Raw genomic sequence first — 55,944 nt, 5'->3', positions numbered from 1 at the left:
TGTATCGATAAAGCACGAAGACAGCTGGCCGAAGCTTTTGCCGGCATTCGACAAAGTCGGCGTTGCCACCGTCATATATAAATTGCTCATCGCCCAATAAGCTTCTTTTACAAGAGCAAGGCGCTGTTCTTTCGGTTCTTTTTGCATGAGCGTCATAGCGATGACCAGAAAGCGCTCCTGCGGCAATTCGAACAAATTACCTTCGTAATCTTTCGCTAAATAGCGGTCCGCCAAGAGAAATAAGCCGATATAATTGAACAGCAAGTCCCGCTCAGGGCTGATTTCGGCGCCGAGTGCGTCGATTTCTTCTTTCGTGTAAGCTGCAAGCAGTTCGCCGGAATAAATACCGATACGTGAGAGTTCTTCGACCAGCCCATAAAAGTCGCCGTATTTAGTGGAAACCTCATAGTTCCGGCTCTTTGCCGCCTTTTGATACAAGCCGTCCAAATACAGTTCCGCTGCAACAAAGGTCCAGTTCGGCTCCGCCATCGAAATCTGATTCAAAGCATAGAGCATGGACCGTTCCGTTTTTGTTGAAGAGTCCAACCCTTCAATCTGTGCGCGCAATGGCACTATATCCAATTTATGTATTTCAGCCGCCCGTTCGAGTGCTTTTGCCACCGTGTCCATTTCCGTATCGGTTTTGATGTTCATGTCAGACCAGCTCCTTCGTAAATTCTTTTGTTTTTCATCCCTATTTCCCCAAAATAAAACACCCTGATCCTCATGGGAGAGCCAGGGTGTAAACGCAGAATATTCCAGTGGAAAACAGCCTGTCCCGGCTGTTCCACACAGAGTACCTTCGTTATACTTCCCAGCTCCCGGAGAAGATCATTAACTGATAATAGTGGCAGGTCTCCTGGCTCGTGCGTCATCCTCCGCTATCTCCTTCCCGTCTTTTCGACAGTGGATTGTGATAGCTCGTCAGCACTTACAGTTGCGGGTACAGCTCCGGTTTTAACGGATTCCCTATTAAGCCTTTTCAGGCACCATCATTATTGGTTTCACTATATATAGTGTTTATACTTATACAATTTACTAAATAGTGTATTTCTAAACTATAAACTAGTTCTTTTTCTTTTACAAGCCACTATGCTAAAACCAAAAATTCAAAAAAGTTCCGAAAGCTCAGCAGTAGCTTTCGGAACTTTTTTTGGCTTCCCTTGTTTGTCCAGTAACTACCAGCCTTTCAATCTAGAACAGTCCGGCTAACTCAATCGCACCGAGTACCACGAAGACAACGACACATGCCGTTAAAATGACATTGGTGACCCAGCCATTCTTAAATCCTTTCTCAACCCGGTTTGAATTGAGCAACAGCATGAGGCTAATCGCTAGAAACGGCATAAACAACGCACCAAGTGCACCATACAAGATAACGAGAAGTACAGGACGGCCGAAAAACAGAAGCAGCATAGGCGGAAACGTCAGCCAAAGAAGGTAAAACCGGTATGCCGGGTCTTCTTTGGATACCCGCCGATCGGAAACCGCCCCATTTTTGCGCATCATCCGGACAAAGTCTGCAAACAAATAGGGCACGCCATTCCAGACGCCGAGCAATGAAGAGAACGCTGCAGACCATGCACCGATTAAAAATAGCCAGCGGGCAATCGAACCGAATTCCGCACTGTACAAGTTGGACAGCGTAACCAGCCCTTCTTCTCCGTCAATTTCGATTCCGGTGCCAAATAAGAATTCCGCTCCGATGACCAACAGGGACAACGTAAAAATGGCAGTAACGATATAGCCGACAGCAGAATCCAATCGCATCATGGGAATCCAGGATTTCCCCGCCCAATCCCTTTCACGGATCCAGTAGCCATATGAGGCCATTGTAATTGTCCCCCCTACGCCGCCAAGCAAGCCCAAAACCAGCAGCATCGAACTGCCGCCAGTCCGAGGAACAAAACCGCTCACAATGTTTCCGATATCGGGAAGAAGAATGATCGCGGAGCCGACCACCGTGATGAACATGAGGCCAACCATAAATGTCATCACTTTCTCAAATAATTTATAATGCCCAAGCAAAACTAAGGCAAGTCCGGCCAAGCCATGAACAACCGCCCAAGCCCATAACGGCAGTATAGGAAACATGGTGACCATCATAATGGCGCTTGTGGACATGGCGGCAGCGCCGTAACTGAATCCCCAAATGATGGTGTAGACCCCGAAATAACCGGTTGCCCATTTCCCAAGCGAATGCCAGCCTTCAAGTATGGTTTTTCCTGTGGCCAGCTGCCAACGCCCCATTCCTTCTGTAAAGTAAAACTTGAATAATGAACCGAGCAGAATCGCCCACCCCAACGTTGTCCCAAATGCGGCACCGGCAACTAGGGCAGCAATCAAGTCACCGGTTCCCACTCCTGTCGCAGCCGTCACAAACCCCGGCCCCACCAATTTGGCTTTCTCTTTCAACGTACTTGGTACAACAGGTGACGATTTTTCAGTGTTCTGGACTATGGCCATCTCACAACCTCCCTGCAAGTATTTTATTTTGGCAGATGAAATGATCATTTCTGCGAATACCCAAGGCTAAATTTCTGTGAATGGTTGGCCGCCTCATAGTTGAGAAACACTTTCTCGTGCAGATTCTGGCCAATGAATTTACAACGCTTCTCTACTTTTCATTTATATGTGGTTCTGGAACAGATTGTTTACTTTATTATAATACGCCACTCTTCCTTTGTTTCATTATTCCGATAATTTAATGTTCAAAAAAACCTAACTTCTTTAGTTGGCCAGGTTCTATTTGACGACGGATCGAACGAAGTATCTTCTGCCCGGTCCCATCGTTATTTGGTTGGAATGAGCATTCTTAATGCCTGTTTAACCGTTGCCTTGGTTGTAAGGGTTGTGATATCCGGGCAAACTTCCACAGCTTTTTGGGCTAACTCCGGCCGAAGTCCGGTAAAGACGGGTGAAATGCCAAGCATTTTTAGCACTGCATTGATTTTATAGAGGTAATTGATCACGACTCCATCGATATTGTAGATACCAGAAACATCGATAATCAAAACCTGCAGGTGATGGCCTTGAACTTTTACTGGAATGATTTCCAACAATTGCTTGCAGCGGTCTCCGTCCATAGACCCGACCAACGGCAATACAGCAATTCCATCAAAGACAGGCACGATTGGCGTGGCGATTTCGTTTTTCAATTCCATCAAATCCCGTTCCAATCGCTTGTGGCCGGTAAGGTCCCGAATAACGGATTGAATAGCTTCTGTTTCCCCGAATAGAACAGGATGGCTGTATAATTCCACGTCGGAGGCGGTTCCATCAAATCGGCGGACGGCAGTTTCAATCAATTCCCCGATTTTCCGCTCTTCTGTACCGGCTCGTACGCGTTCAGTAATCAATTCACGGTATTCTTCCGTAAAAATATCCACCACACTCGCCCCGATAATGGCATCTTTATCTGCTTTAAAGAACTCGGCTCCCGCTTTGTTTATATATAGTACTTTGTAATTTGAGTGAACAATTGTAGGTTCATATGAATATTCAATAATCTGGCGGTATATCGCTTCTTTTTCAATGGCGGTCAGATTTTTATCGGAAGAAGGCTGCATCACTTACTCCACTCCTTATGAACTATCCTTTTTTTTACAAGGATACACCTAATGATTAAAAAATTACACCCTTTTAATAAGAATCCGCATACTTTTAAAAACAAAATCAACTGCAAAAATAAACTGAACCGGCTGATGTGCTTTGCTGGTCTGAAAACAAAAAACGTACTGGAATCCAACTTTCCAGTACGCATGGTGCATCAGCTTTTGGCCCTTCCAACTTTTTCTTCTTTTCTTCTGCCTGCCGCCATGTCGATTTTTCGTTTCCACCAGTCTTCTACTGTGCCCGAACCGAAAAGCACACCCCCGACAATAAGGAGTAGTCCCACTAAATGATTTTGATTGATGCTTTCCCCCAAAAAAATCACCGAACCTAGTAGAGCGAACAATGTATTCAAGTTCATGAAAATAGCGGCTTTTGGCGGTCCGACTTCCCCTACTGAATGGTTGTAACTCATATGGCCCACTCCTGTCGCCAAGATGCCGGAAGCCACTATCAATAACCAAAATGTCGTGTCCATGGCGCCAAACATCTTCCATTGTCCCGGTTCCAAAAGAAAACCGATCACAAATAATCCAACCGAGCCAATCAATAGCATATAAGCAGTTAGCAGCCGCGGGTCCAACGTTTTAGCAGCTTTCGTAATGACAACAAAGCTTAACACTTGGCTAATAATGGCTAATAAAACATAGCCATCCCCAATTGAGATATCGCTCAGCCCCTTGCCGCCCGCTAAGATGGTGGCTGTTACGCCCAGTACTCCCATTCCAAATCCCAGCCACTGCCATTTGGAAGGGCTCAATTTTAATAGCAGGAGGCTGAATATAGCAGTCATGATGGGTCCTATCCCCAGGATGAGGCTTGCATTCGTCCCCGAAGTGAGCGCCAACCCAAGAGAAATGAAAGAATGGTGGATGACCACATTCAGCAATGACCCGCCAACTATATACGCCCACTCTTTCTTTGCCGGTTTTCTGGCAAGGCCCATTGCGTGCAAAAGTATGAACACTGTAACACCGGCAAGAAAAATTCGAAGCGATGTCATGGTCACCGGCCCCATTTGGACAGTTAAGTATTTTAAGGCAGGAAGATTCATCCCCCAGATAAACATGACCATAACCAAAATCAAATACAATTTGAGATGGTTCATCCAACCCCTACTTTCTTTTCTGCATTTCAAATCAGAATAAGCGCATCTGTATGTCACGTTAATCTGCTTTTCTCTCGCAATTTCCAAGCGGTAACTTTACAATACCACCTCAAAAAAATACAAAACTCCAAACAGAGGCAGCTGCGATTCGATAAATCAGCGGCTATATCGACCAATTCTTGGCTTGAAAGATTTCCATATAGCAATTTAATGACAGTTTACCGATTGGTGCAAGCAACCAGCCCATACATACCTACTCGTTTTTCCAATAAAGAAAAAAGCACTCCCACCCGCTTTCCAGGTCGAAATGCTTTCTTAATGAAAGTGCTTATATAATAGGGCAGTGCCGTTTATCCATCCACCCATTCAGTAGCTTTTTCCTTGGCTGTTTCATTGCCTTTTGGCTCTTCTTGCCGTTTGTTTCCTTTACTCGTATAAGGTTTGGCACTTTTGGCTTTGTTGGCGCCGGCTTTCCATCGGTTCCAGCCTTTTTTGCCCGTTCCTTGCCCTATTCCGCTCTTCTTTTTCTTCGTCATTTCTATCACTCCGATACTTTCCTGACTTTATCGCATGAAAATCAACTTTATCACAACCGGCGCCTTACAGATAGTGAATTTTCCGGCAGCATCGCTTCATTTGCTGCAAAAAGCCATTCTGCAGCAAGAATGGCTTCGATTTCTCTCTATTATAAGCCAGCAGGCCCTCTTTTTCTGATTTCATCGGTGTCGCTTCCCAGACTCGTATCTCGGCTGTTATCGTGGAGGTCATTGTCAATGATGGCATCCGGTCCCGTTGAATCACGGTCATTTCTTCTGAACAAACCGCTTCCTTCAGCATCGCGGTCACGTCCGCCGAATAGCCCTGTGCCCGCTGGATCCTCATCATTGCCGCCGTGCGCGTCTCTACGGAAATCTTCCGAGCCACTACGATCCGCGAGCGAATTGCCATGCTCTTCCGCTAACACCAAAATCCGCCCTTCATCGAAATGCCGTCCATATTCTTCGGCTTCATCATCCGGCACTCCCATTCCGATCAAGGCCCCGGCCAAGCCGCCAGCCCCGGCTCCGGCTGCTGCACCCATCAAACCGGCAGCTACCGGCCCCGCAGCGACAATTGGACCGATTCCGGGAATTGCGAGGGCGCCCATACCAGCCAAGACGCCGCCTAATCCGCCAAGCGCCCCTCCTGCCGTAGCCCCTGTCGCAGCTCCTTCCACAAAATTCGTATCCGTTTCGCCCGCTACCGTTTCGGTTTCTTGTTTGTCTTTGCTAAGCACCGAAATATCCTCGGAGTTGTACCCTTGTCTTTTCAGGTCTTCTATCGCATTGATCGCTTCGTTCTCGGTATTAAAGGAACCCACTACTCTTTTCTGAGACATCCTTACCGCCTCCCTAGGCTTTAATTTTTCCAATGCATAGTTTTGGACTGTTTTCCCCTTATATTACAAATTAAACTTCTGATTTTTATTGTATTTAATTTGCGGATATCTTCATTTATAAAATTTTTTTGATATTAATAAACATTTTAGCAGGTAAAAAGAATTACAAATCTTAGAAGATTAAGTATCTTTTTGTGTTAGCTTTTAATTTTGAATCTAAATTGATACGTAATTGTAATAAAAGTAAACGTTTAAGGTGTTATAATTCTACTTGTGGCTTTTAAAGGAAAAGATTTCTTGTTGAATTCCTTATTAGAAAATTTTAGGAAATTAGTTTTCAGTAATAGTTTTAGTACTTCACATAGATCTTCTCTTATACAGAGAGAATACATACACCATTAAATGAGCACGCAGATTTGAAAGGGGAACATGAACTTGAAAGTGAAATCAAAATGGCTATTATCCGGTATTTCTTCTGTATTGGCATTGACTATTTTCTTGCCTACAGCAGCAAATGCGGACAAGTTAGACGAGTTAAAACAACAACAACAAGAAGCTAAGCAACAACAAGGTCAATTAAACTCCGGCATCAGCGATAAAACGGAAAAATTAACCCAAAATGCCTCTACGCTAGAGAAACTAGCAAAAAAAATAGATGAATTAAACACGAAAATCCGTGATACAGAAACAAAAATCAATGATGTACAAAACAAAATTGACCAAACAAAATCGGAAATCGACGAATTGAGAAAATCGATTGAAGAATTGGAACGTAAAATTGCAGAACGCGAGGAGCTGCTTCAAGAACGCGCTCGCGCTATCCAATTAAGCGGCGGTTCAGTTGACTACGTAGACGTGCTTCTTGGCGCAAACGACTTTGTCGATTTTATCGACCGTATGTCAGCCGTTAACACATTGATCGAAGCTGACCGCGATATTATGCGCGAGCAAGCAGAAGACAAAAAGCTTTTAGCGGAACAAAAAGCGGAAGTTGAAACAAAACTTGCCCAGCAAGAAGAACGCCGTGCAGAACTTGTTGACCTGAAAGCGTCATTGGACAGCCAGAAAAAAGAACAGGCTGGCCTTGTTAAGGAATTAGAGGCTGAACAACAACGTTTGGAAAAAGAAAAAGCTAACTTGGTGCAACAACGCAACGAATCAATCGAAGTTAGTTCAAAAATCGCAAAAGAAATTGAGGAAGAGCAAGAACGCCTTGCGGAAATAGCACGCAAAGCAGAAGAAGAACGCCAGCGTAAATTGGCTGCTGAAAGAAAAGCTGCCCAAGAAAGAGCGGCTGCTGAACGTGCGGCTGCTGAAAAGCAAGCAGCGGCTGAAATAGCAGCAGCAAAGAATGCAGCTGAAAGAGAAGCGGCTCAAGAGCGCGCTGCTGCAGCTGAAAAGAAAGCTGCTGCAGCCAGCAAAGCAGCAACTGCACCTAAAACAACAACTGCAAGCAACTCAGTTGCCGCTTCTTCTGCACCAGCGGCAAGCAGTTCTGGATTCATCACACCGGCTTCTGGACGCTTTACTTCGAAGTTCGGATGGCGCGACATCGGAGATGGCCCTGAATTCCACCAAGGCGTGGATATCGCGAACGGTGTTGGCACCACGATCAAGGCAGCAGCCAGCGGTTATGTATCATTTGCAGGAACTATGGGTGGCTACGGAAACGTAATTATCCTGACTCACTCCATTAACGGACAAACGCATGCCACTGTTTACGCTCACTTGAGCTCTATCGGCGTATCGAAAGGCCAAGCCGTTTCACAAGGGCAACGAATTGGCGGAATGGGCAACACAGGCCGTTCAACTGGATCTCACTTGCACTTTGAAATTCACGTAGGACCTTGGAATGGATCTCGTACGAATGCAGTTAACCCTGCAGCATACGTTTCTTTATAATATCCGAAAACCGGCATCTTTTAAGATGCCGTTTTTTTATTCTGTTGGGAAAGTTGGTTAACTGTTCATTGCCCTCCAGCCGGATGCGTTCCGCGGGCGAGCGTTGAGCCGCTTCGGCGCGTTCGCGCCTCCAGGGTCTCAAGCTGCTCGCTTTCCCGCAGGAGTCGCCGGCTTCCGCTCTATTCAGGATGCAGCTAACGAAGGAAACCGAAGAAAGAAGGGGTATACAAGCTAAGGGCAGCTACTTGTTCTATCTTTACCGGTGCATCTTGGGCTATGGAGGAAACCAGCAAGCCCGCGGCAAGCGCAGCTGTTTTGGGCACTAGCAAGAGCGATATTAGTTTCAGTGCTGCAAAAAAGAAGTTCCTTGGCAAGCTGGAAAACCGGCATCTTCTAAGATGCCGGTTTTCCTATGCCTTTATGCGGATGGATTATTTTCTGTACTTTTCAAGTGAAAGTGATTAGAATAAACTTAATTGAAAAATGCTGCTCATTGCCAACTCATATTTCATTGGTACGTGTTACAGACCATAGCGCTGTTGACAAAGCCGGAAAGAATCCCAACGCTAGGGTCTCTTTTCGGCTTTTTGGCTCTTAGGAAAGCAAAAACAACTTCACTTGCCATCCGATAAAACGATTCTTTGCCTCAAACTTCTTTGCGATTTACAGTGGTGATCAATCAAGGGAAAGAGGAATGTACTATGCTATTCAGATACAAGAAATCTTGTGAGAAAATTGCTATGGGAATGTTGGCCTTCATGCCTGAAGAACGCGATTTAAAGAAACTGCGGCAAACAATGCAAATCTATCAAGAAAAGCCCGATTGGCAGCTCTTCCTTTGGAAAGAAGGGGAAGATTTTGTTGGGCTGATTGGAGCGGAAGTTGCAGACGATCATTTTACTGTCCATCATTTGTCCTTATGCCCTTCCTTCCGTGGCGAAGGAATCGGTCATCAAATGGTCGACAAACTCCAAAAAATTATGCAGCCGCGGGAAATGCGCGGCACTCAGGAAACTCAAAGATTCTTAGATAAATGCTTGAATTCTCCCTCCGGCAGTGATGCAAATTACCGGCCGTCCACCAAATACATTTCGTAATAAAAAAGCGAATCCAGTTGTGGATTCGCTTTTTTATTTCGTTGGCCCTCTTGACTGCTATACAGCTGCTTGCCACATTTTTTGGATTTTCTCCAATTGTTCCAGCAAAACAGGTTGGCTGAAATAGAAACCTTGCAAATGCGTCTTTTCGGCTTTCAAAAAATTCCGCTGTTCTTCTGTTTCGATGCCTTCTGTCACTACTTGGATATCCAATTCCTTGAATGTCCGATACAGTCCAGTTAAAAGAATCGTATCTTTTTTGCTTGCCGGCACCTTTTGGAGAAAGCTTCGGTCGATTTTCACAACATCCACATCCATTTTGATCAAATGGAAGAGCGAGGAAGTCCCAACACCAAAATCATCCATGGCCACACAAATATTCCGTGCTTTTAACTCGCGAGTCAATACCGCAATTTCTTGATGCTCGGTTACCGTATCACTTTCTGTTATTTCGACTTGCAGCAAATGCGCAGGAAAATTGTTTTCCAGAAGCGCCTCGTCAATAAGCCGGAGCAAGACTTCTTTCTTTTTCAACTGTGATTTTGAAACATTCACCGCAACCCGCAGGGATTCCCCGTGAGTGTTATTCCACTCCCCGATGTCTTTTATCGCTTTTCTAAGGACCCATTCGCCTATATCATTGATCACACCTGTCTCTTCAGCTAGCGGAATAAATTGCAGCGGTGCGAGCTTTCCTTGTTCCGGGTGATTCCATCGAACCAATGCTTCCACTCCGAACATCTGATTTCCTGTATGATCCATTATTGGCTGATATTCAAGGTATAGTTGCTTCTTGGCTGCAGCATGTATTAAATCATATTTCAGATTCAATATATTTTTATAATAGTTTTTATTGCTTAAATCCTCATAGAATACATAGCCGTTTTTTCCGTTGTTTTTTGCCTCATACATCGCACTGTCAGCGTATTGCAAGAGGTCATCCAGCGTTTTCGCATCCTGCGGGAAGAAGCTTATGCCGACGCTTGAAGAAATGGCGACTGTCGCTTTCGTTAATATGAACTCTGTACGCAGGGCTTCCATCAACTTTTCAACTTCTCGGCTCAATTCCTTCCGCTCTATTGAACTGCTTAATAAGATGAATTCATCTCCACCTATCCGGAATAACCGGCTTCCGGTTTTCTCGGTAACACCGGCCATCCGTTCGCCGATAAGCTTTAACAATTCATCTCCACTGCTATGGCCGTGCAAATCGTTGACTTGTTTAAAGCCATCCAGATCAAAGAACAATACCGCAAATGATGAGCCATTTGTTTCAATTCGCTTTTCAAACTCTTTATATAGATTAAAGCGGTTTGGCAAGCTCGTTAACTGGTCATAGAAAGCAAGATTGGAAACTTTGGCATGGGCTTTTTCAAGGCTCTTCAGCATTTCCTGTATGGAGTTTTCAAGGTCTGTAATTTCATCTTTTGCTTTTCTCGATTTTTTAATATTCAAAGTCAGATGTTCATCAAAATTGATGTCTTTCATTTGGACAGAAAGGTAGGAAATGCGCGAAAGGACAAACAGATCGAGCAAATAGTAAACCAAAAATACGAGCAGCAGCGTGGCAAGGGACAAGGTCAGAAACAAGTTATTGATGCTCTCTAATTTTTCAGTATAATACTTCCGCTCTTTCTGAATTTCAAAACTTAAATCATCACTAACCGAGAATTGCGTACTTAATAACTTCTCGCTTACTTCGGTAATTTCTGCTTCGTTTTCTTTTTCGGACTCAGCTGGTTTTATATTTACCGCCAGCCTATTTTTCATCGACTCAAAAAAAGAAAGGTTTAATAATTTGCCTACAATTAAATATCCGACTTCCGGCCCTTCTCTTTCGCTTGTCATAACTGGCTCAATTGAAATTAGAAAATGACCATATTTCCCGTTCTTTAATATGGCCGTTCCTTTTTGCCCTGTTGTCCGCGCCAGCACTTCGGAAACCGGTGGAAAATCGCTGACTAAATCAAGCCGTGAAGCATCCGACAAATCATATCCATCCGAATAAACAATATCACCATTAATGTCTGCGAAAATCATGAAATTGATATCAATGTTTGAGAACGTCTCCAACATCAAATTTGAATCGATATAAGCCTCGTTGCGATCTTGAACAAATTGGTATGTGTCATCCCAGTAAGCCCAATCCCGGTTCAGCTGCTGTAAATCTTCTGCTTCCGCTCCAATATAATTTTCCACGCGTTTCTGGTCAATCATAAGCGATTCTTCATCCATCAATTTGGCATCGTTAATAATAAATGGACGGATGAATAAAAATAACACAATGATAAATATGCCCATGATTATCCCAATCATGCCTGCTGTTCTCATTTTAAGTTTCACGTTCAATCTCCTAAGCTATTTGAAATAATTGTAAATAAATAATTACTTTTATCCTTTTTATTGATTTTAACAGATGTTTGGCCCTTCTCCTATCCTCTTATGTAAATTTTGTTGAGACCGCTAAAATCAATATTCTAAAGCAAGCTTCCCCTTTGCAAACTTTGCCATAAAAAAACTGCACGGCAATTGTTAGACTCAGCTAACAGCTGCCGTGCAGTCCAGTGCTTACATTTTTTTGATAATGAATCAACGTGGCCCGTTCGTTCAGTATTTTGGGTAGCCCTATTTGGATGTAGCCAACTTTTTCATACAAATAGCAGTTCCCCTTCTCTTCAAGTAAAGTAGAGAGTTGCCAAATTTCAGCATTGGGAAAGCACATTTCCACTTGGCGCAAGGTCTCCTGTGCAATGCCAGACCCTTGGTATTCTGGAAGAACAAAAATCGGACTGATGCGGAATCGCTCCTCTGCTTTTTGTTTTATGCATATCCCACCAGCCAATTTGCCATCTGCCAGAATTATAAAGAACGTATTTTTGTGATTGGTTATTTTTGATCTGAGCTGCTCGATCGGTTCAGCTGCTGGACTTGTATCAAAGTCCCGATATTTTTCAAGCAATGGCAAAAATGCCGCCCGTTGCATGTCAAATAGGCGCTGTGCATCCGCTTCGAACGCTTTTTCCAACTTCACTATCATTTACAGCCCTCTCCTTTAGTTGTTGTTTGGAACTTTTAAAAAGGAAAGAAAAGGAAAAGACTCAACCATTCATATCACCCTTCAACAAAGATTCCAGTCAAATATCTCCTTTAAACATCGTGATAAATTTTGTTGAATTGGTACTGAATTCTCTTTCTTTCACAAACCCCAGTTTTTCGTATAAATGAATGGCCCTCTCATTAAAAGCGGCTACTGTCAATCGAAACTGCAGTCCATTCCCCTCTTCTTTTGCCAGCTCAAGAATCTGCGAAAAGAACCGGAAGCCATTGCCTTTCCCTGTAAGTTCGGGGTTCATACCAATGCCAATGTCTAATCGGGGTTCATTATAGGCTCCGGCCTCATTTCCTATCGGCACTTGAGCAGAAGAGCCGGTGCAGAAGAACCCAATTAACTTGCCGGTTTCTTCCACTAATGCCGAATAAGAGCCGTCCAACAGTTACTGCAACCCCTCTTCCGTTACGTCATTGTTATAAAAATCGTATGGTTCAGCGTATCGCCAGTTCAATATTTCCACCACGAGTTCTTTGGTCATCTCTGTCCTCCAAACCTGCATTTTCTGCACCTCCTCCAACCAATTTAACAGCCTCTCAACCACCGCTTCTGTAATTTGATGATTGACGCCCGGGAAGATTAAAAATTTAGCATTTTCCCTGCCTTCTTTTTCTTTCAAATGCTGGAAATACCGCTCTTGGCCCGCTATCGGAATTGTAGTGTCCTGATCGCCGTGCATAAGAAGGACGGGAGATGCGCACTTTTCTTTTTGAACAGGGTCAAATTGGCTTAGGAAAGCTTCTTCCTCCGCTGTCAGCGCTGGGCGTCCGTCTCTTTCCCGGAACAGTTTTTCTGTTAAGACAAAAGATCCCGAACCATTAATATTCACGAGTCCGCCCAGGTCTTTCTGGAAAGAAAAAATGCCGTTTGCAATAAAACCGCCCATCGAACTTCCAATGAGAAGCGTCTTTTCTTTTGCGATCCCAAGCCCTTGAAAAAACTCTTCAAATTCTTCAATGCTTTCTACAATCGTTTTCCAAAAATATTTCCGTATGACTTTTTTATCGAACCAATTTGTTAATGGATTTCGGGAATCGTGATACACAATCTCTGGAATGATAACAATGTACCCTTTTTCCGCGATTTTCTCCGCCAGCCCTGTGTAACTATCTGCAGTTGTTCCCCAACCATGGTATAAAATGGCGGCAAAGCCATTTCGATTATTTTCTGCCGGCTTTAACAAGTTATATGGGAATCGGCCATACTTTATTTTTTCCATCTTAAAGTTCCTTACTTTTGCGCCATTCATGTTCAAGGATGCTGTACAGCAATGAATCTCTCCAGCCGTCTTTCATCAACAGGTCCTCACGCATCAGCCCTTCTTTCACCACTCCGCTTTTTTCCAAAACTTTTTGAGAAGCGGCATTTTGGGGATTGCATGTTGCGTATATCCGGTGAAGCCCCAATTCATTAAACCCAAAGCCAATTAACCAGCTTGCCGCTTCCGTTGCGATGCCTTGTCCCCAAAATGCCGGATTGATAATATAGCCGATTTCCCCGCTCTGATTGGCCTGATCCCGAATATTAAATTCAGCAGCGCCAATCAGTTTTTCGGTAGTTTTTGAAACAATCGGAAACATATATCGCGTTCTTGGATCCTTTTTCGCGTCCATAAGGCCATCGTTCACAAATTTTTGAGTGTCCTCCTCGGCATTAGGTCCCCACGGCTGGTAACGCGAAACGATTTCTTGAGAGGCATAGTCGTGGATAGCCTGCCAATCACTCTCCACCAGTTCCCGCAAATAAAACCGGCCGCTTTCCAAATAAGTTTTCATATCCGTTTCCTACTTTCTGCTAGTTAATAGCCTCCGCTTAATCAACCTTATTTGGCCGCGGTGGCTGATTTCATCCTCGAGTACATGGAACCATAGATAATAATTATTGATAGGTGTTCCATTTGGCCAGTGGCTCTGTTCATAAAGCCAGTCATCGCCGAACAAGCGCAATTGCTTGAGTGTCTGCTCTCTGACAGCCGAAAGCTGATGAAGATAAAAATCCAGCCCTTTTCCTCTGATTTTCCTGCGGGCACCGTCTTGCAGATCGACCGCTGTTCTCCATTCCGCGTATTCCAAAGCAGTAAAATCCCTTTTTTCAAACGTAATTACCTGATGGACTTTTTCAATCGATGCGATATGCAGCAATAGAGCTCCGATGGAATTATCGTCAGCGTATACCAGATAATCCAATTCGGCTTGGCTCAGGTCCTCGATTTCACTCAATGTAACAGCTCTCGCATGTTCCAGCAGAAAACACAGTTCCCCAATTTTATCAGTGTATCCTTCAAGTGAAGATACTTGGTAGTCAATCATGGCAATCCCCCTAAACTTCTTCTCTTTTAACCCTAACAAAAAATACCAAAAATAAAAGACTGAAAATTCCAGGCAATCAATGCTATAATTGGGACAATAAAAAAAAGGGGAATTCCATCGCGGAATTCCCTTTTTGTTTTTCCCGTTATTCCTCCTCGAGCGTGCTGACTTCAATCAGCATCGCTGTAAAGACGATAAAGATAGCCATTAATGACAGCAATGTCACGAACATCTCACTCAACTCCTACCATGTTTTGAGTCCTTCTGCCCCCGGAGGCGCGTGTTGAATCATATCGCCAAGTGGAATGGCATAAGCGATGAAAATCAGCGCGAATGCAATACCAATCCAAATCCACCAGTTTTCGAGAAATTTCGGTGTGGAAGCTTTTCCGCTCTCTGCCATCGGAAATTCAACCATATCTTTTTCCTTCACCGCTTTTGGAGATAAGAACATTGTCATGACGACAATGTAGATCAGCAGCATCGCCGACAGGAACAGAATGCTTCCTCCAATCGCCATCGTTACATGGCTGGATATAATGCCATCAAACCATTCCAGTGTTGAGGCATGATTGTTATAGCTGGAAAAAGCTGTGCGCCGAGGCGCTCCGAGAAGACCGAGTACATGCTGGGCTGTAGACATCATAAGCATACCGACCGACCAAGTGACGATTTGCACAAAGCCAAGTTTTTGCATTGCCTTCGTGAATTTCCGCCCAGTCAAATATGGAATCAGCCAAAATGTCAGTCCCATGAACGTCATTGCGACTGGAGTTCCGACTGTGATGTGGAAATGGCCGACAACCCACAACGTATTATGCACCACTTCATTCAGCTGGAAGCTAGCGTTGATGATTCCGCCCGCTCCTCCCGGAATAAAGAACGCCATTGCAACAAAGATGGAAGTGAAGCGGATGTCTTTCCAAGGAAGTTTGGTAAACCAGCCGAACAGGCCTTTTCCGCCGTTTTTACGGCCAGCCGTTTCAAATGTCGCGAACATTGAGAATGCGGTCATCAAAGACGGGATGATAACCATGAATGTCAACATCACCTGCAGGAACTTCCAGAAATTCGAGATGCCGGGTTCTGTCAATTGGTGGTGGAACCCGACCGGGATGGAGAAAAGAATAAACAGAACAAATGATAATCGGGCTAGCGAGTCACTGAAAACGGTTGTGCCGACCAATTTTGGAACAATGACATACCATGCCATGTAAGCAGGCAAAAGCCAGAAGTACACCAATGGATGGCCGAAATACCAGAACAATGACCGGCTTAGTTCGACATCAATCGTATCCACCCAGCCGAATGTCCATGGAATGTACTGGAACAATACGGTTGCAACTACTCCAAGACAAGCGATAAGCCATAAGATGATAGTGGTGATGGTCATAAAGGCGAACAGGGGGCTGAGCTGCCCTTTGTTTGTTTTGCGCCATACCATATAATGGCTGACAAGCGCAAAGCTGCTGATCCATGTCCCTACTACAAAGAGCGCAAGTCCGACATAATACCAGCCGCTCGCTTTCAGCGGCGCATAAAACGTGTAAAGGACAGATGCTTCACCGGAAACGATCATCGCAGTAGCTAAAACCGTCCCGATCACCGTTACCCAAAAACCGATCCAGGAAACGAGGCGGACTTTCGGGCCGAAGTTTCCTAAGCTTTTGCTCATGCCTGTAACAAAGAAGCCGAAAATAAAGAATGTCGTAAAAATAAGGGCAAGCAGTACACCATGTGCTGTTAAAATTTGATAGTAATCGAGCCATGCCGGCAATTGGATAGCGTCATTCCGGATAAACACTTGGAGCAATCCGCATAAAGTGCCGAGTAAAAAGGCCGTATAGGCGACTCCGATATTCGATAAAGCAAGTTTTCGGTCTTGTGCAGCAATCATTTTAATACACCTCAATTTCGTTAAACATCATATGGTGACCGGTTCCGCAGTATTCGTTGCAAAGAATCAAGTACTTTCCTGGTTCTGTGAACGTGTAGGATTTCATCGTGATCTGGCCCGGTACAGCCATCATATTGACTTTTGTGTTATCAATCGTAAAACTGTGGACTACGTCTGAGCTGGTAACATGAAAAACGATCTCTTTTCCCGCAGGCACTCTCAGCTTTTCCGGCGTGGTATAGCCGAATGCCATTGCGACGATTGCCACTTGGTACGTATCGTCATCCAACTGGGTTACGCCGGGTTTATCGAATGGTGCCGTTTCATTCACTTTCTTAGGGTCAATTGTATGCATGCCCCCTGCTGGTGTATGGTCATGTGAAAAGGCGCTTACTCCCACCACTCCCAAAAAGATAGTGAGTGCAACAATCCCAAAAACAAGCCAAATTTTTTCGTATTTATGAAAATGCATTTCCATCTACTCCTTCTTAATTCTCATCTTGCGGTATACATCAAATAAGCGGCTACCCACATCACAACAATCACGAGCCCTACCAGAAAGACACAAATCAAGGTTCCTTTCAAATCCGCTTCCGGCGCTTCATTGTACTTCGCCATTCCCCTTCACCTCTTCTGTTATTCTTCTTGTCTTTAGCGTAAGTTATTGCTGCTGGAGACATTGTGATAAATATCACACTTGCCTTCTTTTTTTGGCAGGTGTCAATTTTTAGACATAAAAAAACAAGCTTGCCTGATGGCAAGCTTGTTCAATCGATTTTACATAATGAGATTGGGCAATTTTCGCAGTTGATTTCAATTTTTAAGTGGCTGATGTCGTGGATTATCATCTTGCCTTCCGCAACTGAAACAATCTCTTGTTTTTTCAAGTCGCTGAGCATCCTGTTGACCACTTCACGCGCCATTCCGCAAAAGTTGGCAAGTTCCTGATTGGTCAAATTCATATCAATTAAAATACCGTCATCCTTTTGGACGCCGTAGCTGTTGCTCAAGCGGATCAGCGTGGAGTATAAAGCCCCTTTTTTGCCGTGCAGCAAAAGGTCGCGGAATTTGGTCTGCGTCTTTTGCTGGTCGATGCCCATCCATTTCATGAAAACAGCCGCCAATTTTGCATTGTGGAGGAGCGCATCCTCCAGATCCTTAATAGCGATTTTTGCGCAAATGACATCTTCTATCGCTTTGGCATCCAACATGTATTTGGAATCCACGGAAAAAACGGTGACCTCTCCCACAAGCTGGTTTGGGCCGCAGATTTTTAATGTCAGTTCCCGGCCATCCGGCGTCACTTTTCCGATTTGGACTTTTCCTGAACGAATGATATAAACCCCTTTAATGGCATCGCCATCTTGAAACAAGTATGCGCCTTTTTTAAATTCCTTTACCGTGTGGCGAATAGTGAACAGTTCTTTCAATTCGGAAGACAGTTCCGGACTTATCATTTCTTCATTCAAAACTAGGCCGCCTTTCTCGGTCGATCACCGCCAATTTCGTTACTTAAAGGGTACCATATTCCATTTCCCTGCGCTTTACATTTCTTGAACTGAATTGAAAGGCAGTGCTCAAAAGTTTGTGTATAAGCAGGAATTGGAAAAGAGTTTAGCGAACTTTCTTAAGTAGGAAAGATAAGGAGGAATACATCATGAGTTTAAAGTATTCGCAAATTATCGTAGCAGTAGACGGATCGGATCAAGCCGCCATCGCTTTCAAAAAAGCAGTCGATATCGCGGTGCGGAATCACGCCACTTTAAATTTGGTGAGCATTGTCGACAACCGTTCTTTTGGCTCAATCGAAGCTTATGGGCAAGCTTTTGCCAAAGGCGCCAAAAAGGCGGCCGAAGGATTATTGATCACTTACAAGGAAGTGGCCACAGCAGCCGGAGTGCCGCAAGTGAACTCCATTGTGGAATACGGTTCCCCTAAATCGATGATTCCAGTAGACATGGTCAAACGATTGGATGCGGATCTGATTGTTTGCGGGGCGACAGGATTAAACTCTGCTGAACGCTTCTTCATGGGCAGCGTTTCTGAGCGTATTGTCCGATCGGCGAAATGCGATGTACTAGTTGTCCGCACCCCTGTGGTTGAAACATCAGAAAAACCAGTGGAATAATTTTGGAAAAGCCGTTCCCTTGTTGTTCTGGGAATGGTTTTTTTCTCTAACTTAATCAGAAAAATAGGAATTCTTCTTCATAGCTTGTAGAACCTATAGGAGAAGTCCATAATTAGCGTTGATAAAAATTATGGGAGTCTTTGACTATGACATTAGCTAACACTATTTCTAAAAAAATTTCACCAGATTACGACCCTTGGGAAGCTTATATGGATATCGAAGAATATGGAAAACTGACATTATCCAGTATAGAGTTCACAACTACTTACCTTTGCAATATGCGCTGTGAACATTGCGCTGTCGGTTATATGCTCGCCCATAAAGATCCAGATGCCTTGCCGATTGAATTGCTGTTATCGCGGCTTGATGAAATTCCCCATTTGCGGACGATCAGCCTAACAGGCGGCGAGCCCATGTTTTCCAAGAAGTCAGTCGAGCGCTATGTGCTGCCTTTATTGAAATACGCCCATGCGCGGGGCGTGCGGACGCAGATGAACTCCAACCTCACCATGCCGCTCGAGCGGTATATGCTTATCGCCCCATATTTGGACGTCTTGCACATTTCGCATAACTGGGGCACCATTGAAGATTTTGTCACTGGCGGGTTCGCCAACATGGAGCGCAAGCCTTCGGAAGAGCGCCGGGCGGAACAATTTCAGCGGATGATCGATAACAGCCGGGCGCTTTCCGAAGCCGGCGTGATGGTCTCAGCGGAAACGATGCTCAATAAGCGGACACTTCCGCACCTCGCAAAAATCCACAAACAAATTGTCGAGGAAATGAAATGCGCGCGGCACGAAGTGCATCCAATGTATCCAAGCGACTTTGCTTCCCGGCTTGAAGTCTTGTCACTGGATGAAACCCGGAAAGCCATCCATGAGCTTCTTGATCAACGCCATGAAGATGTTTGGATGCTGTTTGGTACGCTGCCATTTTATCCATGCAGTTCAAATGAGGAAGATGTGGCTTTGCTCCAGCGTATCCATTCCAGCAAAAACGTCACGGTCCGAAACGACCCGGATGGACGCTCACGCCTGAACGTCAATATTTTCACAGGTGACGTCATTGTCACTGATTTCGGCGATACACCATCTATGGGCAACATTCAGACCGATTCACTTCCGGCTATGCTTGAGAACTGGCTGGATCGCCCCCTTGCGAAAACCGTCGGCTGCCATTGCCCTTCGGTTTCTTGTTTAGGCCCGAACTTACTGGTCAAAGATGCTTACTATCCGGAAATCGATTTTGCGAAAAGAAAAGCAGATGCTGCATTTTAAACTGAAAAGCCTTTCCCATAATTTCGGGAAAGGCTTTTTCATTTTCGTCATTTATTTTTCGCGGCATTCCAGACCAGTGCCCCGACGCTTGCCAAAGCTACCAGTGTCAGCACCGGCCGCTTTGTCGCTTGGACATAATAGCTGCGCTTGCGGATCCAGCCTTTATTGGTGCCCCGCTCTTCCATGCCATAACCCGCTTCATACAAAGCGCTGTCTTCGCGGGGGCGCGATGGGCGGTTGGCAAGCTGGGTAGGATAGATCAAGACTTCCATCAATTTATCTGTAAAACGCGGTGCTCCCCGACCGAGAAGCGCCGTCATTTTCGCTTGTGCTCCGACATACATGTCCCGTTTCGGATGCGCTGCGCAATACAGAATCGCCTCTGCTACCACTTCCGGTGTATAAACCATGCCGATATGGGCTGGCTGTTTTTCTGTATAGCTTCTTGCATGCTCATTATACGGCGTATCAATCCGGCCAGCATGAATCAACGAAATTGAAACTGGAGCTTTTTCTTTTTCCATTTCCATCCGGAGATTCTCCGTCATGCCGTGGACTGCAAATTTAGCTGCGGAGTAGGTCGACTGAAGGACGACCCCTCTGTCCCCATAAAGGCTCCCCACATTGACAATGGCACCTGGAACGCCTCTCTCCTTATAATGTCTGACAGCCGCTCTCATACCATAAACGACTCCCCAGAAATTCGTATCGAACATCCGCTTCATATCCTCGATGGTCACATCCATCATATGGCCAAAAATAGTGACCGCCGCATCGTTGACCCAAGTATCAAAGCGGCCAAACTGTTCGATGGCGGTTTCGGCGATTTTGTTGACATCTTCTTCCTTGCCGACATCCGCTACGACAAAAATCGCTTCATGCCCTTTACTGCTCAGTTCTTCGACCAATTCCCTTAAAGCATCTTCATTTCTTGCAGCTGCCACCACTTTGGCTCCTTTTTCAGCTGCCATTCTGGCTGTTGCCAATCCTATTCCGCTAGAGGCTCCCGTAATCACAATAACTTGGTCTTTGAGGTCTTTTAGTTTTAAGCCCATAATCCCAATGATTCCCTCCTTGATCGATTTAGTTTGTCTTTACCCAGTGTCTTCCGGCTGTAACCCTTTCTTTTATTCAAGCCGCCGTTTGAAAATTGAGGGGTTGGGAAAATAGCTGATAATTATGAGTTTCGGAGGGGTAGTCCAATGAAAGCAATTAATAATGTGAGACTGTATCGGCCAGGCAGCGAGGATGACCCGGATGCACTTTATCACTTGATGATAAACGGCGAGAAAATTGAAGCTGTTAATAAAGGCAGCTTTGATGGTAAAAATGCGGAAGTTATCGATGGAAGAGATAGTGCTGAGGACAACGCCGAAAAGATTCGCAACGATTCTTTTCGGCGTTTTTTTGGATTAATCCCCCAAAAAACAGGTGATAAAACCAGCTTAGACATGCTGAATAACACCTTTTATACAGATTGCCGGCTGTGGTTTTTAAGGGAAATTCAACTAAAGAAAGGGAGCGAGCCTCCATGTTGCAATATATAGTTGATCACCAACAGAAATCCGTTCATGAGAGCCGATATATGGAAAGCCGGTGTCATTTGGATGCCAGTGCACCTGAAAAGAAGGAATTTGTTGACTCCCGCCCCTATGTCCAATTGCTTGAAAATCAACAAGCCTATATACCATGCCCTTATTGCCATCAAGTGCCGCTTATTATTGATTGATAAAAGCCGCTCCTGGAGGGGCTTCCCTTAAAACGCCTTCTATTCCGGAGTAAATTTCTTAGCACTCATCTTCTTGCGCTTTACCCTCTTTATTTATCTCCGAAGTTCCCTCCTCGATTCAAGCGTCTCCTTTTCTGTACGGTTATTTCTAACCGTACAGACCCCTTTTTTCACCTCTCTACCACCCCTGATTTCCCATTTGATTTCCATGGAATGCTTTTAAAATAAATTTTCGTTCCGGTACTTTTAGTTTCTCGTACGATAGCAGAAATTCCCGATTGTCATAGCCAGCTTCCTCTAAACTTACGTCAATCCCCTGCTCCCGAACATTGACGATAGCGTAGGGTGCAGCCGGCTTGATTGTGCAGCCAAGAGCTCCCGGATTAAGGTAGATGGTCCGGGTATTTTTAAAGAAATGTTTTGGATGATGATGGCCAAAACAAACCAGCTGCTCATTTGCCTTGTTAAACAATGTTTCCATGTTTGTAAGGCTCGGTTCCACAATCGGTTTGAAAGGGTCTTTGCTGATCGGCGCCAGCAGCTTCCCATCACAGATGCTGTAATGGGTGAACAATGCTGAATGTCCGCTAATTCTCTTTTTAATAGTCCGAGGCAAGCTGGCTAGCTTAGGAATGAAAGCCGGATCGAGCCGATCAGCCATCCATTGGTGATGTGTTTTCACATGAGAATGGCTAAGCGGATATTGCTGTCCTTTTGCCAACGCCAAAATTGCTTCGTCATGATTCCCGGTGACCATAGAGACATCGGTTCGTGAAAATAGCATTCCGAGCACTTCGTTCGTGTTCGGGCCGATACCCATCATGTCCCCTAGACAAAATATATGTTCAATTCCAGGAGACTGATCAATTTTTTCCAGCACTGCCCTCAATGCCGGCGCATTGCCATGGACATCCGTTACCACCGCAAATTTCATGGTCTGCATTCTCCTTTACTTCGAAATTACGATCACTCCACCGCAATGCGAAAAAGGATAGAACTTGCATTTTGCAATGCCTTTTAGAGCTGATTCGATTTCTTCAAAAACAAAATAAAATTCGTCTTCGTCCCAATAATTAATACTAGCATTTCGGCAATTCTCTAAATCCGCCCTTGTTTGGAACGAGATGTCCCCGACGTAAATTTTCCCCCCTTCAGCTAGCAGCGGCAATAGTTCCTGGACGAACCTCTTCTTCTCTTCATCCGTTAAGTGGTGCAGCGCATAAGTGCTAATGATTGACTCGTAGTTCTTTGCCTTTAAACGCTCCGGCAACCCGTACGTAATATCCCACTCGATTAGATTTGCCAACGGCATTTTGCCTTTCGCAATCTCAATCATTTCTGAAGAAAAATCCACTCCATTAATATAGTGGCCATGTTCATAAAGCTTGCTTGCCAATATTCCTGTGCCGAATCCGATATCCAAAACCGCTGAGTGATTTTTTTGCATCGCTTCATTAAAAATAAAATCCAATATGTCCTTGTATCCGGCAAACGGATACAGATTATTTTCTTCGCTCACTTGTACCGTCTTGTCGTAATCGTTTGCCCATAAATTAAAACCCTGTTTGTTTAACATTTTTTCCTCCTGGCATCCGCTTTTCCACTTCCATCTCAACTGCTAGTAATAAACATATCCTTTCGCTTGATTAACATGATAATTTCCCGGGAAATGATAACGATAACAGTTTTCCCACCCTTACGTTAGGAACGAGTTTCCTTGTTTCACTTTTCCCCATTTCGCTGTCCAGTTCTTTTTTTCGAGCCGCTCTCTGTATATGGAAAGCAACCGAACCTCCCCTAAAAAGTGCGGTGTTGGATGGATTTCCATATTCAAAACGTCTTCTATCCCGCAAGGTGAAATCAGAACAAGCCCGCCTTGTTCATCCAATTTCACGCCAAGCGCCGTAGCGGTTTCCGGGAACTTGGAAATCGCATCCGCTGATGAAGTGTAAGGAGGCAGCCCATTTACCACATGCATCCTGGCCTGATTTTTCACTGACCATGGCAAATCCGGCACCAAATGGCCCAGCTTCTTTTCCAGATGCTCTTCTTCTTTTCCAGTAAGATTTTCCGGATCAAAATAAATCACATCAATATCCGCAAGACTTGTTCTTTCTTTAAATCCGTGCAGGGTATCCCATATTTTAGAACGCACAAAGCCAGCACATACCCACCAATCCGGCAAACCCAGCGAGTGCGCAGCCTTCAATACTTCCATCATCCATATATCTTCTTCAATTAACTCCAATATGTCTTGTTCAGATTGCACAGCCAAGTACCCCTTTAAAAATTATTAATTCCCCTGCTCATTTGCCGACAAAAAAGATATAATCCGTCGGCGCACCCTTTTCTCCTTGCTGATGCGACATTGCGGAAATATTGCCGCGGTGGTAAGTACCATGGTTGACTACGTGGTGGATCATATCAGCAAGTGCAAACTCAGAACGCCCATAGTGGGGATGCATCACTTCCAACACTTGTTCCAAGTCTTTTTGGTTTGCTAAAAAGCCTTGAAATTCTTCCGCCATCGCTTCAAAGGCCATTTCAACCACTTCAAGCGGCTGCCCCTTCAACTCCAGCGCTGCCTGCTCGATTTTTTTGCTGGTATTATCGAACAATGTTCCTTTCATCGTTTCAAACCAAGCCATCTCAACCATATACATATGCAGAAGCACTTCAGAAACAGATGAAAAAACGCTTTGGATTTGGCTGTTGTAAATGGATTCGGGCTGCTGCCTCAAGTTTTCGAACACTCTCCGATTGGCCCAGACATGGTAGTCGTACATTTTAGCCGCTCTGTGTTTCTCCATTTCTTTCGCCCCTTTATCAATCGATATTAGCCAGAGCCCAAAAATCTGGTTGGAAGTTCAGTTTCACTTACTTGTCCATCAAAAGAAACCTGGTAAGCTTTGGCATTCGGCCTTGAGCTGACAATTGCCGTTATTTCCTGGTCCACGTAATGAACTGCTGCTCCATCATCTGCCCCAATCCCTGCCTGCAATGTTTGCGCCCCGACAAGCTGACGATACGTAGGTCTTCTATCTTCTTCCCCATCATAATGAGGACAATTGCTTCCTTTCAGAAAGCCTAAAGCCTTAAGCGGGTCAAGGCCATCTCCGAACGAATCGGTCACACCTTCTTCGAACCAGCAGATTGAGCCTGCGCTTATACCAGCAAGCACAATGCCTTGCTCCCAGGCTTTCTTTAAAATGCCATCCAGTCCCCAGTCTCTCCAGATAGCCAGCAAGTTTTTGGTATTTCCTCCTCCCACATAAATAATGTCTTTCTCCAGTATGAATCCTTCAATATCCCTCGTCGGCGGTTTGAACAAAGATAGATGAGACGGCTGACAATTATGCTGGGCAAAAAATTCATAAAACTTCAATGTCGCACTCTCCGAATCTCCGCTTGCCGTTGGAATAAAACAGATTTTCGGATTATCTTTCTTTGATTGGGCCAATATGTATAAATCCAATAGCGGATTTTTGGGCTCCATCAAGAATCCGCCTCCGCCAAGCGCAATGATTTGCTTCATTTCATTTCCCCCTTCACGTCACTTGCTTACTCTTTCTTCAAATAACCAGAAAAACCCTTCTTCAAGTCCCATTCCAGCTCGACAAATTGGAACTCACAAATGTAGAGTTGGAACCCGCAACGAAAAAGTTGTAACTCAAGCCATAAAAGTTGTAACTCACCCTCATTCAACATAAAAAAGCAGGGAGCTCTCCGCTCCCTGCCCACTCAACTATTAATAACCCAAATAAGCTCCTGTATACGATGCGCCATTCCCGGCCACTTGTTCCGGCGTCCCTTCAGCCACCAAGTAGCCGCCCGCTTCCCCGCCTTCCGGCCCTAAATCGATGACCCAGTCGGAAGCTCGAATAATGTCCGTGTTGTGTTCAACGATGATGACCGTATTACCGGCATCAACCAGTTTATTGATCAGCAACAGCAGCGTCTTTACATCGTTTGGATGCAATCCGGTCGATGGCTCATCCAATATATAAAGCGTATGGCCTTTCGCCGGTTTACTCAGTTCCCGGGCCAACTTCAGGCGCTGGCCTTCACCGCCTGATAAAGTCGTCAAGGTCTGCCCCCACTTCAAATAGCCAAGGCCCACTTCACACAGCAAACCGATGATCGCCGTTATTTTCTTTTGCCCTACAAACAACGCCAAGCTTTCTTCAATGCTCAAGTCGAGAATGCCGGAAATCGAGTATCCTTGATAAGTGACAGCCAGCACTTCCTCCTTAAACCGCTTACCCCGGCATACAGGACACTCCACTTCAATGTCCGGCAGAAAATACATCTTTGTCAGCACGTATCCCAGGCCTTGGCAGTTTTCGCACCGTCCCCCTTCTGTGTTAAATGAAAAGTGCTTAGAACTCAAGCCATTCTCAACAGAAGCGGGCAGCTTCGCAAATAAAGTCCGTAAAAGCGTGAACACTTCCGTATACGTTGCCACATTCGACCGCTGCATCCGGCTCAAAGCAGATTGGTCCACCGTCACCATCTTGTCAACAACTTCAAGTCCAGTTATCTGATCATAGCCTTCTTTGCCGTTTTCCTCCAAGCTGCTGGCCGCGACAATATCAAACAGCAAAGAAGATTTTCCGGAACCCGAAACGCCGGTCACTGTCACAAAGCAGCCAAGCGGGAAAGAAGCCGTAATGTTCTTTAAATTATTTTTATGCGCATTGTATACGGTAAGATGCTGGCCAGTTCCAGGCCTTCTGTTCGCCGGTGCCGCATGAAACTCTTTTACAAAAGCGCCCGTCACCGATCTTGGCTGCTCCTGTAAATCAAGCAGTGTTCCTTCTCCGACAACTTCACCGCCCGAAGTTCCAGCTCCCGGCCCTAAGTCGATAATGTGGTCCGCTTGTTCCATGACAGAAACATCATGTTCGATGACTAATACCGTGTTGCCGATATCCCGCAGCTGTTTAATAATTTTGACCAGCCCTAATGTATCTCTTGGATGCAAGCCAGCAGTCGGTTCATCCAATATATAAAGGACGCCTGTCAAACCCGAACCAAGGATCGTCGCAAGACGAAGCCGCTGCGATTCTCCGCCCGACAAAGTGACCGCTTCCCGGTCCATCGATAAATAAGCAAGTCCCACATTGACAATCCGGATGATTTTGGCGGTCAAATCTTCCAAAATCATGGCAGTTAACGAATCTTTCGTTTCTTCCGCTTGCCGATTCAGCTTTTTGATCCAATTCATCACTTCTTCGAGCGGCCATTTGGACACTTCCGTAATCGAACAGCCAGCTACTTTAGCGAGGCGGCTTTCTTTTTTCAGCTTTTCCCCTCCGCATTCGGAGCACGTATGGCTGAAGAAAAACTTGCTTTCTACTGAATTCCCTCCATTTTCCTTATAGCGCCTCCATAAACCAGTAAGCACACCTTCAAATCTTCCCTGTGACACTGTTTTGGGAGGCTGCTTATCAGGGTAATGGCGTTTAAATTCTTCGCTTTCCGCTCCGTAGTATAAAAAATCGCGCTGCACCTCGTTGTAGTCTTTCAAAGGCACCGTCATATCGAGATCAAACCCGTAATACTTGGCTCCCGTTTCTACGATTTTTCCGTAATACTCCCGGACGGCAGGAAACCAAAATGTTACCGCTCCATCCTTCAAGCTAAGTTCAGAATTGAAGACTTGGTCCCTATGAATATCAACCGTCTTTCCAAGTCCAGAGCAGATCGGGCAGGCGCCTTCAAGCGTATTAAAGGAAAAATGCGCCCGTGTTAAGTTTTCTAATTCGTGTCCGCAATTGCCGCATGCTACAGTTTCGCTTAATTCGTCCGTTGCCATCGATTGAGTGACGATTGCCCGGCAGTTCGGGCACTCCCGCTCCCCAAGTTTTTCATACAGCACACGCATGTACGTATACATATCAGTCACTGTGCCGACAGTTGAGCGCGGATTGCGGTTTGTGACCTGCTGGCCGACACCGATGGACGGGGACAGGCCGAGGACCGAACCGACTTTCGGCTTGTTGATCAAACTCGAGATGATGCCGTTTGCCTCCATATACTGGCGCTGGCTTTCCCGCTGCAGAATGTCCAAAGCCAAAGTGGATTTCCCTGAACCCGAAGGGCCGGTAATGACGACAAACCGGTTTTTCGGAATGTCGACGGACACATTCTTCAAATTGTTTTCCGTTGCATTGGTGATTCGAATAAATTGATTCATCCTAACACCTCCATAGTCCTATCTTACAACATTTACGTAAAGACCGAGTTAAAGATTTCCTACCTTTTTCCCTGCTGTTTTAAGGGAATAAAAATTTAGCGGCGCAGCCAAAGGAGTGGTCTAATGAATAAAAAAATTCCCTTTGCGCGCAAAGGGAATAGAACAGCTAATTTAATTATCTTCTATTTTTTCCTTTAGCTTCTGCGTCACAGCCTCGGTTGCGGCAAGGGCGACAGAAGAAAGCAGCCTTACCTATTGTGGATAGTGAATTACTAAAGAAAGAATTTTACCCTTTCCGATTGAAATGAGCCTCCAAAGTCTCAACAATTTCATTCATTAGTTCACTGGTCGTCAAAGGCTTGCTAGATTTCAGGGGTAAAAGATATTTGGATGGTGCTCGAGCTGGGGGATGTTCAATTAAAAGCACCTCCCCTATTGAATTAGGCTGATTGGCCAGTGATATGAGGTATACGGAGTAAAGTCCTGTTTTCATGATGGTTCTTTGTACGTTATAACTAATGCTTACGCCGCAAATATCCATAACCTGGACGATGTCATGTTGGGGATGTTCATTATCCAACCTCATATCTCTCCCTCTTTCCTTTTTGTCTTCTTTCAAAATAGATTCCCGCTTCAATTAAAAGATAATCCCTTTTTTGGACCAAAAGACATATAAAGTTATACAGTTTACGGAAAGCTGCTAATAAAGTAATGGAGAAGAATTATATCGGAATAACATTTCTAATCATAGAAAATTTAAAGTTCTTTTTTAAAAAAAGGTTGAAATTACAAAATGAGGGTAATCTTACAATATCGAGAACAAATCTTAATCGAGGAGGAAACACTATGAACCATGTTAAAGCTCTTATCATGAAATTCATTATGATTGCTGTAGTACTTTTAATTATCTTAACAGGAATTTTTGATGTGGAGTTCGGAGACACCTTATTGATCAGCCTTGTTTTGACCGCAGTCGCATATGTATTAGGGGATCTGATGATTTTCAGAAAAACCGGCGACCGCACAGCCAATACTCAAACGGCGGGTCACAGCAATACGGCAGACCACAAAAAACGAAATACGATGGCCACTATCGGGGATATCGTCACTTCTTTCTTAGTGATTTGGCTAATGGGCCAGATGCTGTTTGCTAACACTGAGGATATCATTGCTGCATCCCTTATTTCCGCTCTTGTAATTGGGGGCGGAGAATGGTTCTTCCATAAATACTTGGATAAGAACGTTTTTCCTGAAAAAGATGGACATGCTGCGACAGGTAATACTCGTCATTAATTTGTCCGCTATCAAACAGTAAACTGCCTTTTCTTTAGTGTTACTACTAGAGAAAGGGCAATTTTTTTTTAAAAAGACCTCATCACTCGCAGCTTCTACCCAATAATAAAGGAGCCAAGCACTTACACCTGCTCAGCTCCTTTTTTGTATGCCTCAAGTATTGTACTGTTAAGATTTTCCGCCATATAATTGCTGCAATTCTTCTTCCTTCATCGTAAAGCGGTGTTCTTCCGCCGGGAATGCTCCAGACTTCACTTCGGTTACATAGTCGCTGAGCCCCGCTCTCATCATCGTCCCTGTTTCCGCATAAGAACGGACAAATTTCGGCAAGTGGTGCGATCCGTATTTCAGCGTATCGTGGTAGACGAGCACTTGGCCGTCCGTTTCGCTGCCTGCCCCGATTCCGATGACCGGTATGGACACGGCCGCAGTCACTTCACGCGCCAATTGGTACGGAATGCATTCGAGCACCAGCATGAAAGCTCCGGCTGCTTCACAGGCTTTGGCATCTTCAATCAATTTCTTAGCAGCATTCGCTGTTTTCCCTTGAACTCTGTAACCACCGAGAACTCCAGCGCTTTGCGGAAGCAAGCCGAGATGCGATACAACGGGAATGCCGGTGCGGGTCAGCATGCGGGTCACTTCAATGACTTCGTCAGCACCTTCTAGTTTCAATGCTTCCGCTCCGGTTTCCTGAAAAATTTGGACTGCATTCTCATGCGATCTCCCCAGACTGCCGTGGAATGAGCCAAACGGCATATCCACAACTAAAAATGTGTCCGGCGCCCCGCGACGAGCCGCTTTTCCGTGATGAATCATGTCTTCAACAGTCACTTTCACAGTTGAATCATACCCCAGCACTACCATGCCCAGTGAATCGCCAACCAAAATGATATCCATTCCCGCTTCTTCTGCAAGTTTTGCCGACGGATAATCATAAGCTGTCAGCATGGCGATTTTTTCACCTTCTGCTTTCATTTTTAAAAATGATGCGGTATTCTTCATCTTTTACTCCTCCTTCTGAGGAGAAAACCAATTGAAAAACCCTTTTGTTCATAAATGGACAAAAGGGCAGAATGTTAGATAAAAGGTTTCCTCCGTCCCTGTCGCTTTAAGATCAAGGCAGAACTATTTATTTGAAATGCCAATAGCCTTACTGGTGCAGTTCTATTCAGATACTGCCCTCATTTTCACTATAACAGAACCCGAAATGGAGTGGCAATCTTCTGTTTTAAGCAAGGTTGTCAAAATAAATATTTCGGGCATTAAAATAGTATTGACAATACCTGTAAACGAGAGTAGATTTTATCTTGTTGAAAAGCAAATAACCAGACTACCTTTTATTCGCTGAATCTGTTTTGAGCGGGGGAACCACAATAGATAGGAACCATTCTATCTCGGGGTGAATCTTACTTTGTAAGAAGGGATACTCTCAATCCCTAATCCGGCAGCTAACTCCGTAAGCGTTAATTTTGTAATTCGGGAGAAGGGCCAGAGGCATCGCCTAAGACCATTCTATTTGAATCGGTCTTTTTTTGATGCAAAAACAAGGAAATTTTAAAGAGTTCGCTTACACACCCATTATATCAACTGCTTTTTATCACTCAAATTAGGAAGTGTCCTTATGAAGTCCACGAAAAAGAAGCGGGAATCCGCATCTGCCCCTCTTCTGATTGCCGGCAGTTTTTTGTTTCTTATTCTTATCGGCACCCTTCTTCTGAAGCTGCCGATCGCTACTACTGAATCAATTACTTGGGTCAACGCCTTATTCACGGCTACTTCCGCTACGACGGTGACCGGTTTAAGTGTCTTTGATCCGGGTTCGACACTTACCGCCTTTGGAGAAATTGTGTTGTTGGTGCTAATACAATGCGGCGGCATCGGTTTAATGACTTTTGCGACTGCCTTGCTTCTGCTATTTCGGAAGAAAATCGGCCTTCAAAACCGGATGTATCTGCAAGAGTCCTTTTCACAGAACTCTGTAGGCGGCATCATCCGGCTCGTTAAAATAATCCTCGGTTTCGTCTTTGTTATCGAAACGCTTGGTGTCATAATTCTTACATTATACTGGCTCCCGGACTATGGTTTAAAGCAAGCTTTGAACTTAAGCGTGTTCCATGTAGTTTCCGCATTTAATAATGCCGGCTTTTCTTTATTTCCTGACAACCTCATGAGTTTCGCAGGAGATCCTTTTGTGACAATCTTATTGTCCACCCTCTTTATTATCGGGGGGATAGGCTTTACAGTCGTTATGGATATTTATCTGAAAAAATCGTTCCGCGAGTGGTCGCTCCATACCAAGCTGATGGTGTTGGGAACCCTCCTGATCAACGTTTTGGCTACATTCACTGTTTTCATCCTGGAATACAGCAATCCAGAAACAATCGGGAACTTGAATTTACAGGAAAAACTAATTGCTTCTTACTTCACCGGCGTAACGCCACGGACTGCCGGGTTTAACGTATTGGACTATGGAGCGATGGAAGATCCGACCTTATTGTTCACCATGGCTTTAATGTTCATCGGAGCAGGCAGCGCCTCTACCGCTTCCGGCATTAAACTCAGTACATTTATCGTAGTCATCCTTGCTTCTATGGCTTTTTTGCAAGCACGAAGAGAACCGGAAATCTTCGGTCGGTCCGTCCGGATTGAAGCGGTCATTCGTTCATTAGCCGTTACCACCATCAGTTTGCTGCTGGTTCTGGTATTCATGTTTTTGCTGATGGTTTTTGAAACCATTCCTTTTCTGCCGCTAGCCTTTGAAGTCGTTTCCGCTTTTGGCACAGTCGGCCTGTCCATGGGCATTACAGCGGACTTGAGCAGTATCGGCGAAGTACTGCTTTGCATCGTTATGTTTATCGGGCGCATCGGTCCGCTGACGCTTTTCCTGATTTTGCTGAAGCCGAAAAAAGAAAATTACCGCTTCCCTTATGACCAAGTTTTTACGGGATAACTAAAAGGATTGATCAGCATAGAGCTGACCATCCCTCAGGCTGCCGGCTTCCGCTCCATTAACAGGGAGCAATAACTTGAAGTATAGCGAAGCCAAGATTAGAAAAAGAAGAAGAGGCAGACTTTTTAGCGGACAGTTCGTCCGCTTTCTTCCTATTTCTCCTTCCGCTATGGAGCCGAACAGTGGAGACTCCTGCGGGATAGCTATCCAACAATCAGTATAGTTACTCAACAAGCTGATCCATCTTTTTTGTACCTGCTATTTTCTGAATCAACCGCAACGGAATGCAATAGAATTTCAACTTTCTTGCTTTTATTGTTTCTGTGCGTATCCGTTCTGCATTTTCATCCCATTGTGGATTTCGAATGTTTCTTCTTCAAAGAACAAAGGGAATCGCTTTTTAAACCAAGGCTGCATCGGCAGGTCCAACGCTTCTTTTATCGGCACCCAAGCCAATTCACCTTCCGGCGGAGCTTCCAGCATGTCCCCTTCAAATTCAGTTGCCAGGTAATTAAACACCATATAACGGGAATTAGCACTTGAATCGGTGTATTCATCCAATCCTTTATAAACTATTTTTTTCACAACAAGACCTGTCTCTTCAAAAACCTCGCGAATCGCCCCTTCTGTCGGGCTTTCCGGAAAATCTACCTTGCCTCCGGGACCAATAAAGCCTGGAAATCCTTTTTCAGCAGGTCGATTTATTAGAAGTACCCGATCGCCGTCTTGCACCAAGCACATCGACATCAACTGGATAGCTATATTTCCTGTCATATCAAACCTCTTCTCAATTCACTTTCTTTTCCCATTCTGTTTTCAGCAACGAAAAAACCAACGCATCATGCGACTGGTGGCGCTGGTATAAATAACCGCGCAAACGCCCTTCTTCTATAAATCCAAGCTTCTTCAACAAACCGCTTGATGCCGTATTTTCAGGAAACGTGACAGCCCCTATCCGGAAAAGATCCAGTTCGGTGAACGCGTATTGCAACACTGCAGAATTGGCTTCGCGTACAAGCCCCTGCCCCCAGTAGTCCGGATGCAGTTTGTATCCGACTTCCGCTTTTTTCCCTCGCACATTCAGGTTATTTAAACCAATTGTTCCAATGAACCGGCCGTTTTCTTTCAAGATGAGGCCCCAGCGGATTCCCCGCTTCAATTCAAAACTGGTCTGGAAAGATTCGATGATTCGCGCTGCTTCTTCCGGATTTGCCAAGCTGTCCATTCCGTAGTACTTGGTCACTTCATCCCGGGACATAATATCAAAAAAACGTTCAGCATATTGCTGGCTGATGTGCACTAGCTAGAGCCGCGCAGTTTGGAGTGCAGGAAATTCCATTTCACTTCCTCCTTCTATTCGAATAAACGCAGACTTTTCTGCCTGCCAGCGTAATTTCTTTTTCAAGCTCCATGCCGATCCGCTCCGCCACTTTTCTTGAAGCTGCATTTTCCGGTTGGATCAGAGAGACAAACCGCTTCTTGCCAAGCTGCCGGCTGCCGTATTCTTTCAATGCTGCTGCAGCTTCTGTGGCATATCCCTGCCCCCAGTACTCCCGAGCAACCCAATAGCCGATTTCCAATTCTTCAGATCCGTTTATTGTTTGTGGAACAAGGCCGGCATGGCCAACCAATTTCCCGTCTTCTTTTCGAACCAAAACACGCAGCCCGAGTTTAGGGTTGGTCTTATAGGAGCGGTAAATCCAGTATAAAAACTCCATAGCCCCGTCCCTATTGCGCGTCTGCCCGTTGCCGATAAAACGGACCACTTCCGGATCGGAAAAAAGAGAACAGAGAAAATCGAAATCTTCATCTTGATATGGCCGCATTAAAAGCCTTGCCGTTTGGATCGTCATCGCCATTCCCCTTTCTGCTGCTCCGCCGCCATTTTGATCGGCTAATCGTTATTTTTTCGCCATCAGCCTATCGCCTTCCTGCTTTTATCCATAAAAAAAAGACCCGGCACTGGGCGTACCGGGTCTTTTACATATATTAAATAAACCTTGTAACTTCTTCGATTGGCAGGCGTGAAGTTCCAAATGCCGGAGCCGCTGCTTTGCCGACTGCGATCAAGACAATCGGGAAAAGGTGTTCTGGAAGATCAAATCTTTCAGCGAACTTCACTTTGTCGAAACCACCCATCGGAATGGTGTCATAGCCACGCTCTTTTGCAATGAGCATCAACTGCATAGAAACAAGGCCGGCATCGTATGAAGCGATATTCATGCGCGCTTCGACAGGTGCATTCGGGTAAACTTTATACGTATTGGCAATCGACCGCTCTTTGACCGATTCGTCCATATACCCTTCCTCTACGTTTTGTGTATAGATCTTTTCAACATTTTTATAAGCATCGACATTTCCAAGAACAGCGATGATTGCTGAAGATGTCTCTACTTGTGCCTGGTTGTTGGCAATCGCGCGCAATTCTTTTTTCACTTCCTGGTCTTGGATGACGATAAAGTTCCAAGCTTGCAGGTTGCTTGATGAAGGTGCTGTAGTCGCCAGTTTCAGCATTTCCTCAAGTTCTTCTTTTGGGATTTTGAAATTCGGATCGTACACCCGAACTGATTTTCTTTCAGTCATCACTTTATATAGAGATGATTCGGTTCTTGTTGACATGCATTTTCCTCCTCTGATGGACTTACTAATGGTAAGTTGATAAAATTAACTTACCATTAGTAAGTTTGAGAGTCAACAGAGATGAATCATGCTATTATGATAAAAAAGAAGGGAGTCGAAATCATGGATACACCTGAAAAACATGAGCTGGTTGCGCCAATTTGCAGCAACTTCCATAACACCATCGAGTTTATCGGCAGAAGATGGATGGGTGTTGTTGTCTATTCATTGATGGATGGTCCAAAAAGGTTCCACGAAATTTCGGCAAACATCCCTGGAATTTCTGACCGGCTTCTGACTGAAAGGCTTAATGAGTTGATAAAAGAAGGTTTGGCAACGAAAACGCAGCTGGTTTCTTCCACTAAATCCGAGTACAAATTGACGCCAAAAGGATTGGCGTTGAAGGAAGTAATTGCCGCAATCCACAACTGGACAGATCAGTGCCGCACTCTTTAGAAGGAATCTGATTCGTCTCTTGGGTTGATAATTGCCAGCACCTGGTGGTCTTCCCATTTGCCATTGATCTTCACGTTGCTTTTAGCAATCCCTTCTTTGTGGAATCCCGCTTTTTCCAATACCCGGATTGATGGGTTATTATGCGGCATGACTCCCGCTTCAATGCGATGCAACTGCAGCTTTTGGAAAGCATAGTCGACAATCAGCTTTACCGCTTCGGTGGTATACCCTTTGTTGTTATGGCTTTTATCAAGCGCGTAACCGAGAAATGCGCTTTGGAGCGGCCCTCGAAAAATTTGAAAAAGGGTAATCGTCCCAATCAATGTGTCATCTTCGTTTTTAAAAATCCCAAAACTTTCTTCCCGGCCTTCTTCACGTTGAGCATTGCCTGTTTCGATCATTTCTTGTTGTACCTTCAATGTATAGAAATCTGGATAACGGGTCATCGAAAATTTCTCAAAAAAGTCGCTGTTGTCTTTTTCCAACTTTAGTTTTGCTTCAGCATCCTGCAGATTGAACGCTCTTAAGTAAATATGTTCGCCTCTCATGAAGTATCCCCCATTTCTCCCATTTCGCTTCTTATACTAAATTCCGTATTCACGAAACGTTTACCTTCTAAACCCGTATAAAAAAGGGAGGTGAATCACATGTACATAAATATTGAAGAACCAACCAAAAAAATTTCTCCAGATGCCATCCGGATTTGGCGAATGACAAACGCCATCATTGAAGGCATCGTTCTATTGGTAATCGGAGGACTTCTTTTTTCAGGTTACTATTTCGATTGGAAAGAGTGGATTGTCTGGATTTTCTGGGGACTGCTTAGCTTGAGCATCTTCGCCACTGTATATTCAGTTTGGTTTGAGCCGGCAATCACACAAAGAACTTGGCGCTATGAGATTGATGAAGATTATATCCAATTAAAGTATGGGCGTTTCGAAAAGCACCACAAACTGATCCCAATGGCCAAAGTGGAATATGTCTCAACAAACCAAGGCCCATTTTTAAGAAAATACGACCTTTACGATTTGACGATTGGCACGGTGACTTCTTCACATAAAATCCCGGCAATTCCGAGAGAAGAAGCGATTGCGCTTCGTGCAAAAATCGGTTTTCTTGCGAAACTTAAAGACAGTGATGAAGAAATGGATGCGGCAGCTGATGACAACTGAAAAACAACGATACCATCCATCTTCCGTCCTCTTTCAACTCTATTCGCTGCTGAAAGGCAGCTTCTTTATCATTTTGTACTTATTCGTTTTGAGGTCCAGCCAAGATACAGGTTTTTGGCAAATCGCTAAGGCTGCCTTCTTGGCGTTTTTAGTCATGGCCACGCTAAAAATCCTGCTAAACTGGATGTTCAACCGCTATGAACTTTCAAATGAAGCGATTGTTCTTTATAATGGCATTTTCGTAAAAAAACAACGCACCATCGGGTTTAAACGCATTCAAAACGTCCAGCAAACGACCAACTTCCTGCATCGCTTGCTTAAACTGACATCACTCACATTAGAAACCGGCACGAGCGGAGATGAAGCTTCGGTTAGGTTTCCGGTTTTGGCCTATCAGGAAGCCGACCGCATCAAAGGAATTGTCGAAAAAGCCAAACTGCCGGAGGAACTTCAGCCGGATCGAGAAGAAGCGGTTGAATTACCTTCCATAACTGTTCCCAAGCGCCAGATTTATTTTACTCCAAGTAAAAAAGACTTGATCAAAGCGGCGTTTACATCGTTTAGTGTGTTAGCCATTTTCCCTATTCTCTTTTCTCTATACTTCCAGATAGATGACTTTTTTAACTTGGATAATGCCTCTAGATCCGTTTTTCACTATTTAACGGGCCATCTTTGGCTGCTTTTACCAATTCTTTTGGCAGCGCTCCTGCTTTCGGCAATGATTGGATTTATCACTACTTATTCGAAATACGGAAAATTCGAGATTTCTGCGGATGAGGACCGGATTTACATTAAAAAAGGGGTTTTTACAGAATCCATTTTTTCCATTCAAAAAGACAAAGTTCAGGCAATCAAATTGGAACAGCCTTTTCTTAAGCGAATGCTTGGAATGGTTGAAGTAAAATTACTGAGTGCTGGAAATGTCGGCGATGAAGCAGTTGAAACCAATTCCTTGTTTCCTTTTCTGCCGATAAAAGACGCCCATCAGTTGGTGAAGCAATTACTGCCGAGCTATGAATTTTCAGATGAAATGAAGCCCTTGCCTAAAAACACCTTATGGCTTAGGCTCCTTCGGCCTTACTATTTCTGGATCATTGCCACCGCAGCACTTCTTTACTTTAAAATGGAGTGGGCTTGGCTTTCCGCTGTTTTGCTTGTTTTTCTCATCGCGCTGCGAATTGCCGATTTCCGCTTTACCCAGTACGCATTCAATGAACGGTTCGTACAAATCCGAAAAGGTGCATTTGTAGTAGAGACGTTCATCACAAAACGGGTGAAAATCCAGGAAATCGAAGTTACCCAAGGATGGCTGCAGCGAAAATTCGGGGTTGCCAGCCTGCATTTCCATAATCGCGGAAAGCCCTTGCATATATCCGTGCTGCAAGACGTTCCAAATGCCGCTGGCCAACAATTCTATTTATGGTTTAAAGGCCGGTCGAAAGTCGTAAAATTGTAACTCTAAAAAACCGCTCCATTTAAAAATGGGCGGTTCTTTTTATTCTAAAATTGTCTTGCGGAATCCATAGAACGGCCGGAAGCTCTGCGATTCATAATAAGTGTGGGAGGTACTGCTGGCAAGCAGCTCCATCCGTGTTTTCGGGTAAAGCTGGTGGACATGTTCCATCAAAGCCTTCCCGATGCCTTGTCCCCGGTATTCTTGGCGTATCAGCAATTCGCAAATATACAAGGTGACCGAACCATCGGTCAATCCCCGTAAGCATCCAACAAGTTTTCCATCCGTTTCTGCTACGAACGCGGCTTGTGAATTGCGCCACGCTCGCCTTGTGTCTTCCTGCTTTTCAACTAGATTGATCCAAATTTCTGCTTGATTTAAGAAGTCGATTTCCGGAAAATCCTTATCTTCGTATGGCCGGATTGTTAAGTCCGTGTGTTTAGTCTCCATGCTGAATCTTCCTTTCTGCTTGTTTCGGTCAATTTAATCGTTACATTAGTGATCCTATGCTTCCTCTTTTATAGCAGCACCTGATTTTAACAATGCAATAATTTCTTTGTTTTGCTCGACTTGCTTTGCAGAATTGAGTTGAATGATGCGGAGCCCGCGTAAGACGAACGCACCTAGAATAAGCGGCAAATAAACAAAAAGCAGTTCAAGAAATACCTCCATTATCCGTCCTCCTTCATTTAATGATATTCAATAAATCAGCTATGAGAAAAGGAAACATCAGCCAGGCTAATCCAAAAACAATAATCAACGAAGACGGCAATTGAGCTAAAGTAAACAGGTAATCATTCTGGTTTTCAGCATACCTCTTTTCTAAAACTGCCCTTAAGCCATCTTGTAATATTCCAGAAACCAGCGATACCATGATCAGCGATAGAAAAATGGGATCCATATTAAAAATAAGCAGAAGAAAAATCGCTAGTACTGAAAGTACACGAATAAGCCGATCGCCCTTTTTGTGAAAATCGTTAACATAGTTATATGAAAAAACTTGCTTCCTTTTAACGTTCAACAATTTTCGCAAAAGAGAATTTACCAGGAAAACAATGATCCCGACCATCGTCAAATAAGCAATGATTCTCCATAATAAGTCATCTGGAAACAACTCCAATACCTACACCACCAATCCTTATCCAGTTAAGTGCCCAGCCATTTGCCTCGGCATTAGTTTCTTCACTTTTCCTATGTATAAGCAGCAGGTTAACTGGTTTCTTATGATTTGAATTTCATCCCCCTGTTTCCACCGCTTATTGCATCATAACTATTCCGCTTCCCCTTCCGCTACAGCACGCCCTGCAACTCTTCCTGAAAACAGGCACCCGCCAAGAAACGTCCCTTCGAGTGAACGGTAGCCATGGACTCCTCCTCCGCCAAATCCGGCCACTTCCCCTGCTGCATAAAGCCCTTGGATCGGTTCTCCCGCTTCATTTAAGACACGGGCCGATAAATCGGTCTGTAAACCGCCCAGCGTTTTTCGGCTAACGATATTCAAACGGACCGCGATGAGCGGCCTTTTTTTCGGATCAAGCAGTTTATGGGGCGGCGCCACGCGGATCAGACGGTCGCCCCTGTAATTGCGCGCTCCTCTGAGCGCTGTAATCTGTAAATCTTTGGTGAACGGGTTGTCGAGCTGGCGGTCCCGCGCTTTGATCTGCCGTTCAATCTCGGTAAAATCCAACAAGTTCTCACCAGTCAATTTGTTCATTCCATCGACCAGTTCTTCGAGTGTCTTTGCAATAACAAAATCTTCGCCTTTGTCCATGAACGCCTGGACTGGAGCCGTCGCACCAGCCCGGACCCGCCCCAACACCTGTGGGATGCTTTTGCCCGTCAAATCCGGATTCTGCTCAGAACCCGATAATGCAAATTCTTTTTCGATTATTTTTTGTGTCAAAATAAACCACGAATAACTATAGCCAGTCTTTTGAATAGTTTCCAGCGTACCCAAGGTGTCGAATCCAGGGAAATTTGGCGCCGGAAAGCGCCGGCCTTTGGCATCCAGCCAAAGGGATGACGGTCCAGGAAGGATACGGATGCCATGCCGGCTCCATACCGGATTCCAGTTTTTAATGCCTTCAGTGTAATGCCACATACGGTCCCGGTTGACAATGCGTCCCCCTGCTTTTTCGCTTATCTCAAGCATTCGTCCGTCCACATGCGCCGGCACGCCTGACAGCATAGCTTCAGGAGCTTCACCTAATCGGCTTGGCCAATTTTTTCGGATCAGGTCATGGTTGCCGCCGATGCCGCCGCTTGTCACCACAACCGCTTTTGCTTCAAACCTAAACTGTCCAACCACTTTACGGGAACTTGCTTCTCCACGCGCTGCGTTGCTCGGTTCCAATACCGAACCTATCACTCCTGTAACGGCAGAGTTATTTTCTTCAAGGCCATCCACTTGATGGCGTGGACGGAAGTCGACCAGCCCGTTTTTCATATGCTCACGAACACGTCGCTCAAACGGCGCAACAATGCCCGGACCTGTTCCCCAGACAATATGAAAGCGCGGAACCGAATTGCCATGCCCTTCCGCCAAATAGCCTCCCCGTTCCGCCCAGCCGACCACCGGAAAAAATTTCACTCCCAGAGACGAAAGCCAGGCGCGTTTTTCTCCTGCCGCGAAATCCACATAGGCTTCTGCCCATTTCTTCCCCCAATAATCTTCATCCGTTTCTTTATCAAAACCGGCTGCCCCGAGCCAGTCCTGCCAAGCAAGCTCTTTTGAATCTTTGATTCCCATACGGCGCTGTTCCGGCGAATCGATCAAAAACAAGCCACCGAATGACCACCAGGCCTGCCCGCCAAATGAAGCCTCAGGCTCTTGATCCAAAAGCAGCACTTTCTTGCCGGAGTCCGCTATTTCCGCAGCCGCCACTAGCCCTGCCAATCCTGCCCCTATCACGATTGCATCGTACTTCATCCCAGCACCCCTTTTGTACGAATATTTTTTCATCTCCCCTTATCGTAGCAGAAGGATTTGGAATATTATAGATATTATCAGTTATTCTGCTGCAGAAAAAAGAGTGCGTTCTTCTTCATTTCGAAGAATGCACTCTTTTTTCATTTATTTCAGTGTCTTTTTAGGGGAATCCAAATTTCTGAATAATAATTCGTACTATAAGCGTCTCCAGGCGGATATACTTCCAGTTCAGCCGTTCCTGCTGCCTCGTACGGATTGGAAGGAAACCATTCCGAGTAAATTTGTTTCCATACTTTCTGCATGGCATGCGGCATTGCTCCGTGGACTTCAAATACTCCCCATTTTGAGGCGGGAATATCAAGCTGGTGCAGTCCTACTGGGATCTCTCCTTCGCGAGCTGCGGCAATCCAGTAATCCATTGTTCTTTTGTCTCCAAAGTTGGCGCAGACGCCCAATAAGGCTTTCAAATTTCCGTTGTTGTGCTGAAGCAGCAAATCGCTCGTTCCATCCGTGTTGGCTTCCGTCCACATACGTGGTATGCCCGTCATATTTTCTTCGGTATCCATGGAAAACTCGCGTTTAATCCCTACCACTTGAAACGCTTCTTTTTCAACAATTTTGTAATTCATCGGTTCTGCTCCCTTCAAATTGACCTGGAGGACCAGGCGGTTATAGGATTGCAATTTGCCCACATTTTTCCGTGCCTCGCTCGGTGTAACCCCATGCTGCCTGCGAAATGCTTTAGTGAAAGCTTCAGGAGTGTCATAGCCATATTTATAGGCAAGATCAATAATTTTAGTGCTGGTGCTTACCAATTCGTATGCCGCCAACGTCAGCCTCCTTTTGCGGAGATACTCTCCGACCGCCATATCCGTCAAAATTGAAAATGTCCGTTGAAAATGAAATACCGAAGAATTTGCTTGCTTTGCAATGTCTTCAATTGTTACTTCCTGCAATAAGTTTTCTTCCATAAAGTCGATTGCTTGCTGCAATGATTCTGCCCATCCCACAGCTATCCCTCCTTGTCTTTCATCATAGTCGCTTCTAATCGTGAATTCCGGTCTTTTTATGCTTTGTGCAGACAGTACGAACTGCCTTCCCTTTAAAACCATTAAGCACATATAACTTATCAATAAAATTTCCTTAAATAGGAAAATGCGTCAATTATTTTTTGAAAACTATACCAATTAAATGTAAAGTTTAGTATGATTAATATAGATAATTATACCCTGAAAATTAAAACTATTTTTAAATAATTAAGTATAAAGAACTAAAAAAACGGCCTTTGGCGTAAGGTGCTGTGAAAATGAATATACAAAGAAAAACGGCTTTTTGGCTTATTTTCATATTATTTTATACTACTTTCTACTTTGGCTGGCTGCTGAACTGGAAATCCAATGAGGGCATTTTAACGCTGGGCGGAAATATTCTTTCTGTAGGAGCAGGGGCCGTTGCGACAACTTGGCTGCTGTTTTCCGCTCAAAAAAGCATGCAAAGTGATAAGCCTTTTTGGCTGTTATTGGCAGCAGGCGCCTATAGTAATTTTCTCGCTGAATTTTTTTGGCTAACCTATGAAAATCTATTGAAACTAGAAGTTCCTTATCCTGGGCTTCCCGATTTATTTTATCTTTTGCAAGTTGTCTTCTATCTAGCTGCCTTTGTTTACAAAGTAACCAAGGAAAAAAAACAATATCATTTTATAACGTTCATTTTTGACATTTTAATCATTATGACAGTAGCTTCAACATTTAGTTGGCATTTTCTCCTTCAGCCAATCATTGCAATAAGCCAAGTTTCCGCTTTTTCGTTAGTGGTGTCTTTAGCTTATCCTGTTGGAGATTTGGCTTTGCTGTTTGGCACTCTCTTCTTAATGAGCCAGTTTCTCTACAGCAAAACAATAATCGTTTTATTTTTCGGCCTGCTGACTCAAGTTACTGCAGATTCCTCTTACTTGTATTTGGTTTCATCTGATAGCTACCTTTCCGGAAGCTTTATCGATCCATTGTTTACATTAGCGGTTTTGCTGATTGGTTTTACTGGACTGATCGATAAAGAAGCAAAGGTGAAAGAACAAGAACCACCACTTCCACAAAGCTCAAACCAGCTATTGAATATTTTGCGCATCGCTTTTCCATATCTTAATGTCACGGTTTTGTTTGTTTTCATGGTTTTGCGCTCTACCGGCATTGACGTCGTTACAATTGGTTCTGCCATTTCTATTTTGCTGGTCATTATAAGACAAATTTTTGTATTAACAGAAAATCAAAAGCTTCTTCACCAAGTGCTTGATAAAAAAGAAGCTTTGGAAACTGATGGAAACCGCGAAGAATCATCTGCTCGCTTCTCCGAAGTCTATGCAAAGAATGCAGAAGACACATCGGCGGCGTTGCCTGAATTCCATGAATCTCCTACAAAAATCCAATTTCTTGCCTATCACGATTCCCTGACAGGATTAGCAAATAGGGCCCTGTTTGAAGCGACGCTGAATCAGGCAGTTTCTAACGCCCAACTGCACAACCAATTTTTTGCAGTCATGTTTTTAGATCTCGATAATTTCAAAAAAGTGAATGATACTATGGGGCATGATGCCGGAGACCAGTTATTGGTTTTAATCGCAAACCGGTTAAAAGAATGCATCCGTAAAAATGATTTAGTTGCACGTTTAGGAGGAGACGAGTTCACATTTTTAATACGCGATGTCTTCAGTCCCCAAGACGCCGCTTTCATCGCGGAAAAAATTATCCGTTCTTTGTCACAGCCTTATGTTATAGATGGAGAAGAAATTTCCAGCTCTCCAAGTATCGGCATTGCTCTGTATCCGTTAAACGGCACGACGCCAGCCGCTTTGCTTAAAAAAGCCGATGTAGCCATGTACCAAGTAAAAGAAAACGGCAAAGGGCATTACCGGTTGTCTGAAACAGAAGACACCGTGCTTATAGGCAATAAATCAACCAGAAACATAAAAGAACGCCAGCGCTGAAATCCGCGCTGACGTTCTCTTACTTTTCGTCAAGGTATTCGCTTTTTAGGAGGGAATACATCGCCAGATCGACAAACCGCCCCTTGATGATTATATGTTGCCGCGCAATTCCTTCACGCTTCATACCAAGTTTTTCAACTACCCGCTGAGATTGCAGATTTTCCAGCCCGATCGGTGCTTCCACTTTGTTCAGCTCCATTTCCCCAAAACCATAAGCTAATAGCGCACCGGCCGCTTCCGCCATAAAACCCTTTCCCCAATAATTATGCGATAGGATATAGGCAAGTTCCGCTTTATGCCGTTTCGGCATCCAATTGATGAAATCGATAGTGCCGATCATCTTTTTATCACTTTTCAGTTCTATCGCCCATGTCAGCTTTTTCTTTTGTTCGTAGGACTCCATCATGAAGGCCAGGAATGCTTTTGTATCTTCCGGCGACTTGTGCACTTCCCACGGAACATAGCGGGACACTATTGGTTCAGAAGCATATTCAAACATATCTTCCATGTCTTCTAAGGCCAGCTTGCGGAGCATAAGACGTTCTGTTTCTAGAATGGGCAAGTGCCCATCAGTTTCTCTTATCGTTGTCATTTCCCATTCCCTCCTCAGTAGTTCTACTAATAAATTCCATAAAAAGAAGGCAAATCCCTTCTAAAGACATTTCTATTTTGTCCGCTATTATTTACAATGGTAAAAGACAAAGGAGATGAATCTATGACTACAATAGGGTTAGTGCGCCACGGCATCACCGAGTGGAATTTGCTTGGCATCGCCCAAGGCAGTTCCGATATTCCATTGAACGAAACAGGCCGGCAGCAAGCCGTTGCACTGGCGGAAAGGCTGTCATCTGAAACATGGGATATGATTGTTTCGAGCGACCTTTTGCGTGCGAAAGAAACAGCCCAGATTATTGCGGATCGCCTCGAGCTGCCTATAAGCTTCACCGACCCACGAATCCGTGAAATTAACGGCGGCCAAATCGAAGGAACTACAGAAGACGAGCGCATCCAGAAATGGGGAGAGAACTGGCGGTCGCTGGATCTGGGCATGGAAAGCGTTGAACTAGCGGCCAAACGGTCTGTCGAATTTTTAGAAGATATCCTTAAAAACCATAACGGCAAAAGGGTGCTGTTGGTAACCCACGGCGGTTTGATTGGCGTCACGTTAAAAAGCTTGCTTCCTGAGCGCTTCAAAGACACGCACATGAACAACACCTCCATCACCATTTTAGAGAATTTGGAAAGCCAGTGGGACTGCACACTGTATAATTGCACTAAACACTTAACAACAAGCGATATGATAAACCGATAAAAAATCCCGGCATCCACCAATGCCGGGATTCCACTATGCTTGCGAAAAGTTTTTTTGGCATAAAAACCGCTCACGCCCTGGATATTTTTCTCCTAAACTCTTTGTTTCAAAGCCGATTCTCCGATAAAAATCCACAGCGTCTTGATCGGTTTCAGCAAGAATGGAAGAAAATTTGTACTTTTCGCAAATGAGTCCGATCATCTTGCTGCCGATTCGCTGGCCTCTATTTTCAAGGGATACAGCAATGTGTTTGATCACACAGTTATTATCCGCTATCAATTCTATGCCAATGCAGCCTCCAACTGCTTCATTCACTTTATAGACGTAAAGTTTCCTCTTGTTTGTCTCCAAGTATTTCCTGTATTCTTCCCTTGCCTTCGATGTAGCAAAAGACAGCACCTCTTCAATTTCCGATTGGAAATCGGCCGGATGACCGGCTTCACATATCTGCATCATGTCCATCACTCTCTTCTTACTGATTACTGGCATACGTTGCCGCTTCGCGCACGTCTACATGCCAAGACACCACGGTCGAGCTGTCTCTGACGCCATTTTCTTGAATCGTTTTCAGCAATGAGTGAATACCGTCACAGAGCGGAACATCAGTGAGTGCAGCGGCTAAATTTCTTGGATTGGAATATGGTTCCCCAGGGCATTCAAGCAAGCCGTCTGTCGTCACAAACAAATGATTATCACCTTCCCTCAGCTCTTTTGTGCCGCTGCTGAAGCAAGGCACGAGCCGATCAAAAGTATTCACTTGGCCAACCCATTCATAAAAATGACGTTGGTTCAGCTGAAATTGCCCCATTGCTGCGAGTTCATGGTGGAATAAGTATAAAACGCAGTCGCCGATCGACAGCCACCAGACGAATTTCCCTTTTCTCACTACGATTATGCAGGCCGTTTCCCCTTGCAGCTCCCGGCAAGCCTTACGGAATTCTTCATTTTGAAAAACCATTAAAACCTGGTCTTCTAAATGTTGAAAATAAACGGCAGTTAAAGGCTTCGCCAGCTTTAATTGGATCTCTTCTTTATTCTTCATGAATTCTTTTACAACGAGTTCCGCACTTTCAGCTGTGTTATGGGCATCCAGCACCAAGACAAATTCCCAGTCTTCCTTTTCGTTTGTCCAGACCGCACAGGCATCCTCATTTTTGTATTGCCCCGCAAGGGAATTGCCGCCAAATCGGCCTACGGTGATGTTGCCCACTTGCTTCACATCGGGTTGATCAACAAAATCCTGCTCGCTGCCGACCCAACTGAAATTTGTCATCTTAATTTCCACCTTGGCTTTTCCCCCTTCAGCATTTTTTTTAAAGTATAATTCAACTTCCATGTAAATGTAAGTTGTTGCTGTAAATATCCGAGTATTCTTAACCACTGGTACTTCCACTTTTTCCTACATAGACTTTTCAGCCTTCTTCATGAAGCATCCGTATTTCTTTATGAATGAATTCACTTCCTACATAAACTTTTCGCCGTCTTACATGCCGAACTGGACTTCCTATCAGCGTTAACCAAAATAAAAGCTCTCCACCACAGGAGAGCTTCTAGCACTTATTTCAAATGGTCGTTCAAAATCCCGTCTTCCAACACTTCAAATTTATCATGGGATTTCCTTTCACTTATCGGAAACGCGCTTCTTGTGCCGTCTGATTTGCAAAAAGCCGTTCGCACGACATTTCATGACCACATAAAACTTGTTTCCAATAGCAGGCTTCTACTGGTTTTCATCATCACAGGATTGGGGTATGGAGGAACATTCGTAGTTTTCACTTACCTGTCGCACCTGCTTCAAGAAGTTACAGGATTCAAAGCCGGAACGGTGACCCTTATTTTGCTGGTATAGGGCATTTACAGCGCCCTTTAAGATAGCCGGCTTGCTGACGATTATTTTAATGGGGCTATTCGCGTTTATGAATGTTCCAGGCCTGCAAGTCTATGTTGTAACTTTTGCGCAGCGCTTTGTCCCGAGTGCTGAAGACGCAGCATCATCCATTAACATCGCCGCATTCAATGCCGGCATTGCGCTTGGCACTTACTTAGGCGGGATCATCGCAGATTCAATCGGCCTTATCCATACTGCCTGGGCTGGGGCGTCTATGGTCTTTGCCGCAGTTCTGTTGACTGGTCTAAGCCGGATGCTTGAACAGCGAGATCAAAAAATGGACAATTCCAAGATATACACGCAAAAAAGTGAAGCCGTTTAAACTCATTTCACTGTCCAATCCGCAGGCATCATTGCGCTTCTTTAAAGGAGTGCAATAATCTTATGGCCTGCTGCAATGTTATTTCAAACACAAGGAGGCTTATCAAAAAATGGTGAAAAGTTTACAAGACACAACAACGTTGCACAATGGTGTCGAAATGCCTTGGTTCGGTCTTGGCGTATTTCGAGTGGAACAGGGCCCAGATGCGGTAAATTCCGTACGGTGGGCCATCAAACATGGGTACCGCAGCATCGATACAGCTGCAATTTACGGCAACGAAGTCGGAGTCGGACAAGGAATTCGCGAAGGGTTGGAAGAAACCGGATTATCGAGAGAAGACTTATTTATCACATCGAAGGTCTGGAATTCCGAACTGGCTTATGACGATGCCTTAGCGGCCTATGATGCCAGCTTGGAACGCCTCGGTTTGGATTATTTGGATTTATACCTTATTCACTGGCCGAAGCCGGGCAAATACAAAGAAGGCTGGAGAGCTCTTGAAACACTTTACAAAGAGGGGCGTGTCAAATCAATAGGTGTCAGCAATTTTCAAATTCACCATCTTGAAGACGTCCTGCAAGATGCTGAAATTGTTCCAATGGTCAACCAGATAGAGTACCACCCGTATTTAACGCAGGTTGAGCTCCATGCTTATTGCAAAGAACACAATATCCAAGTGGAAGCATGGTCACCCCTTATGGCGGGAGAGCTGCTCGATCAGCCAGTACTGAAAGAAATTGCGGATACTCATAACAAATCGATTGCCCAAGTAATTTTGCGCTGGGACTTGCAAAATGGCGTAATTACCATACCGAAATCGATTAAAGAACATCGCATTATTGAAAACGCTGATATTTTCGATTTTGAATTATCAGATGAAGAAGTGCAGCGCATTTTCGATTTGAACCAAAACCGCCGCTGTGGAGCCGATCCGGATAACTTTGATTTTTAAACGGCAACAGGCGCTTCCAGTTTGAAGGAAGCGCCTGTTTTTTCTTTAATGCATGGGCTCAGCTGCAAGAATCTCTTTGCTCGCATTGATCCGGTTTTTCCCTTGCGATTTTGCTTCGTAAAGCGCAAAATCGGCGTGTTCTTTTACTGCTTCGATTTGGGCTTCATTTTCCACTTCCCCTGTGGCTATGCCGATACTGACCGTTATATGGTCTGCGATAGGGGAAAATTCATGGGGGATGCCAATTTCCGCCAGAGAAGTTTGGATGCATTCAGCAATCTCGAGCACTTCTTGTAGGTTCCGATCAAAAACAGCGACGATGAACTCTTCCCCTCCAAAGCGGGAAACATGGCAATCTGTGGAATCTACGCAACTGTTTATCTGCTGAGCGACTAGTTGAAGTACTTTGTCTCCTTCAAAATGTCCGTAATTGTCATTAAACAACTTGAAAGCATCAATATCCAGCATAAGAAAAGAAAGAGTCCGGCTGCCGTTAAACGTTTGCAAAGCGTTCTCGATGTATTGCTCCAACCCTCTGCGATTCGAAATTTTAGTCAGTTCATCCATTAATGTCAATTTCTTTAGCCGCGCATTCGCCGCTTCCAGCTCTTGATTTATTTCTTCGTTTTTTTCGAGTGTTTTTGCCAAATGTGCATTCATCGCAGTCAAAAGCAACTTGTTATAGAAACTTTCCTTATTGCTTTGATAAAGCAGCCGCGAGGCCAACCAGCAAAAAAATAAAAAAACGGAAAGGTTGATATAATGCCCCATTAAAACAGACTGTGACGATTGAAAAAATGGCATTCCGATAACCAATACCGCTACAGGCAGCGCATACAACTGCAGAATCTTCTTGTTTGAAGCATGAAACAAGATTGATACACACATAAAGTTAACTGCAAAAGCCATGACATCCCCGTACTCTTTTTGGTCAGCCAAAGTCACTGCTGCTCCCCAGGATAAAAAGAAAATCACAAATCCTGATAATCCCCTGCGGAAGTTTAGTATTTGCCTTTCAGTTGGCGTTTCTTTTTTTTCAAACCGGGATATGTATAACAACATGCACATGCTCATGCCCAATAAAAAAACATACATGAACAAGTAAAAATTAACTAGGATATTTTGATTAGCCACATAGCTCGAAAAGATGTTTATACAAATCAAAATAACTTCAAATAGCATGACAATTTTAGTGAAGAGTCTGCTTTTACGAATGTTTTCCTCCAGCAAATAGTCATTGAATAACTTTTCTTTTTCAGTGCATACAGACAGAAAATCGGCGCTTCTAGTTTGTGATGTCATGATTGTCCTCTTAGTTTTATATTTGCTTATTACATTATACAAAATAAGTACAAAGTATCATATCCTTTTTGGTAATTCCCATTCTTTTCTATTACTAAACTTCTTTCGCCCTTATTCTTCAAACGTCTTCTTAAACACTGTTCTTTTATACTGCCAGTAAGCTAAAATTATTAGTAATACGAAATAATAAGACTGAAAAAGGAGAACAATCAAAGGTGGATAAAAACTATACAAAATTATGGACAAAAGATTTTATCGTTGTTTCCGGAGTCAACTTTTTCCTGACCTTGATTTTTAATTTATTGATAGTAACCATTGGAATTTATGCCGTCAATGAATATAATGCATCGACGAGCCAAGCTGGTTTGGCGGCTGGCATTTCCATCATTGGAACCTTGATCGGAAGAATAATTATTGGAAGGGAAATTGATCGAATCGGCACTAAAAGAACATTGATGGCAGGACTCATTTTATTTACGTTGACAACGCTTTTATATTTTGTCGATTTCGGTCTATTATTTCTACTCATTACCCGCTTTGTTAACGGGTTCACCTTAGGAATTGCGGTCACTGCCTGTGGAACGATTGTAGCCCAGATTATACCGGATTCGCGAAAAGGGGAAGGAATTGGCTATTTTAGCATGAGTACCACATTATCGACTGCTATTGGCCCTTTTATCGGTATTTATATGAGCCAGAATTCCAGTTTCCAAATGATTTTTGCTCTGTGTTTGATTTTAGGGCTTTTCAGTTTAGCAGTGGCTTTTTTTGTTAAAGCGCCATTGTTGATTCGGCCGGCAGCCAGCGAGGATGCAAAAGGCGTCAAACTGTCCCAATTCATAGAGCCGAAAGCTGTACCAATCGCCATTATCACTTTGGCAATCGCATTTTGTTATTCAAGTATCTTATCATTTATCAACTTTTATGCCAGTGAAATCAATTTGGTTGAAGCAGCAAGCTTTTTCTTTCTTGTCTATGCAATATCCGTATTGCTTTCCCGCCCGATTACCGGCCGCCTACTGGATTCTAAAGGGGCCAATTTCGTTATGTATCCCGCTTTCTTGCTTTTGGCGGCCGGACTCTTGCTTTTGAGTGCAGCAAACACTTCCGCTACGCTACTCTTATCCGCCGCCCTCATCGGTCTCGGGTTTGGCAATATGCAATCCTGTACGCAGGCTATCGCCGTTAAACTGACGCCGCCGCATCGAATGGGACTTGCCACATCGACCTTTTTCATTTTTTTAGATATTGGAATCGGCTTTGGTCCTTACATACTTGGATTCATTATCCCAGTAACCGGCTTCCGTTCCATGTATGTCATCCTCAGCATTTTTGCTTTGGCGACTTCCGCTTTGTATTATTTCCTGCATGGCAGAAAAAAACTTGCAAAAAGCGCAGCAGCCACGGTTTCATAGATACCAAAAGGGCATCTTCCATAGCGAAGATGCCCTTCTTTTTATTCTTAGCGCAGCAGCTGTTTTACTAATTCCTGATTGCGCTTTTTGAAAATATCGTTATGTGACGACACCATCGCGACTCCATAAGCGTCCGGCTGGATGAATTGCTTCGCTTTGTTGACCGCATTGGCCGCATCCTGGAATGTGCCAGCTATCAAATTCAGTTTTCCGGGATGCTGCAAGATATCCCCTGCCGCAAAAAGCCCGGGAACCGATGATTCGCTAGTAGCATTGCCGGCGATATAATAGCCGTCTGCAATGTCGATTGCCAGGTTGCTTTCTTCCAACAAAGTAATATCCCTTTCATATCCATGGTTAATGATCACTTCATCGATTGGCAAAAGGGTCGTTTCATGACTCTCTCCGTGTGTCAGTTCAACAAATTCGATAGCATCACGCTCATTGGAAGCGACTAGCTTCGTGATTGTAGAATTCAAGAAACAGTGTACCGAGCTGTTCATCAGCTGTTTCACTTGCGCTTCATGCCCCGCCAGCTCTCCTTTTCGGTATGTAATATAAACTTGTTTGGCAATCGGTTCAAGTTCGTTTGCCCAGTCAATCGCCGAATTCCCGCCCCCTGATATCAAAACCGCCTTATCTTTAAAACGTCCCAAAGATTTAACTGTGTAATTTAAATTGGCCACTTCAAAGCGGTCTGCCCCTTCAATTTCCAGCTTTTGCGGATTGAGAATTCCTCCGCCGACAGCGACAATGACTGTTTTTGATACATGGATCCGGCCAGATGAACCTGCAAGTTCAAACAGCCCTTCCTCATTTTGGCTGATCGTTTCCACTTTCTCATTGAGAACTACTTCTGGGTTGAATGTCAGTCCCTGCTCCACCAGTTGCTCAATCAGTTTAGCACCTGGGGCCGGCGTTTGGCCTCCCACATCCCAAATCATTTTTTCGGGATATACATGTAGCTTTCCTCCAAGCTGCGGCTGGTATTCGATCAGCTTGGTTGTCATCTCACGCAAGCCGCTGTAAAAAGCTGAATAAAGCCCTGCCGGCCCTCCGCCAATAATTGTTACATCCATCACTTCTGGTCTGGTCATTTTTTAGCACCCCTTTTAATATCTATTGACAATGATTCTCAATATCACTTATAGTATTGATTGTAACGAAAATGATAATCATTATCAATTAATCTTATAAATATTTTAGAAAGGAGTTTTGCTGATGGTACGCCTCTTTACTGAAGAGTTGAATGTTGGCTATGGCGAACGATTGATTGTTAAAGATTTAAGCGTCGAAATTCCGGACAAGCAAATCACAACCATCATTGGTTCAAACGGCTGCGGGAAGTCGACACTCTTAAAAGCGATTACGCGCATCATCTCCCAGCATTCCGGATCCGTTGTCTTGGATGGCAGCAATATTGCTCAAGAAAGTACGAAATCACTTGCAAAGAAGATGGCGATACTTCCTCAAACGCCGGAAAGCGCAAACGGATTGACAGTCGGTGAATTGGTTTCTTACGGACGTTTTCCCTACCAGAAAGGGTTTGGCCGTCTTACTAAAAAAGATCACGACATCATTAACTGGGCTTTGGATGTAACAGGTACGCAATTTTTCAAGTACCATCCTGTCGACGCTTTATCTGGGGGGCAACGACAGCGTGTTTGGATCGCCATGGCATTGGCACAGGAAACCGACATGATCTTTTTAGATGAACCGACCACTTATTTGGATATGGCCCATCAACTGGAAATATTGGAGCTCTTGCAAAAATTGAATAAAGAACAAGAACGGACCATCATCATGGTGCTCCACGATTTGAACCAAGCCGCAAGGTTCGCGGACCACATTATCGCGATGAAAGACGGAGCCATCGTCAAATCCGGCACATGCCACGAAGTCATTACCCAGCCCGTACTAAAAAAAGTGTTCCGGATCGATGCGGAAATCGGACTGGACCCAAGAACCAATAAACCAATGTGCATCACTTATAACTTAATCAAAGGAGCGTAATCATATGAAAAAATACATATTGCCTTTACTATTACTCGTTATCTTATTGCTCACGGCTTGCAGCAGTTCAACAGGAACAGAGGCTGAAGCTGAAGATGCAGCAGTCAAATCCGATACTATCACATACGAATCTGAAACCGGGCCTGTCGAAGTCCCAGCCGATCCACAACGCGTTGTTGTGTTATCCAGTTATACAGGAGATGTACTGGCACTTGATGTCCCATTAGTCGGAGTGGATTCTTGGGCAAAAAACAACCCGCGCTTCAAGGAAGAATTGGCAAATGTCGAAGAAGTAGCAGACACTGACTTGGAAAAAATCATTGAATTAGAGCCGGATTTGATCATTGGCGGATCGACCATCAACAATATCGACAAGTTGAATGAAATTGCACCTACCGTAACGTTTACGTATGGAAAACTAGATTACTTGTCCCAACACTTAGAGATTGGCAAACTGCTGAACAAAGAAACTGAAGCACAAACATGGATTGAAGATTTCCAAAGCCGTGCACAAGAAGCCGGAGAGGAAATTCGAGCTGAAATCGGGGAAGAAGCTACCGTTTCCGTTATCGAGAACTTCGAGAAGCAAATTTATGTTTTTGGCGATAACTGGGGACGCGGAACCGAAATCCTTTATCAGGAAATGAAATTGAAAATGCCGCAAAAAGTTGAAGAAATGGCTTTGAAAGATGGCTATTATGCTTTGTCTCAAGAAGTTCTTCCCGATTATATGGGAGATTACGTGATTTTCAGCAAAGACAGCGAACAGGATAATTCGTTCCAGGAAACTGACCTGTACAAAAATACAGAAGCAGCCCAAAATGGCCATGTGTTTGAAGCGAACGCAAAAGAATTTTATTTTAACGATCCGATTTCACTGGAATACCAATTAGAATTTTTTACCAATCATTTTTTAAACAAGTAAGCCCACAAAGAGGAATGCTGTTAGATGGATTCCCTTTTAATTCTCTGATAGAAATGATGATGCTTGATGTTCAATAAAACTCCATTCTTTCTTAAATTCGGATTAAGCATTCTGGTCTTCTTCCTGGTGTTTTTGGCTTCTATCGCCTGGGGGGCTGCAGACATTGGTTTAAAAGATGTCTGGCTGGCTTTGTTTTCCACGCTCTCAACTGACAGCATCGCTGTCATCCGGGAAATCCGTCTGCCCCGTGAAGTGGCGGCGATTGTTGTTGGCGCTGCACTTGCGGTTTCTGGAGCAATGATGCAGGGATTAACACGCAATCCCTTGGCAGATCCCGGCCTTCTCGGACTGACCGCCGGAGCTAATGCCGGACTCGCGCTGACACTTGCTTTTATCCCCGCTGCCAATTACTTCGGGATCATGATTGCCTGCTTTTTAGGGGCGGCGCTCGGCGCAGCCATGGTTTTCGGGCTTGGGGCGGCGAAGCGCGGCGGTTTCTCCCCGCTCCGCATCGTTTTGGCAGGCGCGGCAGTGTCCGCTTTTCTAGCTGCTCTTGCAGAAGGAATCGGGCTCTACTTCAACCTTTCCAAAAGCGTCTCGATGTGGACAGCCGGAGGGTTGATTGGCACCTCTTGGGGTCAGCTCCAGATTGTAGTTCCTTTCATTGGGCTTGGCCTTATTGTGGCTTTGGGATTATCAAGGCAGCTGACCATTCTCAGCTTGAACGAAGAGGCCGCAATCGGGCTTGGCCAAAAAACAGCGCAAATCAAAGCCTTGCTGTTTGTGGCAATCACAGTCCTTGCCGGCGCTGCGGTCGCCTTAGCCGGCAATATGGCTTTTCTTGGATTGATGGTGCCGCATGTAGTCCGTTCAATTGTCGGGACAGACTATCGGCGGATCATCCCCATGTCCGCAATCACTGGAGCGAGTTTCATGCTGGTCGCCGATTTGCTCGGAAGAACCATTAATGCTCCTTTTGAGACACCAGTTGCCGCAATCGTGGCTATGCTCGGCTTGCCCTTTTTCTTGTTAATTGTTCGGCAAGGAGGGAGGGCTTTCTCATGATCCAGCCTGCTTTGCTCAAAAAACAAAAAATACTGTTTTTCTTGCTGCTTGCTTTGATTGCCGCTACCGGTATCACGAGCCTCGGGTTAGGCTATTCTTCCCTTTCATACGACCGGCTGATACCGGCTTTTCTTGGCAAAGGAACTTTTAAAGAAGATTTTGTCCTCTTTTCAGTCCGGCTTCCACGGATTATCATTACGTTGTTGGCGGGGATGGCTCTCGCGCTGTCCGGTGCGATTTTGCAAGGAGTGACACGCAATGATCTGGCAGATCCGGGAATTATCGGCATCAATTCAGGTGCTGGCGTGGCCATCGCAGTGTTCTTTCTTTTCGTGCCGGTTCAAGCAGGCTCGTTTGTCTATTTGCTGCCTATTGTGGCATTTGCCGGTGCACTTTTGACGGCGCTGTTCATTTATGTCTTTTCCTATAACCGCCAGACAGGGCTTCAGCCAATTCGCCTTGTATTGGTCGGCATCGGATTTTCAATGGCATTGTCAGGCATCATGATTGTCCTGATTTCTTCTGCTGAAGAGGAGAAAGTCGATTTTATCGCCAATTGGCTGGCGGGCAATATTTGGGGTGCAGACTGGCCCTTTATCTGGGCAATTTTGCCTTGGCTCGTTTTGTTGATCCCATTTACGTTATACAAAGCGCATCGTTTGAATATGCTCGCCTTGAGTGAGCCCGTTGCGATTGGCATCGGCGTGTCGATTGAAAAAGAACGGTCGGTCCTGCTGGTGACAGCCGTCGCTCTTGCTGCTTCCGCCGTATCGGTGACGGGCGGCATTGCCTTTGTCGGCTTGATGGCTCCGCATATTGCCAAAGCGCTGGTCGGCCCGCGCAATCAGTTGTTTTTGCCGCTTGCTATCTTAATAGGCGGTTGGCTCCTCTTGTTCGCCGATACCGTCGGCCGGAATTTGCTGGAACCAAGCGGATTGCCCGCTGGCATAATGGTAGCTTTAATCGGAGCGCCTTACTTTATGTATTTATTGTTGAAGAAATAAAAAACCGCTTGAGACTTCATAGAGTGACCCAATAAAATGAGACAAGGAAAAAACACCGCCATCGTCGTATGTAGTTATCCACGACAAATTGGAGGTGTTTTTCTGTATGGGTTCAAAAAAGGGATCAACCAAGCGATTCTATCCAG

General features: G+C 44.6%; 59 protein-coding genes, 1 pseudogene and 2 riboswitches (1 of these 62 only partly in view). Of the genes and pseudogenes, 20 read left to right on the top strand and 40 right to left on the bottom strand.

The window, feature by feature from the left end; all coding sequences use genetic code 11:
• The 6 genes from FQV28_RS02925 to FQV28_RS02900 all read right to left on the bottom strand — a co-directional run.
• Positions 1–654, bottom strand: the 5' portion of a protein-coding gene (locus FQV28_RS02925) for a ribonucleoside-diphosphate reductase subunit alpha (protein ID WP_146494108.1). Its footprint begins 1,629 nt before the window's first position; 654 of the gene's 2,283 nt are visible here — the first part of the coding sequence; its start codon is at positions 652–654; its stop codon lies off the left edge, out of view.
• Between the two features lie 178 nt (positions 655–832).
• A riboswitch (cobalamin riboswitch) is annotated at positions 833–1,009 on the bottom strand.
• A gap of 185 nt (positions 1,010–1,194) precedes the next feature.
• Positions 1,195–2,466 (bottom strand): Nramp family divalent metal transporter, encoded by a 1,272-nt coding sequence (locus tag FQV28_RS02920; RefSeq protein ID WP_146494107.1) that lies wholly within the window; start codon positions 2,464–2,466, stop codon positions 1,195–1,197.
• 326 nt (positions 2,467–2,792) lie between these two features.
• Positions 2,793–3,569 carry a PAS domain S-box protein gene (locus FQV28_RS02915; RefSeq protein WP_146494127.1) on the bottom strand — a complete coding sequence of 259 codons (777 nt, stop codon included), beginning with the start codon at positions 3,567–3,569 and terminating at the stop codon, positions 2,793–2,795.
• 200 nt (positions 3,570–3,769) lie between these two features.
• Positions 3,770–4,720, bottom strand: coding sequence for a DMT family transporter (locus FQV28_RS02910; RefSeq protein WP_146494106.1), 951 nt, complete (start codon positions 4,718–4,720; stop codon positions 3,770–3,772).
• Positions 4,721–5,070: 350 nt separating this feature from the next.
• A complete protein-coding gene (locus FQV28_RS02905; RefSeq protein ID WP_146494105.1) occupies positions 5,071–5,256 on the bottom strand; it encodes a DUF3934 domain-containing protein in 186 nt (61 codons plus the stop codon).
• Between the two features lie 149 nt (positions 5,257–5,405).
• Entirely contained in the window at positions 5,406–6,098 is a 693-nt protein-coding gene (locus FQV28_RS02900) for a YflT domain-containing protein (RefSeq protein WP_146494104.1), read from the bottom strand.
• Positions 6,099–6,533: 435 nt separating this feature from the next.
• On the opposite strand from FQV28_RS02900, the gene FQV28_RS02895 reads away from it, so the two are divergent.
• Entirely contained in the window at positions 6,534–8,000 is a 1,467-nt protein-coding gene (locus FQV28_RS02895) for a murein hydrolase activator EnvC family protein (protein ID WP_146494103.1), read from the top strand.
• 701 nt (positions 8,001–8,701) lie between these two features.
• Positions 8,702–9,097 carry a GNAT family N-acetyltransferase gene (locus tag FQV28_RS02890; RefSeq protein WP_146494102.1) on the top strand — a complete coding sequence of 132 codons (396 nt, stop codon included), beginning with the start codon at positions 8,702–8,704 and terminating at the stop codon, positions 9,095–9,097.
• Between the two features lie 57 nt (positions 9,098–9,154).
• Here FQV28_RS02890 and FQV28_RS02885 read toward each other — a convergent pair whose 3' ends face one another.
• The 10 genes from FQV28_RS02885 to FQV28_RS02840 form a co-directional block, all read right to left on the bottom strand.
• The gene (locus FQV28_RS02885; RefSeq protein WP_146494101.1) at positions 9,155–11,440 is read right to left on the bottom strand and encodes a bifunctional diguanylate cyclase/phosphodiesterase; all 2,286 of its coding nucleotides are present in this window, start codon (positions 11,438–11,440) and stop codon (positions 9,155–9,157) included.
• Between the two features lie 199 nt (positions 11,441–11,639).
• Positions 11,640–12,134, bottom strand: a complete 495-nt coding sequence (locus tag FQV28_RS02880; RefSeq protein ID WP_146494100.1) for a GNAT family N-acetyltransferase — start codon at positions 12,132–12,134, stop codon at positions 11,640–11,642.
• A gap of 97 nt (positions 12,135–12,231) precedes the next feature.
• A complete protein-coding gene (locus tag FQV28_RS02875) occupies positions 12,232–12,588 on the bottom strand; it encodes a GNAT family N-acetyltransferase (RefSeq protein ID WP_370455107.1) in 357 nt (118 codons plus the stop codon).
• 3 nt (positions 12,589–12,591) lie between these two features.
• Positions 12,592–13,425, bottom strand: coding sequence for an alpha/beta hydrolase family protein (locus FQV28_RS02870; protein WP_370455106.1), 834 nt, complete (start codon positions 13,423–13,425; stop codon positions 12,592–12,594).
• Between the two features lies 1 nt (position 13,426).
• A complete protein-coding gene (locus FQV28_RS02865; RefSeq protein WP_146494099.1) occupies positions 13,427–13,981 on the bottom strand; it encodes a GNAT family N-acetyltransferase in 555 nt (184 codons plus the stop codon).
• 9 nt (positions 13,982–13,990) lie between these two features.
• Positions 13,991–14,515, bottom strand: coding sequence for a DinB family protein (locus tag FQV28_RS02860; RefSeq protein ID WP_146494098.1), 525 nt, complete (start codon positions 14,513–14,515; stop codon positions 13,991–13,993).
• Between the two features lie 244 nt (positions 14,516–14,759).
• Positions 14,760–16,412: a b(o/a)3-type cytochrome-c oxidase subunit 1 gene (locus FQV28_RS02855; RefSeq protein WP_146494097.1), complete on the bottom strand. Its 1,653-nt coding sequence runs from the start codon at positions 16,410–16,412 to the stop codon at positions 14,760–14,762.
• Position 16,413: 1 nt separating this feature from the next.
• The gene (locus FQV28_RS02850) at positions 16,414–16,884 is read right to left on the bottom strand and encodes a cytochrome c oxidase subunit II (RefSeq protein WP_146494096.1); all 471 of its coding nucleotides are present in this window, start codon (positions 16,882–16,884) and stop codon (positions 16,414–16,416) included.
• 23 nt (positions 16,885–16,907) lie between these two features.
• Complete coding sequence (locus tag FQV28_RS02845; protein ID WP_146494095.1) at positions 16,908–17,030, bottom strand: cytochrome C oxidase subunit II; 123 nt, start codon at positions 17,028–17,030, stop codon at positions 16,908–16,910.
• A 149-nt stretch (positions 17,031–17,179) separates the two neighbouring features.
• Positions 17,180–17,869 carry a Crp/Fnr family transcriptional regulator gene (locus tag FQV28_RS02840; protein WP_146494126.1) on the bottom strand — a complete coding sequence of 230 codons (690 nt, stop codon included), beginning with the start codon at positions 17,867–17,869 and terminating at the stop codon, positions 17,180–17,182.
• A gap of 200 nt (positions 17,870–18,069) precedes the next feature.
• Here FQV28_RS02840 and FQV28_RS02835 point away from each other — a divergent pair, with 200 nt between their 5' ends.
• A complete protein-coding gene (locus FQV28_RS02835) occupies positions 18,070–18,540 on the top strand; it encodes a universal stress protein (protein ID WP_146494094.1) in 471 nt (156 codons plus the stop codon).
• 146 nt (positions 18,541–18,686) lie between these two features.
• Complete coding sequence (gene yfkAB, locus FQV28_RS02830) at positions 18,687–19,817, top strand: radical SAM/CxCxxxxC motif protein YfkAB (protein WP_146494093.1); 1,131 nt, start codon at positions 18,687–18,689, stop codon at positions 19,815–19,817.
• Positions 19,818–19,864: 47 nt separating this feature from the next.
• On the opposite strand, the gene FQV28_RS02825 is transcribed toward yfkAB, so the two are convergent.
• The gene (locus FQV28_RS02825) at positions 19,865–20,872 is read right to left on the bottom strand and encodes an SDR family oxidoreductase (RefSeq protein ID WP_146494092.1); all 1,008 of its coding nucleotides are present in this window, start codon (positions 20,870–20,872) and stop codon (positions 19,865–19,867) included.
• A gap of 147 nt (positions 20,873–21,019) precedes the next feature.
• Here FQV28_RS02825 and FQV28_RS02820 point away from each other — a divergent pair, with 147 nt between their 5' ends.
• Both FQV28_RS02820 and FQV28_RS02815 read left to right on the top strand, forming a co-directional pair.
• Positions 21,020–21,364 (top strand): hypothetical protein, encoded by a 345-nt coding sequence (locus FQV28_RS02820; RefSeq protein WP_146494091.1) that lies wholly within the window; start codon positions 21,020–21,022, stop codon positions 21,362–21,364.
• Between the two features lie 38 nt (positions 21,365–21,402).
• Positions 21,403–21,546, top strand: a complete 144-nt coding sequence (locus FQV28_RS02815; RefSeq protein WP_186763767.1) for a hypothetical protein — start codon at positions 21,403–21,405, stop codon at positions 21,544–21,546.
• A 178-nt stretch (positions 21,547–21,724) separates the two neighbouring features.
• On the opposite strand, the gene FQV28_RS02810 is transcribed toward FQV28_RS02815, so the two are convergent.
• The 7 genes from FQV28_RS02810 to FQV28_RS02780 all read right to left on the bottom strand — a co-directional run bounded on the left by FQV28_RS02810 (position 21,725) and on the right by FQV28_RS02780 (position 28,364).
• Positions 21,725–22,480, bottom strand: a complete 756-nt coding sequence (locus FQV28_RS02810) for a metallophosphoesterase family protein (protein ID WP_146494089.1) — start codon at positions 22,478–22,480, stop codon at positions 21,725–21,727.
• Positions 22,481–22,495: 15 nt separating this feature from the next.
• On the bottom strand, positions 22,496–23,122 hold the full coding sequence (locus FQV28_RS02805; protein WP_146494088.1) for a class I SAM-dependent methyltransferase: 627 nt from the start codon (positions 23,120–23,122) through the stop codon (positions 22,496–22,498).
• A gap of 120 nt (positions 23,123–23,242) precedes the next feature.
• Entirely contained in the window at positions 23,243–23,821 is a 579-nt protein-coding gene (locus FQV28_RS02800; protein ID WP_146494087.1) for a nucleotidyltransferase family protein, read from the bottom strand.
• Positions 23,822–23,852: 31 nt separating this feature from the next.
• A complete protein-coding gene (locus FQV28_RS02795) occupies positions 23,853–24,356 on the bottom strand; it encodes a DinB family protein (protein ID WP_146494086.1) in 504 nt (167 codons plus the stop codon).
• Between the two features lie 26 nt (positions 24,357–24,382).
• Positions 24,383–25,081: a Type 1 glutamine amidotransferase-like domain-containing protein gene (locus FQV28_RS02790; protein WP_146494085.1), complete on the bottom strand. Its 699-nt coding sequence runs from the start codon at positions 25,079–25,081 to the stop codon at positions 24,383–24,385.
• A gap of 213 nt (positions 25,082–25,294) precedes the next feature.
• Positions 25,295–27,745 (bottom strand): excinuclease ABC subunit UvrA, encoded by a 2,451-nt coding sequence (uvrA, locus tag FQV28_RS02785; protein WP_146494084.1) that lies wholly within the window; start codon positions 27,743–27,745, stop codon positions 25,295–25,297.
• A gap of 286 nt (positions 27,746–28,031) precedes the next feature.
• On the bottom strand, positions 28,032–28,364 hold the full coding sequence (locus FQV28_RS02780) for a hypothetical protein (protein WP_146494083.1): 333 nt from the start codon (positions 28,362–28,364) through the stop codon (positions 28,032–28,034).
• A 227-nt stretch (positions 28,365–28,591) separates the two neighbouring features.
• On the opposite strand from FQV28_RS02780, the gene FQV28_RS02775 reads away from it, so the two are divergent.
• The gene (locus FQV28_RS02775) at positions 28,592–29,038 is read left to right on the top strand and encodes a YndM family protein (protein ID WP_146494082.1); all 447 of its coding nucleotides are present in this window, start codon (positions 28,592–28,594) and stop codon (positions 29,036–29,038) included.
• Positions 29,039–29,206: 168 nt separating this feature from the next.
• Here the strand turns inward: FQV28_RS02775 and panB are convergent, their stop codons facing one another.
• Positions 29,207–30,043 (bottom strand): 3-methyl-2-oxobutanoate hydroxymethyltransferase, encoded by an 837-nt coding sequence (panB, locus tag FQV28_RS02770; protein WP_146494081.1) that lies wholly within the window; start codon positions 30,041–30,043, stop codon positions 29,207–29,209.
• Between the two features lie 330 nt (positions 30,044–30,373).
• Positions 30,374–30,518: riboswitch (cyclic di-AMP (ydaO/yuaA leader) on the top strand.
• A 144-nt stretch (positions 30,519–30,662) separates the two neighbouring features.
• Here panB and FQV28_RS02765 point away from each other — a divergent pair.
• Positions 30,663–31,991: a TrkH family potassium uptake protein gene (locus FQV28_RS02765; protein WP_146494080.1), complete on the top strand. Its 1,329-nt coding sequence runs from the start codon at positions 30,663–30,665 to the stop codon at positions 31,989–31,991.
• Between the two features lie 312 nt (positions 31,992–32,303).
• Here the strand turns inward: FQV28_RS02765 and FQV28_RS02760 are convergent, their stop codons facing one another.
• The 4 genes from FQV28_RS02760 to FQV28_RS02745 all read right to left on the bottom strand — a co-directional run bounded on the left by FQV28_RS02760 (position 32,304) and on the right by FQV28_RS02745 (position 34,610).
• Positions 32,304–32,765 (bottom strand): NUDIX domain-containing protein, encoded by a 462-nt coding sequence (locus FQV28_RS02760; RefSeq protein WP_146494079.1) that lies wholly within the window; start codon positions 32,763–32,765, stop codon positions 32,304–32,306.
• 13 nt (positions 32,766–32,778) lie between these two features.
• The gene (locus FQV28_RS02755) at positions 32,779–33,291 is read right to left on the bottom strand and encodes a GNAT family N-acetyltransferase (RefSeq protein ID WP_255472776.1); all 513 of its coding nucleotides are present in this window, start codon (positions 33,289–33,291) and stop codon (positions 32,779–32,781) included.
• A gap of 40 nt (positions 33,292–33,331) precedes the next feature.
• Complete coding sequence (locus tag FQV28_RS02750) at positions 33,332–33,844, bottom strand: GNAT family N-acetyltransferase (RefSeq protein WP_146494078.1); 513 nt, start codon at positions 33,842–33,844, stop codon at positions 33,332–33,334.
• A 136-nt stretch (positions 33,845–33,980) separates the two neighbouring features.
• Positions 33,981–34,610, bottom strand: a complete 630-nt coding sequence (locus tag FQV28_RS02745) for a nitroreductase family protein (RefSeq protein WP_146494077.1) — start codon at positions 34,608–34,610, stop codon at positions 33,981–33,983.
• Positions 34,611–34,733: 123 nt separating this feature from the next.
• Here FQV28_RS02745 and FQV28_RS02740 point away from each other — a divergent pair, with 123 nt between their 5' ends.
• Positions 34,734–35,066, top strand: a complete 333-nt coding sequence (locus FQV28_RS02740; protein WP_146494076.1) for a winged helix-turn-helix transcriptional regulator — start codon at positions 34,734–34,736, stop codon at positions 35,064–35,066.
• On the opposite strand, the gene FQV28_RS02735 is transcribed toward FQV28_RS02740, so the two are convergent.
• Positions 35,063–35,614 carry a GNAT family N-acetyltransferase gene (locus tag FQV28_RS02735; protein ID WP_146494075.1) on the bottom strand — a complete coding sequence of 184 codons (552 nt, stop codon included), beginning with the start codon at positions 35,612–35,614 and terminating at the stop codon, positions 35,063–35,065. The genes FQV28_RS02740 and FQV28_RS02735 overlap by 4 nt on opposite strands.
• A 99-nt stretch (positions 35,615–35,713) precedes the next feature.
• Between FQV28_RS02735 and FQV28_RS02730 the strand changes: the two genes are divergently transcribed.
• Positions 35,714–36,238, top strand: coding sequence for a PH domain-containing protein (locus FQV28_RS02730; protein WP_146494074.1), 525 nt, complete (start codon positions 35,714–35,716; stop codon positions 36,236–36,238).
• Complete coding sequence (locus tag FQV28_RS02725) at positions 36,228–37,694, top strand: PH domain-containing protein (RefSeq protein ID WP_186763766.1); 1,467 nt, start codon at positions 36,228–36,230, stop codon at positions 37,692–37,694. Before FQV28_RS02730 ends, FQV28_RS02725 begins: the two co-directional genes overlap by 11 nt.
• A 39-nt stretch (positions 37,695–37,733) precedes the next feature.
• Here the strand turns inward: FQV28_RS02725 and FQV28_RS02720 are convergent, their stop codons facing one another.
• From FQV28_RS02720 to FQV28_RS02705, 5 genes are all read right to left on the bottom strand, one after another.
• On the bottom strand, positions 37,734–38,141 hold the full coding sequence (locus tag FQV28_RS02720) for a GNAT family N-acetyltransferase (protein ID WP_146494072.1): 408 nt from the start codon (positions 38,139–38,141) through the stop codon (positions 37,734–37,736).
• Positions 38,142–38,195: 54 nt separating this feature from the next.
• Complete coding sequence (locus tag FQV28_RS19110; protein ID WP_186763765.1) at positions 38,196–38,363, bottom strand: hypothetical protein; 168 nt, start codon at positions 38,361–38,363, stop codon at positions 38,196–38,198.
• Between the two features lie 13 nt (positions 38,364–38,376).
• Positions 38,377–38,811, bottom strand: coding sequence for a DUF4181 domain-containing protein (locus FQV28_RS02715; protein WP_146494071.1), 435 nt, complete (start codon positions 38,809–38,811; stop codon positions 38,377–38,379).
• A 150-nt stretch (positions 38,812–38,961) separates the two neighbouring features.
• Positions 38,962–40,620, bottom strand: a complete 1,659-nt coding sequence (locus FQV28_RS02710) for an FAD-binding dehydrogenase (protein WP_146494070.1) — start codon at positions 40,618–40,620, stop codon at positions 38,962–38,964.
• Between the two features lie 149 nt (positions 40,621–40,769).
• A complete protein-coding gene (locus tag FQV28_RS02705) occupies positions 40,770–41,630 on the bottom strand; it encodes an AraC family transcriptional regulator (protein WP_146494069.1) in 861 nt (286 codons plus the stop codon).
• Between the two features lie 296 nt (positions 41,631–41,926).
• Between FQV28_RS02705 and FQV28_RS02700 the strand changes: the two genes are divergently transcribed.
• Complete coding sequence (locus FQV28_RS02700; protein WP_146494068.1) at positions 41,927–43,600, top strand: diguanylate cyclase domain-containing protein; 1,674 nt, start codon at positions 41,927–41,929, stop codon at positions 43,598–43,600.
• A gap of 19 nt (positions 43,601–43,619) precedes the next feature.
• Here FQV28_RS02700 and FQV28_RS02695 read toward each other — a convergent pair whose 3' ends face one another.
• Complete coding sequence (locus tag FQV28_RS02695) at positions 43,620–44,192, bottom strand: GNAT family N-acetyltransferase (RefSeq protein ID WP_146494067.1); 573 nt, start codon at positions 44,190–44,192, stop codon at positions 43,620–43,622.
• Between the two features lie 123 nt (positions 44,193–44,315).
• Here FQV28_RS02695 and FQV28_RS02690 point away from each other — a divergent pair, with 123 nt between their 5' ends.
• Complete coding sequence (locus tag FQV28_RS02690; protein ID WP_146494066.1) at positions 44,316–44,912, top strand: histidine phosphatase family protein; 597 nt, start codon at positions 44,316–44,318, stop codon at positions 44,910–44,912.
• A 33-nt stretch (positions 44,913–44,945) separates the two neighbouring features.
• Here FQV28_RS02690 and FQV28_RS02685 read toward each other — a convergent pair whose 3' ends face one another.
• Positions 44,946–45,368, bottom strand: coding sequence for a GNAT family N-acetyltransferase (locus tag FQV28_RS02685; protein WP_255472771.1), 423 nt, complete (start codon positions 45,366–45,368; stop codon positions 44,946–44,948).
• Between the two features lie 16 nt (positions 45,369–45,384).
• Positions 45,385–46,185: a protein phosphatase 2C domain-containing protein gene (locus tag FQV28_RS02680; protein ID WP_146494065.1), complete on the bottom strand. Its 801-nt coding sequence runs from the start codon at positions 46,183–46,185 to the stop codon at positions 45,385–45,387.
• A gap of 345 nt (positions 46,186–46,530) precedes the next feature.
• On the opposite strand from FQV28_RS02680, the pseudogene FQV28_RS02675 reads away from it, so the two are divergent.
• Both FQV28_RS02675 and FQV28_RS02670 read left to right on the top strand, forming a co-directional pair.
• Positions 46,531–47,122, top strand: a pseudogene (locus tag FQV28_RS02675) (MFS transporter); the annotation flags it as partial.
• A 109-nt stretch (positions 47,123–47,231) separates the two neighbouring features.
• Positions 47,232–48,074: an aldo/keto reductase gene (locus FQV28_RS02670; RefSeq protein ID WP_146494064.1), complete on the top strand. Its 843-nt coding sequence runs from the start codon at positions 47,232–47,234 to the stop codon at positions 48,072–48,074.
• A 45-nt stretch (positions 48,075–48,119) separates the two neighbouring features.
• Here the strand turns inward: FQV28_RS02670 and FQV28_RS02665 are convergent, their stop codons facing one another.
• Positions 48,120–49,376, bottom strand: coding sequence for a diguanylate cyclase (locus tag FQV28_RS02665; RefSeq protein ID WP_146494063.1), 1,257 nt, complete (start codon positions 49,374–49,376; stop codon positions 48,120–48,122).
• A gap of 215 nt (positions 49,377–49,591) precedes the next feature.
• Here FQV28_RS02665 and FQV28_RS02660 point away from each other — a divergent pair, with 215 nt between their 5' ends.
• On the top strand, positions 49,592–50,791 hold the full coding sequence (locus tag FQV28_RS02660) for an MFS transporter (protein WP_370455105.1): 1,200 nt from the start codon (positions 49,592–49,594) through the stop codon (positions 50,789–50,791).
• A gap of 47 nt (positions 50,792–50,838) precedes the next feature.
• Here FQV28_RS02660 and FQV28_RS02655 read toward each other — a convergent pair whose 3' ends face one another.
• On the bottom strand, positions 50,839–51,888 hold the full coding sequence (locus FQV28_RS02655; RefSeq protein ID WP_146494061.1) for an NAD(P)/FAD-dependent oxidoreductase: 1,050 nt from the start codon (positions 51,886–51,888) through the stop codon (positions 50,839–50,841).
• 124 nt (positions 51,889–52,012) lie between these two features.
• Here FQV28_RS02655 and FQV28_RS02650 point away from each other — a divergent pair, with 124 nt between their 5' ends.
• The 4 genes from FQV28_RS02650 (at position 52,013) to FQV28_RS02635 (ending at position 55,798) form a co-directional block, all read left to right on the top strand.
• Positions 52,013–52,804 carry an ABC transporter ATP-binding protein gene (locus FQV28_RS02650; RefSeq protein ID WP_146494060.1) on the top strand — a complete coding sequence of 264 codons (792 nt, stop codon included), beginning with the start codon at positions 52,013–52,015 and terminating at the stop codon, positions 52,802–52,804.
• Positions 52,805–52,808: 4 nt separating this feature from the next.
• Positions 52,809–53,729 carry an iron-hydroxamate ABC transporter substrate-binding protein gene (locus tag FQV28_RS02645; protein ID WP_146494059.1) on the top strand — a complete coding sequence of 307 codons (921 nt, stop codon included), beginning with the start codon at positions 52,809–52,811 and terminating at the stop codon, positions 53,727–53,729.
• 66 nt (positions 53,730–53,795) lie between these two features.
• Positions 53,796–54,794, top strand: coding sequence for a FecCD family ABC transporter permease (locus tag FQV28_RS02640; RefSeq protein ID WP_146494058.1), 999 nt, complete (start codon positions 53,796–53,798; stop codon positions 54,792–54,794).
• Complete coding sequence (locus tag FQV28_RS02635; protein WP_146494057.1) at positions 54,791–55,798, top strand: FecCD family ABC transporter permease; 1,008 nt, start codon at positions 54,791–54,793, stop codon at positions 55,796–55,798. The genes FQV28_RS02640 and FQV28_RS02635 overlap by 4 nt, the downstream gene beginning before the upstream one ends.
• Positions 55,799–55,944 lie beyond the last annotated feature (146 nt).

It is taken from the genome of Planomicrobium sp. CPCC 101079, assembly GCF_007859275.1.
In the GTDB taxonomy this organism is placed as follows: Bacteria; Bacillota; Bacilli; order Bacillales_A; family Planococcaceae; genus Planococcus.
Note: the sequence above shows the minus strand (reverse complement) of the source record. Positions and strands in the feature narration are given on the sequence as shown.

What these genes read in the sequence shown, in the direction of transcription:
- uvrA (WP_146494084.1), bottom strand. Translation starts at nt 27,745, where the DNA reads ATGAATCAATTTATTCGAATCACCAATGCAACGGAAAACAATTTGAAG.
- panB (WP_146494081.1), bottom strand. Translation starts at nt 30,043, where the DNA reads ATGAAGAATACCGCATCATTTTTAAAAATGAAAGCAGAAGGTGAAAAA.
- FQV28_RS02900 (WP_146494104.1), bottom strand. Translation starts at nt 6,098, where the DNA reads ATGTCTCAGAAAAGAGTAGTGGGTTCCTTTAATACCGAGAACGAAGCG.
- FQV28_RS02720 (WP_146494072.1), bottom strand. Translation starts at nt 38,141, where the DNA reads ATGGAGACTAAACACACGGACTTAACAATCCGGCCATACGAAGATAAG.
- FQV28_RS02700 (WP_146494068.1), top strand. Translation starts at nt 41,927, where the DNA reads ATGAATATACAAAGAAAAACGGCTTTTTGGCTTATTTTCATATTATTT.
- FQV28_RS02865 (WP_146494099.1), bottom strand. Translation starts at nt 13,981, where the DNA reads ATGAAAACTTATTTGGAAAGCGGCCGGTTTTATTTGCGGGAACTGGTG.
- FQV28_RS02735 (WP_146494075.1), bottom strand. Translation starts at nt 35,614, where the DNA reads ATGAGAGGCGAACATATTTACTTAAGAGCGTTCAATCTGCAGGATGCT.
- FQV28_RS02740 (WP_146494076.1), top strand. Translation starts at nt 34,734, where the DNA reads ATGGATACACCTGAAAAACATGAGCTGGTTGCGCCAATTTGCAGCAAC.
- FQV28_RS02645 (WP_146494059.1), top strand. Translation starts at nt 52,809, where the DNA reads ATGAAAAAATACATATTGCCTTTACTATTACTCGTTATCTTATTGCTC.
- FQV28_RS02825 (WP_146494092.1), bottom strand. Translation starts at nt 20,872, where the DNA reads ATGGGCTTAAAACTAAAAGACCTCAAAGACCAAGTTATTGTGATTACG.
- FQV28_RS02850 (WP_146494096.1), bottom strand. Translation starts at nt 16,884, where the DNA reads ATGCATTTTCATAAATACGAAAAAATTTGGCTTGTTTTTGGGATTGTT.
- FQV28_RS02910 (WP_146494106.1), bottom strand. Translation starts at nt 4,720, where the DNA reads ATGAACCATCTCAAATTGTATTTGATTTTGGTTATGGTCATGTTTATC.
- FQV28_RS02765 (WP_146494080.1), top strand. Translation starts at nt 30,663, where the DNA reads ATGAAGTCCACGAAAAAGAAGCGGGAATCCGCATCTGCCCCTCTTCTG.
- FQV28_RS02890 (WP_146494102.1), top strand. Translation starts at nt 8,702, where the DNA reads ATGCTATTCAGATACAAGAAATCTTGTGAGAAAATTGCTATGGGAATG.
- FQV28_RS02835 (WP_146494094.1), top strand. Translation starts at nt 18,070, where the DNA reads ATGAGTTTAAAGTATTCGCAAATTATCGTAGCAGTAGACGGATCGGAT.
- FQV28_RS02670 (WP_146494064.1), top strand. Translation starts at nt 47,232, where the DNA reads ATGGTGAAAAGTTTACAAGACACAACAACGTTGCACAATGGTGTCGAA.
- FQV28_RS02730 (WP_146494074.1), top strand. Translation starts at nt 35,714, where the DNA reads ATGTACATAAATATTGAAGAACCAACCAAAAAAATTTCTCCAGATGCC.
- FQV28_RS02655 (WP_146494061.1), bottom strand. Translation starts at nt 51,888, where the DNA reads ATGACCAGACCAGAAGTGATGGATGTAACAATTATTGGCGGAGGGCCG.
- FQV28_RS02690 (WP_146494066.1), top strand. Translation starts at nt 44,316, where the DNA reads ATGACTACAATAGGGTTAGTGCGCCACGGCATCACCGAGTGGAATTTG.
- FQV28_RS02810 (WP_146494089.1), bottom strand. Translation starts at nt 22,480, where the DNA reads ATGAAATTTGCGGTGGTAACGGATGTCCATGGCAATGCGCCGGCATTG.
- FQV28_RS02805 (WP_146494088.1), bottom strand. Translation starts at nt 23,122, where the DNA reads ATGTTAAACAAACAGGGTTTTAATTTATGGGCAAACGATTACGACAAG.
- FQV28_RS02860 (WP_146494098.1), bottom strand. Translation starts at nt 14,515, where the DNA reads ATGATTGACTACCAAGTATCTTCACTTGAAGGATACACTGATAAAATT.
- FQV28_RS02665 (WP_146494063.1), bottom strand. Translation starts at nt 49,376, where the DNA reads ATGACATCACAAACTAGAAGCGCCGATTTTCTGTCTGTATGCACTGAA.
- FQV28_RS19110 (WP_186763765.1), bottom strand. Translation starts at nt 38,363, where the DNA reads ATGGAGGTATTTCTTGAACTGCTTTTTGTTTATTTGCCGCTTATTCTA.
- FQV28_RS02760 (WP_146494079.1), bottom strand. Translation starts at nt 32,765, where the DNA reads ATGACAGGAAATATAGCTATCCAGTTGATGTCGATGTGCTTGGTGCAA.
- FQV28_RS02695 (WP_146494067.1), bottom strand. Translation starts at nt 44,192, where the DNA reads ATGACAACGATAAGAGAAACTGATGGGCACTTGCCCATTCTAGAAACA.
- FQV28_RS02640 (WP_146494058.1), top strand. Translation starts at nt 53,796, where the DNA reads ATGTTCAATAAAACTCCATTCTTTCTTAAATTCGGATTAAGCATTCTG.
- FQV28_RS02775 (WP_146494082.1), top strand. Translation starts at nt 28,592, where the DNA reads ATGAACCATGTTAAAGCTCTTATCATGAAATTCATTATGATTGCTGTA.
- FQV28_RS02905 (WP_146494105.1), bottom strand. Translation starts at nt 5,256, where the DNA reads ATGACGAAGAAAAAGAAGAGCGGAATAGGGCAAGGAACGGGCAAAAAA.
- FQV28_RS02795 (WP_146494086.1), bottom strand. Translation starts at nt 24,356, where the DNA reads ATGGAGAAACACAGAGCGGCTAAAATGTACGACTACCATGTCTGGGCC.
- FQV28_RS02650 (WP_146494060.1), top strand. Translation starts at nt 52,013, where the DNA reads ATGGTACGCCTCTTTACTGAAGAGTTGAATGTTGGCTATGGCGAACGA.
- FQV28_RS02680 (WP_146494065.1), bottom strand. Translation starts at nt 46,185, where the DNA reads ATGACAAATTTCAGTTGGGTCGGCAGCGAGCAGGATTTTGTTGATCAA.
- FQV28_RS02920 (WP_146494107.1), bottom strand. Translation starts at nt 2,466, where the DNA reads ATGGCCATAGTCCAGAACACTGAAAAATCGTCACCTGTTGTACCAAGT.
- FQV28_RS02745 (WP_146494077.1), bottom strand. Translation starts at nt 34,610, where the DNA reads ATGTCAACAAGAACCGAATCATCTCTATATAAAGTGATGACTGAAAGA.
- FQV28_RS02635 (WP_146494057.1), top strand. Translation starts at nt 54,791, where the DNA reads ATGATCCAGCCTGCTTTGCTCAAAAAACAAAAAATACTGTTTTTCTTG.
- FQV28_RS02840 (WP_146494126.1), bottom strand. Translation starts at nt 17,869, where the DNA reads ATGATAAGTCCGGAACTGTCTTCCGAATTGAAAGAACTGTTCACTATT.
- FQV28_RS02820 (WP_146494091.1), top strand. Translation starts at nt 21,020, where the DNA reads ATGAAAGCAATTAATAATGTGAGACTGTATCGGCCAGGCAGCGAGGAT.
- FQV28_RS02790 (WP_146494085.1), bottom strand. Translation starts at nt 25,081, where the DNA reads ATGAAGCAAATCATTGCGCTTGGCGGAGGCGGATTCTTGATGGAGCCC.
- FQV28_RS02845 (WP_146494095.1), bottom strand. Translation starts at nt 17,030, where the DNA reads ATGGCGAAGTACAATGAAGCGCCGGAAGCGGATTTGAAAGGAACCTTG.
- FQV28_RS02915 (WP_146494127.1), bottom strand. Translation starts at nt 3,569, where the DNA reads ATGCAGCCTTCTTCCGATAAAAATCTGACCGCCATTGAAAAAGAAGCG.
- FQV28_RS02815 (WP_186763767.1), top strand. Translation starts at nt 21,403, where the DNA reads ATGGAAAGCCGGTGTCATTTGGATGCCAGTGCACCTGAAAAGAAGGAA.
- FQV28_RS02880 (WP_146494100.1), bottom strand. Translation starts at nt 12,134, where the DNA reads ATGATAGTGAAGTTGGAAAAAGCGTTCGAAGCGGATGCACAGCGCCTA.
- yfkAB (WP_146494093.1), top strand. Translation starts at nt 18,687, where the DNA reads ATGACATTAGCTAACACTATTTCTAAAAAAATTTCACCAGATTACGAC.
- FQV28_RS02855 (WP_146494097.1), bottom strand. Translation starts at nt 16,412, where the DNA reads ATGATTGCTGCACAAGACCGAAAACTTGCTTTATCGAATATCGGAGTC.
- FQV28_RS02870 (WP_370455106.1), bottom strand. Translation starts at nt 13,425, where the DNA reads ATGGAAAAAATAAAGTATGGCCGATTCCCATATAACTTGTTAAAGCCG.
- FQV28_RS02710 (WP_146494070.1), bottom strand. Translation starts at nt 40,620, where the DNA reads ATGAAGTACGATGCAATCGTGATAGGGGCAGGATTGGCAGGGCTAGTG.
- FQV28_RS02725 (WP_186763766.1), top strand. Translation starts at nt 36,228, where the DNA reads ATGACAACTGAAAAACAACGATACCATCCATCTTCCGTCCTCTTTCAA.
- FQV28_RS02750 (WP_146494078.1), bottom strand. Translation starts at nt 33,844, where the DNA reads ATGACGATCCAAACGGCAAGGCTTTTAATGCGGCCATATCAAGATGAA.
- FQV28_RS02685 (WP_255472771.1), bottom strand. Translation starts at nt 45,368, where the DNA reads ATGATGCAGATATGTGAAGCCGGTCATCCGGCCGATTTCCAATCGGAA.